The organism is Rhodococcus sp. YL-1 (assembly GCF_001942025.1).
Classification (GTDB): domain Bacteria; phylum Actinomycetota; class Actinomycetes; order Mycobacteriales; family Mycobacteriaceae; genus Rhodococcus_F; species Rhodococcus_F qingshengii.
This window is the reverse complement of record NZ_CP017299.1, coordinates 2,837,491-2,895,161: the sequence shown is the minus strand read 5'-3', so window position 1 is coordinate 2,895,161 and position 57,671 is coordinate 2,837,491. Positions and strand designations below refer to the sequence as shown.

General features: G+C 63.5%; 54 protein-coding genes and 6 tRNA genes (2 of these 60 only partly in view). 28 read left to right on the top strand and 32 right to left on the bottom strand.

Annotated elements, in window-relative coordinates:
* The 7 genes from BH682_RS13575 to BH682_RS13545 all read right to left on the bottom strand — a co-directional run.
* Window positions 1–441, bottom strand: partial view of a glycosyltransferase family 4 protein gene (locus BH682_RS13575; RefSeq protein ID WP_003943332.1) — the 5' portion only. Its footprint begins 687 nt before the window's first position; the window shows 441 of its 1,128 coding nt (coding positions 1–441); the start codon lies at window positions 439–441; its stop codon lies beyond the left edge, outside the window.
* Window positions 438–1,340 (bottom strand): phosphatidylinositol mannoside acyltransferase, encoded by a 903-nt coding sequence (locus tag BH682_RS13570; RefSeq protein ID WP_030536867.1) that lies wholly within the window; start codon window positions 1,338–1,340, stop codon window positions 438–440. The genes BH682_RS13575 and BH682_RS13570 overlap by 4 nt, the downstream gene beginning before the upstream one ends.
* Complete coding sequence (gene pgsA / locus BH682_RS13565) at window positions 1,337–2,014, bottom strand: phosphatidylinositol phosphate synthase (RefSeq protein ID WP_007732918.1); 678 nt, start codon at window positions 2,012–2,014, stop codon at window positions 1,337–1,339. Before pgsA ends, BH682_RS13570 begins: the two co-directional genes overlap by 4 nt.
* An 81-nt stretch (window positions 2,015–2,095) precedes the next feature.
* On the bottom strand, window positions 2,096–2,650 hold the full coding sequence (locus BH682_RS13560) for an HIT family protein (RefSeq protein WP_003943307.1): 555 nt from the start codon (window positions 2,648–2,650) through the stop codon (window positions 2,096–2,098).
* Complete coding sequence (thrS, locus tag BH682_RS13555; RefSeq protein ID WP_007732914.1) at window positions 2,647–4,704, bottom strand: threonine--tRNA ligase; 2,058 nt, start codon at window positions 4,702–4,704, stop codon at window positions 2,647–2,649. The genes BH682_RS13560 and thrS overlap by 4 nt, the downstream gene beginning before the upstream one ends.
* Before the next feature lie 133 nt (window positions 4,705–4,837).
* On the bottom strand, window positions 4,838–5,290 hold the full coding sequence (locus BH682_RS13550) for a TIGR02611 family protein (protein ID WP_030536868.1): 453 nt from the start codon (window positions 5,288–5,290) through the stop codon (window positions 4,838–4,840).
* Window positions 5,291–5,461: 171 nt separating this feature from the next.
* Window positions 5,462–5,533 (bottom strand) — tRNA-Val (locus tag BH682_RS13545).
* 293 nt (window positions 5,534–5,826) lie between these two features.
* Between BH682_RS13545 and BH682_RS13540 the strand changes: the two genes are divergently transcribed.
* The 5 genes from BH682_RS13540 (at window position 5,827) to BH682_RS13520 (ending at window position 6,330) form a co-directional block, all read left to right on the top strand.
* Window positions 5,827–5,899: transfer RNA gene (locus BH682_RS13540), tRNA-Gly, on the top strand.
* Window positions 5,900–5,924: 25 nt separating this feature from the next.
* Window positions 5,925–5,995: transfer RNA gene (locus BH682_RS13535), tRNA-Cys, on the top strand.
* Window position 5,996: 1 nt separating this feature from the next.
* Window positions 5,997–6,071: transfer RNA gene (locus tag BH682_RS13530), tRNA-Val, on the top strand.
* Window positions 6,072–6,163: 92 nt separating this feature from the next.
* Window positions 6,164–6,239 (top strand) — tRNA-Gly (locus BH682_RS13525).
* A gap of 16 nt (window positions 6,240–6,255) precedes the next feature.
* Window positions 6,256–6,330, top strand: a tRNA-Val gene (locus tag BH682_RS13520).
* A gap of 146 nt (window positions 6,331–6,476) precedes the next feature.
* Here the strand turns inward: BH682_RS13520 and BH682_RS13515 are convergent.
* Complete coding sequence (locus BH682_RS13515) at window positions 6,477–6,953, bottom strand: alpha-isopropylmalate synthase regulatory domain-containing protein (RefSeq protein ID WP_054781939.1); 477 nt, start codon at window positions 6,951–6,953, stop codon at window positions 6,477–6,479.
* A gap of 174 nt (window positions 6,954–7,127) precedes the next feature.
* A complete protein-coding gene (locus BH682_RS13510; protein WP_075833076.1) occupies window positions 7,128–8,513 on the bottom strand; it encodes a GH1 family beta-glucosidase in 1,386 nt (461 codons plus the stop codon).
* Between the two features lie 116 nt (window positions 8,514–8,629).
* Between BH682_RS13510 and BH682_RS13505 the strand changes: the two genes are divergently transcribed.
* Both BH682_RS13505 and BH682_RS13500 read left to right on the top strand, forming a co-directional pair.
* Complete coding sequence (locus BH682_RS13505) at window positions 8,630–9,826, top strand: MFS transporter (protein ID WP_058038725.1); 1,197 nt, start codon at window positions 8,630–8,632, stop codon at window positions 9,824–9,826.
* A gap of 67 nt (window positions 9,827–9,893) precedes the next feature.
* On the top strand, window positions 9,894–10,427 hold the full coding sequence (locus BH682_RS13500; protein WP_003942603.1) for a GNAT family N-acetyltransferase: 534 nt from the start codon (window positions 9,894–9,896) through the stop codon (window positions 10,425–10,427).
* Window positions 10,428–10,439: 12 nt separating this feature from the next.
* Here the strand turns inward: BH682_RS13500 and zapE are convergent, their stop codons facing one another.
* Window positions 10,440–11,456 carry a cell division protein ZapE gene (gene zapE / locus BH682_RS13495; RefSeq protein ID WP_003942629.1) on the bottom strand — a complete coding sequence of 339 codons (1,017 nt, stop codon included), beginning with the start codon at window positions 11,454–11,456 and terminating at the stop codon, window positions 10,440–10,442.
* 43 nt (window positions 11,457–11,499) lie between these two features.
* Here zapE and BH682_RS13490 point away from each other — a divergent pair, with 43 nt between their 5' ends.
* Genes BH682_RS13490 through msrB form a run of 4 tightly spaced genes read left to right on the top strand, consistent with a single transcriptional unit; the run spans window position 11,500 to window position 15,607 of the window.
* Window positions 11,500–12,249: a pyrimidine reductase family protein gene (locus BH682_RS13490; RefSeq protein WP_075833074.1), complete on the top strand. Its 750-nt coding sequence runs from the start codon at window positions 11,500–11,502 to the stop codon at window positions 12,247–12,249.
* Between the two features lie 19 nt (window positions 12,250–12,268).
* Window positions 12,269–13,822 (top strand): alpha/beta hydrolase, encoded by a 1,554-nt coding sequence (locus BH682_RS13485; protein WP_075833072.1) that lies wholly within the window; start codon window positions 12,269–12,271, stop codon window positions 13,820–13,822.
* 60 nt (window positions 13,823–13,882) lie between these two features.
* Window positions 13,883–15,166, top strand: coding sequence for a glycosyltransferase family 87 protein (locus BH682_RS13480; protein ID WP_007732903.1), 1,284 nt, complete (start codon window positions 13,883–13,885; stop codon window positions 15,164–15,166).
* A gap of 9 nt (window positions 15,167–15,175) precedes the next feature.
* Window positions 15,176–15,607: a peptide-methionine (R)-S-oxide reductase MsrB gene (gene msrB, locus BH682_RS13475; protein WP_003942631.1), complete on the top strand. Its 432-nt coding sequence runs from the start codon at window positions 15,176–15,178 to the stop codon at window positions 15,605–15,607.
* A gap of 54 nt (window positions 15,608–15,661) precedes the next feature.
* Here msrB and BH682_RS13470 read toward each other — a convergent pair whose 3' ends face one another.
* From BH682_RS13470 to hemE, 7 genes are all read right to left on the bottom strand, one after another.
* Window positions 15,662–16,582 carry a WXG100-like domain-containing protein gene (locus tag BH682_RS13470; protein ID WP_075833070.1) on the bottom strand — a complete coding sequence of 307 codons (921 nt, stop codon included), beginning with the start codon at window positions 16,580–16,582 and terminating at the stop codon, window positions 15,662–15,664.
* On the bottom strand, window positions 16,582–16,893 hold the full coding sequence (locus tag BH682_RS13465) for a hypothetical protein (RefSeq protein WP_003942588.1): 312 nt from the start codon (window positions 16,891–16,893) through the stop codon (window positions 16,582–16,584). The genes BH682_RS13470 and BH682_RS13465 overlap by 1 nt, the downstream gene beginning before the upstream one ends.
* Window positions 16,886–17,359, bottom strand: a complete 474-nt coding sequence (locus BH682_RS13460; protein WP_223304570.1) for a YbaB/EbfC family nucleoid-associated protein — start codon at window positions 17,357–17,359, stop codon at window positions 16,886–16,888. Before BH682_RS13460 ends, BH682_RS13465 begins: the two co-directional genes overlap by 8 nt.
* A gap of 82 nt (window positions 17,360–17,441) precedes the next feature.
* Window positions 17,442–19,718: a molybdopterin guanine dinucleotide-containing S/N-oxide reductase gene (locus tag BH682_RS13455; protein WP_058227957.1), complete on the bottom strand. Its 2,277-nt coding sequence runs from the start codon at window positions 19,716–19,718 to the stop codon at window positions 17,442–17,444.
* A gap of 54 nt (window positions 19,719–19,772) precedes the next feature.
* Window positions 19,773–20,468: a hydrogen peroxide-dependent heme synthase gene (gene hemQ / locus BH682_RS13450; RefSeq protein WP_003942644.1), complete on the bottom strand. Its 696-nt coding sequence runs from the start codon at window positions 20,466–20,468 to the stop codon at window positions 19,773–19,775.
* Between the two features lie 4 nt (window positions 20,469–20,472).
* Window positions 20,473–21,834: a protoporphyrinogen oxidase gene (locus BH682_RS13445; protein ID WP_058038721.1), complete on the bottom strand. Its 1,362-nt coding sequence runs from the start codon at window positions 21,832–21,834 to the stop codon at window positions 20,473–20,475.
* Window positions 21,831–22,928 carry a uroporphyrinogen decarboxylase gene (gene hemE / locus BH682_RS13440; RefSeq protein WP_003942625.1) on the bottom strand — a complete coding sequence of 366 codons (1,098 nt, stop codon included), beginning with the start codon at window positions 22,926–22,928 and terminating at the stop codon, window positions 21,831–21,833. The genes BH682_RS13445 and hemE overlap by 4 nt, the downstream gene beginning before the upstream one ends.
* 168 nt (window positions 22,929–23,096) lie before the next feature.
* Between hemE and BH682_RS13435 the strand changes: the two genes are divergently transcribed.
* From BH682_RS13435 to BH682_RS13415, 5 genes are all read left to right on the top strand, one after another.
* Window positions 23,097–23,687 (top strand): DUF3000 domain-containing protein, encoded by a 591-nt coding sequence (locus tag BH682_RS13435; RefSeq protein ID WP_003942604.1) that lies wholly within the window; start codon window positions 23,097–23,099, stop codon window positions 23,685–23,687.
* A gap of 60 nt (window positions 23,688–23,747) precedes the next feature.
* Window positions 23,748–25,154 (top strand): WS/DGAT/MGAT family O-acyltransferase, encoded by a 1,407-nt coding sequence (locus tag BH682_RS13430; protein WP_003942594.1) that lies wholly within the window; start codon window positions 23,748–23,750, stop codon window positions 25,152–25,154.
* 11 nt (window positions 25,155–25,165) lie between these two features.
* Window positions 25,166–26,455, top strand: coding sequence for an HRDC domain-containing protein (locus tag BH682_RS13425; protein ID WP_064688814.1), 1,290 nt, complete (start codon window positions 25,166–25,168; stop codon window positions 26,453–26,455).
* A gap of 161 nt (window positions 26,456–26,616) precedes the next feature.
* Window positions 26,617–27,837 (top strand): thiolase family protein, encoded by a 1,221-nt coding sequence (locus BH682_RS13420; RefSeq protein WP_003942598.1) that lies wholly within the window; start codon window positions 26,617–26,619, stop codon window positions 27,835–27,837.
* Complete coding sequence (locus BH682_RS13415) at window positions 27,838–29,943, top strand: 3-hydroxyacyl-CoA dehydrogenase NAD-binding domain-containing protein (RefSeq protein WP_007732875.1); 2,106 nt, start codon at window positions 27,838–27,840, stop codon at window positions 29,941–29,943.
* Between the two features lie 66 nt (window positions 29,944–30,009).
* On the opposite strand, the gene BH682_RS13410 is transcribed toward BH682_RS13415, so the two are convergent.
* Together BH682_RS13410 and BH682_RS13405 are read right to left on the bottom strand one after the other, a co-directional pair.
* The gene (locus tag BH682_RS13410) at window positions 30,010–31,581 is read right to left on the bottom strand and encodes a GMC oxidoreductase (RefSeq protein WP_083954666.1); all 1,572 of its coding nucleotides are present in this window, start codon (window positions 31,579–31,581) and stop codon (window positions 30,010–30,012) included.
* Between the two features lie 102 nt (window positions 31,582–31,683).
* Window positions 31,684–32,235, bottom strand: a complete 552-nt coding sequence (locus BH682_RS13405) for a TetR/AcrR family transcriptional regulator (protein ID WP_042920005.1) — start codon at window positions 32,233–32,235, stop codon at window positions 31,684–31,686.
* 124 nt (window positions 32,236–32,359) lie between these two features.
* On the opposite strand from BH682_RS13405, the gene BH682_RS13400 reads away from it, so the two are divergent.
* Entirely contained in the window at window positions 32,360–33,376 is a 1,017-nt protein-coding gene (locus BH682_RS13400) for an iron-siderophore ABC transporter substrate-binding protein (RefSeq protein WP_075833068.1), read from the top strand.
* Between the two features lie 350 nt (window positions 33,377–33,726).
* Entirely contained in the window at window positions 33,727–35,169 is a 1,443-nt protein-coding gene (locus BH682_RS13395; RefSeq protein WP_050656622.1) for a sugar porter family MFS transporter, read from the top strand.
* A gap of 88 nt (window positions 35,170–35,257) precedes the next feature.
* Here the strand turns inward: BH682_RS13395 and dxs are convergent, their stop codons facing one another.
* The gene (gene dxs, locus BH682_RS13390; protein ID WP_007732868.1) at window positions 35,258–37,204 is read right to left on the bottom strand and encodes a 1-deoxy-D-xylulose-5-phosphate synthase; all 1,947 of its coding nucleotides are present in this window, start codon (window positions 37,202–37,204) and stop codon (window positions 35,258–35,260) included.
* Between the two features lie 252 nt (window positions 37,205–37,456).
* Between dxs and glsA the strand changes: the two genes are divergently transcribed.
* Together glsA and BH682_RS13380 are read left to right on the top strand one after the other, a co-directional pair.
* Complete coding sequence (glsA, locus tag BH682_RS13385) at window positions 37,457–39,283, top strand: glutaminase A (protein ID WP_047269337.1); 1,827 nt, start codon at window positions 37,457–37,459, stop codon at window positions 39,281–39,283.
* A gap of 9 nt (window positions 39,284–39,292) precedes the next feature.
* Window positions 39,293–39,958 carry an SIMPL domain-containing protein gene (locus tag BH682_RS13380; RefSeq protein WP_003942616.1) on the top strand — a complete coding sequence of 222 codons (666 nt, stop codon included), beginning with the start codon at window positions 39,293–39,295 and terminating at the stop codon, window positions 39,956–39,958.
* Between the two features lie 51 nt (window positions 39,959–40,009).
* Here the strand turns inward: BH682_RS13380 and BH682_RS13375 are convergent, their stop codons facing one another.
* The 4 genes from BH682_RS13375 to BH682_RS13360 all read right to left on the bottom strand — a co-directional run bounded on the left by BH682_RS13375 (window position 40,010) and on the right by BH682_RS13360 (window position 45,616).
* Window positions 40,010–41,656 (bottom strand): MDR family MFS transporter, encoded by a 1,647-nt coding sequence (locus tag BH682_RS13375; RefSeq protein WP_007732863.1) that lies wholly within the window; start codon window positions 41,654–41,656, stop codon window positions 40,010–40,012.
* 5 nt (window positions 41,657–41,661) lie between these two features.
* On the bottom strand, window positions 41,662–42,150 hold the full coding sequence (locus BH682_RS13370; RefSeq protein WP_003942624.1) for a MarR family winged helix-turn-helix transcriptional regulator: 489 nt from the start codon (window positions 42,148–42,150) through the stop codon (window positions 41,662–41,664).
* Window positions 42,151–42,304: 154 nt separating this feature from the next.
* Entirely contained in the window at window positions 42,305–43,573 is a 1,269-nt protein-coding gene (locus BH682_RS13365) for a class I SAM-dependent RNA methyltransferase (protein ID WP_050656625.1), read from the bottom strand.
* A gap of 48 nt (window positions 43,574–43,621) precedes the next feature.
* Window positions 43,622–45,616, bottom strand: coding sequence for an APC family permease (locus BH682_RS13360; protein WP_007732857.1), 1,995 nt, complete (start codon window positions 45,614–45,616; stop codon window positions 43,622–43,624).
* Between the two features lie 171 nt (window positions 45,617–45,787).
* Here BH682_RS13360 and BH682_RS13355 point away from each other — a divergent pair, with 171 nt between their 5' ends.
* The 3 genes from BH682_RS13355 to BH682_RS13345 all read left to right on the top strand — a co-directional run bounded on the left by BH682_RS13355 (window position 45,788) and on the right by BH682_RS13345 (window position 47,529).
* On the top strand, window positions 45,788–46,453 hold the full coding sequence (locus BH682_RS13355; RefSeq protein ID WP_003942587.1) for a potassium channel family protein: 666 nt from the start codon (window positions 45,788–45,790) through the stop codon (window positions 46,451–46,453).
* A gap of 86 nt (window positions 46,454–46,539) precedes the next feature.
* Window positions 46,540–47,202, top strand: a complete 663-nt coding sequence (locus tag BH682_RS13350; protein WP_003942632.1) for a potassium channel family protein — start codon at window positions 46,540–46,542, stop codon at window positions 47,200–47,202.
* A 33-nt stretch (window positions 47,203–47,235) separates the two neighbouring features.
* A complete protein-coding gene (locus BH682_RS13345) occupies window positions 47,236–47,529 on the top strand; it encodes a GNAT family N-acetyltransferase (RefSeq protein ID WP_003942641.1) in 294 nt (97 codons plus the stop codon).
* Here BH682_RS13345 and BH682_RS13340 read toward each other — a convergent pair.
* Both BH682_RS13340 and BH682_RS13335 read right to left on the bottom strand, forming a co-directional pair.
* A complete protein-coding gene (locus BH682_RS13340) occupies window positions 47,522–48,235 on the bottom strand; it encodes a DUF3159 domain-containing protein (protein ID WP_003942611.1) in 714 nt (237 codons plus the stop codon). The two genes, BH682_RS13345 and BH682_RS13340, sit on opposite strands and share 8 nt — an antisense overlap.
* 52 nt (window positions 48,236–48,287) lie before the next feature.
* Window positions 48,288–48,662 carry an OB-fold nucleic acid binding domain-containing protein gene (locus BH682_RS13335; protein WP_030536883.1) on the bottom strand — a complete coding sequence of 125 codons (375 nt, stop codon included), beginning with the start codon at window positions 48,660–48,662 and terminating at the stop codon, window positions 48,288–48,290.
* Between the two features lie 138 nt (window positions 48,663–48,800).
* Between BH682_RS13335 and BH682_RS13330 the strand changes: the two genes are divergently transcribed.
* Window positions 48,801–49,526, top strand: coding sequence for an alpha/beta fold hydrolase (locus BH682_RS13330; RefSeq protein ID WP_003942605.1), 726 nt, complete (start codon window positions 48,801–48,803; stop codon window positions 49,524–49,526).
* Between the two features lie 11 nt (window positions 49,527–49,537).
* Here BH682_RS13330 and BH682_RS13325 read toward each other — a convergent pair whose 3' ends face one another.
* Together BH682_RS13325 and dut are read right to left on the bottom strand one after the other, a co-directional pair.
* The gene (locus BH682_RS13325) at window positions 49,538–50,377 is read right to left on the bottom strand and encodes a DUF3710 domain-containing protein (RefSeq protein ID WP_075833066.1); all 840 of its coding nucleotides are present in this window, start codon (window positions 50,375–50,377) and stop codon (window positions 49,538–49,540) included.
* A 3-nt stretch (window positions 50,378–50,380) separates the two neighbouring features.
* A complete protein-coding gene (gene dut / locus BH682_RS13320; protein ID WP_075833064.1) occupies window positions 50,381–50,875 on the bottom strand; it encodes a dUTP diphosphatase in 495 nt (164 codons plus the stop codon).
* Window positions 50,876–50,916: 41 nt separating this feature from the next.
* Here dut and BH682_RS13315 point away from each other — a divergent pair, with 41 nt between their 5' ends.
* Window positions 50,917–51,414: a DUF3093 domain-containing protein gene (locus tag BH682_RS13315; RefSeq protein ID WP_075833062.1), complete on the top strand. Its 498-nt coding sequence runs from the start codon at window positions 50,917–50,919 to the stop codon at window positions 51,412–51,414.
* A gap of 80 nt (window positions 51,415–51,494) precedes the next feature.
* Here the strand turns inward: BH682_RS13315 and BH682_RS13310 are convergent, their stop codons facing one another.
* Window positions 51,495–51,797, bottom strand: coding sequence for a DUF4193 domain-containing protein (locus BH682_RS13310; RefSeq protein ID WP_003942593.1), 303 nt, complete (start codon window positions 51,795–51,797; stop codon window positions 51,495–51,497).
* Between the two features lie 533 nt (window positions 51,798–52,330).
* Here BH682_RS13310 and cei point away from each other — a divergent pair.
* Window positions 52,331–53,014: an envelope integrity protein Cei gene (gene cei / locus BH682_RS13305; protein WP_003942618.1), complete on the top strand. Its 684-nt coding sequence runs from the start codon at window positions 52,331–52,333 to the stop codon at window positions 53,012–53,014.
* A gap of 6 nt (window positions 53,015–53,020) precedes the next feature.
* Here cei and BH682_RS13300 read toward each other — a convergent pair whose 3' ends face one another.
* Window positions 53,021–53,899, bottom strand: a complete 879-nt coding sequence (locus tag BH682_RS13300; protein WP_042449947.1) for an inositol monophosphatase family protein — start codon at window positions 53,897–53,899, stop codon at window positions 53,021–53,023.
* A 169-nt stretch (window positions 53,900–54,068) separates the two neighbouring features.
* Here BH682_RS13300 and ppgK point away from each other — a divergent pair, with 169 nt between their 5' ends.
* Entirely contained in the window at window positions 54,069–54,836 is a 768-nt protein-coding gene (ppgK, locus tag BH682_RS13295; RefSeq protein WP_042449945.1) for a polyphosphate--glucose phosphotransferase, read from the top strand.
* Between the two features lie 112 nt (window positions 54,837–54,948).
* Window positions 54,949–56,373 (top strand): RNA polymerase sigma factor, encoded by a 1,425-nt coding sequence (locus BH682_RS13290; RefSeq protein WP_370333980.1) that lies wholly within the window; start codon window positions 54,949–54,951, stop codon window positions 56,371–56,373.
* A gap of 69 nt (window positions 56,374–56,442) precedes the next feature.
* Here the strand turns inward: BH682_RS13290 and BH682_RS13285 are convergent, their stop codons facing one another.
* Together BH682_RS13285 and BH682_RS13280 are read right to left on the bottom strand one after the other, a co-directional pair.
* The gene (locus tag BH682_RS13285; RefSeq protein WP_042449914.1) at window positions 56,443–57,252 is read right to left on the bottom strand and encodes a tyrosine-protein phosphatase; all 810 of its coding nucleotides are present in this window, start codon (window positions 57,250–57,252) and stop codon (window positions 56,443–56,445) included.
* Window positions 57,253–57,273: 21 nt separating this feature from the next.
* Window positions 57,274–57,671: the 3' portion of a cation:proton antiporter gene (locus tag BH682_RS13280; protein WP_003942634.1), read on the bottom strand. 775 nt of this gene lie beyond the right edge of the window; the window shows 398 of its 1,173 coding nt (coding positions 776–1,173); its start codon lies beyond the right edge, outside the window; it ends in the stop codon at window positions 57,274–57,276.

The following is a 57,671-nucleotide window of genomic DNA, read 5'->3' as shown; positions in this document are numbered from 1 at the left end:
GACTGCGATCCGGCCGCTGATCTTCTCGAGATACGGAGCCAAGACACCCTGAAACGTGCTCAGCACCAACGACTTCGTGGTCGACGTGTGGAAGGTGGCGACGATCGGGCCTTCCGCGATGCGCAACGCGAGCATGGACAGACTCGGCGCATTGGGTTCGTGGATATGTAGAACGTCGAAGTCACCTTCCGCGATGAACTTGCGGAGGCGGTTGTTCGCCGTCGGGCCGAAAGACAACCGCGCAACAGAACCGTTGTAGGGAATCGCGACGGCTTTACCTGCGGAAACCACAAAATCCGGCAACTCGTCGTCATCGGACGACGGCGCAAGCACACTCACTTTGTGACCACGTTCGATCAGCACCTCGGCCAGATCCACCACGTGCGCCTGGACGCCGCCGGGGACGTCGAAGGAGTACGGGCAGATCATGCCGATTTTCATTCACCCTCCATGCGGGCGAGCCGCGATTCGGAAAGGTCCGAGCGCCACAGCGGTTGAAGCATGTGCCAGTCAGCGGGGTGCGCTGCGATGTTGACCGCGAAACGGTCGGCAAGTGCTTGCGTGGCCGGGCCGACTCCGCCGGATACGTCGATCGGCGGGTCGATCTTGAAGCCCCATCCGTCGGGTGTGAACCAGCAGTGGACCGGTAGCAGCGGCGCGCCGGTGTCGATCGCGAGCTTCGCCGGGCCGGCGGGCATGCGAGTGGGTTCTCCGAAGAACGTGACGGGCACACCCTTCTTCGCCAGATCGCGCTCCCCCAACAGGCACACGATCTTGTTCTCACGCAGATGCTTGGAGAGTTCGACGAACGGAGGATGCTCCCCGCCGCTGAGCGGGAAGATCTCGAAGCCGAGACTCTCGCGATAGTCGACGAACCGTTCGTACAGGGATTCGGGCTTGAGCCGCTCGGCAACGGAGGTCAACCCGCCCCACTGCTGAACGCACCACACGCCGGCCATGTCCCAATTACCGCTGTGAGGCAGCGCCAATACCGCGCCATGACCTGCAGCCATTGCCTTTTCCAGATGCTCCTGGCCCTCGACCAGCGCATGCAGCGCCTTACCTGTCGCGACCAGGTCCATCGACGGAAGACGAAACGCCTCACGCCAATACCGGGCGTACGAGCGCATCGAATCCTTGATCAACTGATCCGGAACTTGCTCCGGCGTCGTGCCCAGAACTCTCGCGAGGTTCTTCCTGAGTTGTTCGGGTCCGCCCTTGCGTACCGCGAAATCCGCTCCGGCGTCGAACAGCTTGACCGCCACCGATTCCGGCAGGCTTCTCACCAGCCGCCAACCCGCGGCGTATCCCAGGTCGGTTGCACGCTCGGCAAAGCTCATTTCTCTGCCTCGCCGTCCGTGTCCGGCGCACCTTCGACCGTCGATGCGGCCGGGGCGATCGGCAGAAGTTCCCGAGCGCCAGGGGAATTGCGCACCGCGAGCACTCGCTGGAAGACCGTCACGATGCTTCCGGCGGCAAGTACCCACATCGCGATGTGGATTGCCCACGGAAGACCCATACCCGTCAGGCCGGATCCGACCAACACGATGATCAGTCGGTCCGGGCGCTCGATCCACCCGCCGTCCGCAGTCAGCCCGCTCGCCTCCGCACGCGCCTTCGCGTACGAGATGACCTGCGAGGTGACGAGGCAGATGAGCGTCGCGACGAGCAGCCACTTGCTGTTCTCGTGGTAGACCGCCCACCAGGCCAGGCCGGCAAAAATCGCGCCGTCGGCTACGCGGTCGCAGGTCGCGTCCAGTACCGCCCCGTACCGCGTTCCGCCGCCGCGAGCACGAGCCATTGCGCCGTCGAGCATGTCGAACATGACGAAGAACCAGATGAACATGGTTCCCCAGAACAGATGTCCGGACGGAAACAGCGTCACCGCACCGGCGACGCTTGCCACCGTGCCGATCACCGTCACCGAGTCCGGCGTCAGACCGGTCTTGACCAGCGCCTTCCCCATAGGTGCCGTCACCTTGGACACCGATGCGCGCCCGAAGAAGCTCAACACCGCAGGAACCCTCCCCGTCGTGAGTTCCGGTTCGGAACTCGTTGCAGCAATGCATCCTGCCATGAAGCCGGATGCGTCAACCTATTGTTGCCAGGCACCGGCGAGTAGTCCCCTGGTCTCCCGCAGCAATTGCGGCATCACCTTGACCCCACCGAGCACGGTGATGAAGTTGGCGTCGCCGCCCCAACGTGGCACTACGTGTTGGTGAAGGTGCTCGGACAGCGAACCGCCCGCAGCGGCACCGAGATTCAGGCCGACGTTGAATCCGTGAGGATTCGACACGCTCTTGATCACCCGCAACGCCTGCTGGGTGAACGCCATCAACTCGGCGCTCTCCTCCGGCGTCAGGTCTTCGAGTGCCGCGACCTTGCGGTACGGAACCACCATCAGGTGCCCCGGGTTGTACGGATACAGGTTCAGAACCGCATAGACATGCTCACCGCGGGCAACGATCAGTCCTTCTTCGTCCGACATCTTCGGAATGTCGATGAACGGTTCACCTGTCGTGCCCGGGGTGTTGGGCGCCTCGGTGATGTACGACATCCGATGCGGCGACCAAATGCGCTGCAAATGGTCAGGGTCACCGACGCCGTGGTCGATCAGCGAACCCGGACCGTCGTCACCGGGGGCGCTCACTGCGCCACGCTTGGCTGCACCAGTTCGGCTGTCGGCGAGGCGTTCTCGCGGCGGCCGATCCACTCGGTGATGATCCGGACGGCGTCGTCGACGGGAATGCCGTTGATCTGCGTGCCGTCACGGAAACGGAAGCTGACCGCGCCGGCCTCCACGTCACGCTCGCCCGCGAGGAGCATGAACGGGACCTTCTGCGTGGTGTGGTTACGGATCTTCTTCTGCATACGGTCGTCACTGAAGTCGACCTCGGCGCGCACACCGGCAGCCTTGAGCTTCTTCGTGACGTCGAACAGGTGATCGGCGAACGCCTCGGCCACCGGGATTCCGACAACCTGCACCGGCGCCAGCCACGCCGGGAACGCGCCCGCGTAGTGCTCGGTCAGGACACCGAAGAACCGCTCGATCGAGCCGAACAGCGCACGGTGGATCATGACCGGACGAGTCTTGACGCCGTCGTTGCCGGTGTATTCGAGCTCGAACCGCTCGGGCAGGTTGAAGTCGAGCTGGATGGTCGACATCTGCCAGGTGCGGCCGAGGGCGTCCTTGACCTGGACGGAAATCTTGGGACCGTAGAAGGCGGCTCCGCCCGGATCCGGCACCAGAGTCAGGCCGGAAGCTTCGCCGACCTCGGCGAGGGTTGCAGTTGCCTCTTCCCAGACGTCGTCGCTACCGACGAATTTGTCCGGGTTCTTGGTGGACAGCTCGAGGTAGAAGTCGTCGAGGCCGTAGTCCTTGAGCAGGTTCAGCACGAACTGCAGCGTGGTGGTCAGCTCGTCGCGCATCTGCTCACGGGTGCAGTAGATGTGAGCGTCGTCCTGGGTCATGCCGCGCACGCGGGTCAGGCCGTGGATGACGCCGGACTTCTCGTAGCGGTAGACCGAGCCGAATTCGAAGAGCCGCAACGGCAATTCACGGTACGAGCGTCCGCGAGCACGGAAGATCAGGTTGTGCATCGGGCAGTTCATCGGCTTGAGGTAGTAGTCCTGGCCCGGCTTGCGCACGGTGCCGTCCTCGTTCAGTTCCTCGTCGACGTGCATCGCCGGGAACATGCCGTCGCGGTACCAGTCGAGGTGACCGGAAACCTCGTACAGATGCCCCTTGGTGATGTGCGGAGTGTTGACGAACTCGTAGCCCGCCTCGATGTGGCGGCTGCGCGAGTAGTTCTCCATCTCGGTGCGGATGATGCCGCCCTTGGGATGGAACACCGGCAGACCCGAACCGAGCTCGTCGGGGAAGCTGAAGAGGTCCAGTTCGGTACCGAGCTTGCGGTGATCACGACGCTCGGCCTCGGCGAGCAGTTCGAGGTATTCGTCCTGAGCCTCGGTGGACTCCCACGCGGTGCCGTAGACACGCTGAAGATCGGCGTTGTCCTGGTTGCCACGCCAGTAGGCGGCGGAGCTTCGGGTCAACTTGAAGGCCGGGATGTGCTTGGTGGTCGGAATGTGCGGGCCGCGGCACAGATCGGACCAGATCTTGTCGCCGGTACGAGGATCGAGATTGTCGTAGATGGTCAGCTCGTTGCCGCCCACCTCCATGATCTCGGGATCGTCGATACCGGACTTGTCGTCGATCAATTCGAGCTTGAAGGGCTCGTCGGCCAACTCGACCCGAGCGTCCTCGATCGAATCGACGACTCGACGCGAAAAGCGCTGTGATCCCTTGATGATCTGCTTCATACGCTTTTCGAGCTTGGCCAGATCTTCCGGAGTGAACGGGCGGTCCACCGCGAAGTCGTAGTAGAAGCCGTCCTTGATCGGCGGACCGATGCCGAGCTTCGCGTCGGGGAATTCTTTCTGAACCGCCTGCGCGAGGACGTGGGCCGCGGAGTGCCGGATGACGCTGCGGCCGTCCTCGGTGGATGCTGCCACCGGCTCGACGTCGACATCGACCTCAGGTGTCCACGACAGATCCTTGAGCGTTCCCTCGCCATCGCGGACAACGACGATCACGTCGGGCCCCTTCGTGGGGTATCCGGCTTCGCGCACTGCAGTCCCGGCGGTCGTCCCCGCGGGCACCCGAAGTGGGGCGGCTGAGTGCTCTGGCGCGGGACTGGTCACGGCGATGTGCTCCTAAAGGTATTGCGACAAGTTAGACAGGCGTCGTACCCACTGCGAGCACGCGCACGATCATGTTATCGGCCCTACCGACATGGTGAGACAACCGAGTGAAGGAAACCGGGCCGCGTTCAACTCACAGCGGCGACTCGAGCCACGAGTAGTCCAGGCCCACCCATGTCCCGATCAGGCCGAAAGTGCCGAGCACCCACAAAGTCGCCAGGACGATCACTGTGGTGAACAGAACGCCCAACCCTTTGACGAACAGCGACTGCTTGCCGAACCATTCCATGAACCGGTCGTATCGAGCCTTCGCGAAATGAAGGAGTCGATGTGCCCACGCGAACTCCGACGCCAGGATGCCGAGGCCGGCGAAAACGATGAGCCAACCGGGCCCGGGGTACGGAATAGCCACGATGCCGGCGGCGAACACGATCGTGCCCACGACTCCGACGCCGATGCGGTACGCAAGATTGAGGGTGGGCCGCGCGGCGATTCCCGCGCGCCACCGCTCCCAGCGGGACTCTGCGTCCTGGAAGACGGACAGGTCTGAATCGTCGACGGAAGAATCGACCTTTTCGGTACTCAAAGCAGTCACCTTTTCGGTCGCGAAATGTCTCTTCGACCAGGCTACCGAAATCGTCGCCCGGCGACCTGCGACGACGGTCTGCATCCCGAAATAACCGTGCCCTCGAACAGCTGTGCTCGCAAACGACTGAAGGCGTCCCCGATGATCGGGAACGCCTTTAGTGTTTTTCTGTGGTCCCGGCTGGGATCGAACCAGCGACCTTCCGCGTGTGAAGCGGACGCTCTCCCACTGAGCCACGGGACCGTAAGTCATCCGAACGCATGCGCTCGAACGAGTTGGAACATTAACACGGCTGCGCGATGAATACGAATCACCAGGTTGGCATTCGTTTTGCTCCAGGCGACCCCGAAATCTACGAATTCGAGCTGATTTCAGACCGTATTCATCGCCAAGACGGACAGTTGCAACGCGCGCAACGGGCCGATTCGACTCCGAACACGCCACTGAGCTGGTGATTTGTGTGTATCCGACACGGTCGGCTAATGTTTCCAACGCACCGAGGAGAGCGAGCAGCTCCCCAAGCAACACGGTGCGATGCGGACGTGGCGCAGCTGGTAGCGCACAACCTTGCCAAGGTTGGGGTCGCGGGTTCGAATCCCGTCGTCCGCTCGAGAGGTGTGACTCAACCTTTTACGGTGGAGTGGCCGAGTGGTGAGGCAACGGCCTGCAAAGCCGTGCACACGGGTTCGATTCCCGTCTCCACCTCGCGCGATTAGCTCAGCGGGAGAGCGCTTCCCTGACACGGAAGAGGTCACTGGTTCAATCCCAGTATCGCGCACCACGTCAGACCCTAGGGCCTGATGGTCAAGACCTGCTTGCAGGTCTGATAAGTTGGAAAAGTACTGAGTTCCGGTAACGGAGTTCATTGCTCATGCGGACGTGGCGCAGCTGGTAGCGCACAACCTTGCCAAGGTTGGGGTCGCGGGTTCGAATCCCGTCGTCCGCTCCATTTTTCTCCAGAACCCGCGCGATTAGCTCAGCGGGAGAGCGCTTCCCTGACACGGAAGAGGTCACTGGTTCAATCCCAGTATCGCGCACCATTTGAGAATGCAAGAAGCCGGAACCTCAGGGTTCCGGCTTTTTGCGTTCGAGCGCCGAACACACGGGCCGCAGTACTGACGCGAGCCCCCTCGGGAATCCACGTCAGTACTGCGGTTGATGTAGCTGATCAGATTGTTGTAACTGCTCAGTGAGAGAAGCGGTTCGCTGCCGAAGTCATCGCGCGGAGCGAGGACTCCGTCGACGACTCCGCGATACCCATCGCCCAGCTCCGACGGCCGTCGCACTCGGTGAAGATGAACGTAGCCGTGCGGTGGCCGATGTGATGCTGATGGAAAGACAAGATCTCGAGCGAGATTCCCGCGTCGTGCAGCATCGACGTCATGGCCGAGATCGCGCCGGTCGAGGTGGCGGACGCTTTCTGGATACGCTCCCCCAGACCGAGAGTCGCTTCGAAGGTCCAACGACCCGGCGCAATCTTCTCGGAGGACCACGCACCCAGACGGATCGGGCCGCTCATAGCCGCATACGTGGACTCGAACTCGGTCCACGACATCGCTGAGCATTCGGCACGCAAGCCGGCGGGCAGAGATTTGCCGTGACGCGCCGCGAAGGGATCAGCAGCAGAAGAAGAATCAGAAGCGAAAGCGAAGTTGTAAGTCATGATCGTGGTCTTCCTGGAATGAAGTGGAGGACCAACTGGTAGCAAGACGACCCGCAGCGAGGGGTCGGTCCGATTCAGACCCCGCTACGGCGGCTTACTACGAGAATTCGCTTCATGAGAGACGAGGCTAGGCGGCCCGGTTCGAGAATGCAACCCAGACCGCCTCCGCACAGGTCAGACCTGAGCCGCTTTGTGCTCGGCGATGAGGGCGCGATACCACTCGAACGAGGTCTTCGGAGTGCGCTTCTGGGTGTCGAAATCGACGTGCACCAGGCCGAATCGCTCTTTGTATCCCGCAGCCCATTCGAAGTTGTCGAGAAGTGACCACACAAAATAACCGCGGACGTCGACACCGTCGTCCATTGCCGATCGGAGGGCGCGAAGGTGCGCATCGTGGTAGTCGATTCGTGCTTCGTCGTCGACGACGCCTGCGGCATCCGGGGCGTCGTGGAATGAACATCCGCTTTCGGTGATGTAGATCGGCGGCAGTGCGTCACCGAAGCGGGCGTGGAACGTCCGCAAGATCTCGCCCAGCCCCTCGGGAACGATCGGCCAACCGAAATCGGTTGTGGGATAACCGGTAATCGCGACAGGGGCAAAGGGCAGGCCCGGGGGCAGGTCGACTTCGAGCACACCTTCGGTCCCCTGGCCTTCCACCGGAGCAGCAATCATCGTCGGCTCGTAGTAGTTGATCCCGTACCAGTCGAGCGGCGCCCCGATGATTTTCAAGTCCTCGTCGACAGGACCGCTGAGCAGCTGAGCGAATTCGTCGGCCGGGTACTTCCCGACCAGAACCGGGTCGGCGAACATCCAATTGACGACGTGGTCGTAGATGTCGGCAGCCATCACGTCTTCCGGCGAATCCGAAGTGGCACGCACCGGAGCATGGTTCGAGGCGATTCCGATGTTCGTGCATCCGGTTGCCCGAAGCGCTTCGACAGCGAGGCCATGCCCGAGCAGCTGGTGATGTGCGGCTTGGAAAGCCTCGAACCCCAAGGCCAGTCCGGGGGCGTGAACTCCGAGGGCATGCCCGTAAAGCGTGTGCACAACTGGTTCGTTGAGCGGCATCCACATTCCGACCCGATCCGACAGTCGCTCGCCGACGACCTGCGCATACTCCCCCAGCCGATACGAGGTGTCGCGGTTCATCCAGCCGCCCTGCTCCTGCAAGGCAAGGGGCAGATCCCAGTGAAAGAGCGTGACGGCAGGAGTAATTCCCACCGAACACAGTCGGTCGATCAGGCGGTCGTAGAAGTCGAGCCCCTTCGCATTCACTGCCCCCGATCCGGTGGGCAGAATGCGCGACCACGACAGAGACAGCCGATAAGCGTCGAGCCCGAGCTGATTCATCAGCTCGATGTCCGACTCCCAGCGGTGATAATGATCGGCAGCGACCGTCCCGGTGTCGCCCCCGACGACAACACCGGGACGGTCACAGAACTCGTCCCAGATCGACGGTCCGCGACCGTCTTCGGCCACAGCTCCTTCGATTTGATAGGCCGCAGTGGCGGTTCCCCAGACGAAGGAAGTCGGAAATTCTGGTGTCGGCTGCCGAGTCATGTCGGTCAGTTAATCAAAGAACCGTGCAAAACACGCAGCTTTGTTGGACACTCGACCAGTATCAAGATCCAGTACCGTTCGGCCTAACCGAACGAACGAGACAAAGGCCCTGCTTGATGACGGATAACACCCGCACCCTGACGAGGGCTCGGATCGCCACTTCGGTGGCCTTCGGACTTCAAGGATTTCTGCTCGCCGCCATTCTGACGCAGCTGCCGCAGTACAAGGACTTGTTCGAGCTGAGCGAGACACTGGTTGTGGTTGCGGTTGTCACCGTGTCCGTCATCGCCGGGCTCGGCAGCGTGCTCGCCGAGATGCTGGCCGTGAGAACGTCGAGCAAGATGACCCTGCGAACTGGGCTCGCCGTCATCGCAGTCTTCGGCGGGGCAACCGGAATTGCGCCCAACGCAGCGATGTTCTTCGTCTTCCTGGCGATCTACGGCATCGGACTCGGCATGGTCGACGCGGCCGCCAACATGCAGGCAGTCTCGATCCAACACGCCAAGGGCCGCTTCATCCTCTCCTCGTTCCATGCTTCCTGGAGCGTCGGAGCGATTGTCGGCGCCCTGTTCATCTCTGCTACCGCAGGCCTCGACATTTCGATCCGCGTCACGCAGGTGATCGCGGGAGTTGTTGTCGGACTGATGCTTCTGGCCTTCGGCCCGCAACTGCTCGATCGGTCCGAGTCTCCGGTTGCCGAGGCAAACATCACGAGCACCGCAAAATTCGCGGTACCCACCCGCGCCTTCGTCCTCCTCGGCGTCGCGATGGCATTATTCTACGCGGTCGACTTCAGCGTCGGAAACTGGTCGACTCTGTACGTCAAGGACGAACTGCTCGCCGACGCCGGGACCGCTGCCCTTTCCGTGGCGGCGTATCAGATCGCGGCACTTGTCGCACGACTGACCGGGGACTACTGGGTCGGGAAATTCGGTGAGACCACCGTCGTGCGGATCGGCTCTCTCATCGGCGTAGTCGGTATGACAGTTGTCGTCCTCGCGCAATCTCCCGCCGTTGCCATCGCCGGGTTCCTCATCGTCGGGCTCGGGGTACCGGTGATCGCTCCGATCTGCTTCAGCGCTGCCGGCAGGATGGCTCCCCCGGATCAGGTCGATGCGGTGATCGCACGCATCAACCTCTTCAACTACGTCGGCACAGTCGTCGGCGGCGGCATCGTCGGCGCGGTCGCTGCCTTCAGTGACCTTCGAATCGGGTTCCTGATTCCGCTGGCGTTCTGCGCGATCTTGATAGCTCTTGCTCCCGCGTTCGCACCGAAACGAGCCACAACTCCGGTCGCCGAGAACGCCGCTTGAGCATTGCGCCCGAGGAAAGTGGTGTACTTGATCGACCGAATTGTGTGCGCGAGAGGCAGAAACTGACGTGACGATCACCGTTGACCGGGCCGGGATCTGGGATTCCGAAGCAATCGCCGACGTGGCAGCGGTGACATTTCCACTGGCGTGTCCGCCGGACGCATCCGACGACGACATCAGTGCCTTCATCGACAACGTTCTCTCCGTCGACAAGTTCTCCGAGTACCTGACCGATCCGACGCGAACCGTTCTCAAGGTCATTCGCGACGGTTCGATCGTCGGCTACGCGATGCTTGTCGACGACGAGCCCGCCGACCCGGACGTCAAAGCTGCTGTGACACTTCGCCCGACAACAGAACTCAGCAAGTTGTACGTGCTTCCGGGTAACCACGGAACCGGCGCGGCAGCATCCTTGATGGACGCGGTTGTCGACCACGCACGACGCAGCGGAAGTGCCGGGATCTGGCTGGGCGTCAATCAGGAGAACCTGCGCGCCCAGAAGTTCTACGCAAAGCACGGTTTCACACAGGTCGGCACGAAGACTTTCCTCGTGGGCGCACAACTCCACCACGATTTCGTGATGGAGCGCCCCGTCAGCTGACAGGCGTGCAGACTAGCCGGCCGCGACCTCGAAACGAGAAAGTGCGAGCAGGCGCGAGGTCGCGCGCAAGTACTTCTTCTTGTACCCACCGGCGAGCATCTCGGGGGTGAAGATCTCGTCGAGGCGTGCGCCGGAAACGGTGACCGGGATGCTCGCATCGTACAGGCGGTCGGCGAGAACCACGATGCGCAGTGCAACGGACTGATCCGTTGCCGGGTGGACACCGTCGATGAACACGGCCTTCACACCCTCGACCAGCTTGTTGTACCGCGACGGGTGCAGGGTGCTGAGGTGCTTGCACAGCTCGTCGAAGTTGTCGAGCGTGGCGCCGTCGATGGCGTCGGCCCGAGAGACCAACTCCTCCGAGGAGATGGGCTCGGGTGCGGGCGGGAGATCGCGGTGACGGTAGTCGGGGCCGTCGACGCGAATCGTCTCGAAGATCGAGCCGAGCTTCTTGATCTCGCGCAGGAAGTCCTGGGCGGCGAAGCGACCCTCCCCGAGCTGGCCGGGAAGCGTGTTCGACGTCGCGACGATGGACACGCCGCGCGCGGAAAGCTCCGAAAGGAGGCGGGATACGAGCATGGTGTCGCCCGGATCGTCGAGCTCGAACTCGTCGATGCAGAGAACGCTGTGGTCGGCGAGCGCTTCGACCGCCTTGTTGAAGCCGAGAGCGCCGACGACGTGCGTCAGCTCGACGAAGGTTCCGAAAGCCTTCGGCGACGGAACGCTGTGGAAGATCGACGCCAGCAAGTGAGTCTTACCGACACCGAACCCGCCGTCGAGGTACAGGCCGGCGCCGGTCGCCTGGGTCTTCTTGCCGAACAGTCCGCGGCGTCCACCACTACGGATCTTGGTGACGCGCTTGGAGAATTCCTCGGCCTTGGCGACAGCAGCTGCCTGGCTCGGTTCCTTCGGATCAGGAATGTAGGACGCAAAACTCACCTCGTCGAACATTGCGGGAGGCACCATTTGAGCTACCAGTTGATCGGCGGGTACCACCGGGCTGCGATCGACAAGACGTTCATGCATCCGTCAAGGGTATCTACGTGATGTGATCTCTCATGTGCACCGTATGGATATTGCGACCTACTTCACACCAGGCCACGACGACGAACTCCGCGGCTTGTACGCCTATCCCGAGAACCTCTCGCAACCCTGGATGCGCGTGAACTTCGTTTCCAGCATCGACGGGTGCGTCGCCGTCGACGGAGTGAGCGGTGGACTGGGCACACCGGCAGACAAGTCGGTATTCGGGATCTTGCGCGAACTTTGTGACGTCGTCGTGGTCGGCGCAGGCACAGCGCGAGCCGAGAACTACGGGGGTGTGCAGGTCTCGGACGAAGCCCGGGCGCGTCGCACTGCCGACGGCCTCGCTCCGGTCCCACCGATCCTCGTCGTCTCGGCGCACGCGTCGATCGACCCTGAAAGCCGGCTCCTTCGAGATACCGAAATTCCGCCGATTCTTGTTGTCGGTCGCGACGCGGACTCCGCGGCAATTTCGGCGCTGAGATCTGCCGGAGCGCAGGTGGAGGTGACGGACTCACCGAACGTCACCAGCGGCGACATCGACAGGGCCTTGTCGGCTCGCAAGCTCCGTCACGTGCTGTGCGAGGGCGGACCGTCACTTTTCGGGCAGTTGATCGAGGACAATGCCGTCGACGAACTCTGCATCACCACGTCACCTGAACTGGTGGGGAGCAAAGTCGGCCGAATCTCACTCTCCCCCAACGCAATGCCCACAGCCATGCGTCCCGCGCACATTCTCGGTGATACGGACGGCACGATCCTCACTCGATGGGTTCGTCAGCAGCCACGTCGGTGAACCTGGCACTCTGGTCGGCATGCGCAGAGTTGCTTTGATGGCCGTCGTCCTCGCGACGTGTTGTGCGTGCGGCGCCGGTCCGTCGCTTCGGCCCGCCGTCGCGGTCGAAGGCCGCACCGACGGCAGCCCTGCCCAGAGCGAGGGACCGTCGCCCGATGCGCCGCCGGTTGACCCTGGCGTCCCGACCGATGACATACCGTGGCGAGACTGCACCGGCACGTCACTCGCCGACCAGGCTCTCGCGGCGTCGAGCGCCGGCGTCATTCTCGAATGCGCGGAATTCAATGCCCCCATCGACGTGACCGGCGCCATCGACGGCAACTTCACTGCCGGCTTGACCCGCGCTCGGACCTCGTCGACGCCTGCCGACGCGTATCCGATCGTGTTCACATCGGGCACCGATCGTTCGTCGGGAAACTCTCTGGCCATGCTCGCCGCATCCGGCTTGAACACGGTTCTCACCGAACATCCCGTGGTTGCCCTCGATCGACGCGGAATCGACAGGTCCACCGCAATCGACTGCATGACGCCGGAAATTCGGCGTGGCCTTCACGATCTGGGCCAGTTCGACGCGGATTCCACCGGTGACGCCGCCGATGCGGTCGCGGCCCTCGGTCACGACGCCACCATTGCCTGCACCGACTACCTCGACCCTCAAGAACTGAAGTTCGGCGCCGACTCCGCAGCCGAGGACATCGACGCTCTACGTACACGGTGGGGCGTCGATACCATCGCTCTGTGGTCGGCAGGGTCCGGCTCGGACATCGCGCTGAGCTATGCGGCGGCCCACCCGAACAACCTCGCGAGGTTGATCCTCGATTCTCCCGCTCCGGTGGCCACCGACGCTGCCACCGAGGCAGAGAGTCGCGTGCAGGGCGAGGAAGCCGCGTTGACCGCGTTCGCTCAGCGATGTGTGGCGCTGGGGTGCTCGCTCGGACCTGATCCGAAGAAATCGGTCACGGACTTGATGGAGCGCGCTCGAGCCGATGAATTCCAGCCGCTGTCCGCCGCTGCGGTGTCGAACGCGATTTCGGCCAGCCTGTGGACTGCCGGAACCAACCGTGAGCAGGAGACCCGCTCACTGTCCGACGCTCTGTCCGCGCTCGGTACCGGCAACGCTTCGCCGATTCGAGAGCGCGCCGCCCGGGCGGAGAACGAGGTGGACGGCGACGGCCAGTTCATCGGACGGTGCACCGACGGCATGCAATGGCCGGGCATCGGGCGTGCGCGCGAGCTTGCGGACACCTGGGGCACCAACTATCCGGTGTTCGGGCGAGAAGCCGCGCTCGGGTTGCTGGCGTGCGCCAGCTGGCCGTCGACCGCCAACTCCCCCCTGCCGAATCAGTTGAAGCCCCCAGTCCTCGTGCTGAGCGGTCAGGGTGACCCGGCCGTCGGGAACTCCGGACTCTCGACCGTCACCGGCGTCGTGACCAATGCAGGATCGCGCTTCGCAACTCTGGACTGGCAAGGTGCGGGTCACCCCGCGGCACAATCCACCTGCGCTCAACAGGCGATGCGCCTCTACCTCAGCGACGCCTCCCTGCCCAGTAACGGAAGCGTGTGCCCGGCCTGACTCGGGCGCTCGTCCACCACGACCGAAAAGGGGTGCATCCCCCGATCACACCCTGCTCCGGTGTACCGTGCCGAAGTGTTCCTTCGACAGCTCGAGCCGCGCACCGGGCGGACAACCCAACAAGTCGTCAACTTCGTTTTGTGGCCGATCGCCGTGATGACAGTGCTCAATCGTGTCATCGTCACAGCAGTCAACGGCGCCATCACCGATGACTTCCGACCGGTCTACAACGCCGCGCTGGCGTTCTGGAACGGGCGCGACGTCTACACCGCAGATTTCAACTCCGTAGACCCCCATTACCTGTACCCACCATCGGGTTCCTTGTTGATGGCACCCCTGGCGATCCTCGATCCCGAGCGCTCACGGTGGCTGTTCATCGGTGTCAATGCCGTCGCCATTCTCGTGGCTCTCTACCTGCTGTTGCGCTTGTTCGACCTGACGATCAGTTCCATCGCGGCGCCGATTCTGGTGCTCGGCGCGTTCATGTCGGAGACGGTCACCAACACATTGGTGTTCACCAACATCAACGGCCTCGTCCTGCTCGGCGAAGTTGCCTTCCTCCTGTTGCTGATGCGCAAGAAGGATCTGTGGGCCGGCGCCGCGATCGGTCTCACCATCGCGGTGAAACCCACGCTCGCGCCGCTGCTCCTGCTGCCACTCGTTCGCGGTCAGTGGAAGGTGTTCGTCACCGCCCTGGGCATCCCGTTCATTCTCACGGTCGTGGCATGGCCGCTGGCGTCGGATCCGATGGACTTCGTCCGCCGCACCGTCCCGTACCTGCTCGAATCTCGTGACTACTTCAACAGTTCGATTGTCGGAAACGGCGCTTACTTCGGTCTGCCCGAATGGTTGATCCTGCTCTTGCGCGTCGTGTTGGCCGCCATGGTCGTCGTCTCTCTGTGGCTCCTGTACCGCTACTACCGCAACGACGAACTGTTCTTCCTCACCACCGCGACCGGTGTGATCATGACCGCGTCGTTCCTGCTGCCCTCGCTCGGCCAGATGTACTACTCGATGATGCTGCTCCCGCTCCTGATGTCCGTGGTACTCAAGAACTCGGTCATGCGGAACTGGCCCGCGTGGCTTGCGGTCTACGGCTTCATGACGTTCGACAGCTGGTGGTCGAACCGCTGGCCGACCTTCGGCCGGGCGGCCGAATACACCAAGAGCACCCTCGGCTGGAGCCTTCTGCTGATCGTGATCTTCTGTGTCCTCGGATACCGGTATCTGGTCGCGCGTCGAGAGGGCCGCTTGGATCGGGGAATCGATCCCGCCTACCTCCTCGATCCCCCACTCGATACCGTCTCACCTGCCGACGAAGCCGAAACGGCGACAAAGCATTAGCGTGGAGGCATGAGTTCTTCACACGATGGCATCGACAGCACACCTGAGGTCACGTACACCGAGAGCGAGTGGCGCGAAAAACTGACGCCGGAGGAGTTCGCCGTCCTGCGCCAAGCCGGCACCGAACGCCCCTTCGTCGGCGAGTACACCGACACCACCACGGAAGGTGTCTACTCCTGCCGGGCCTGCGGAGCCGAACTGTTCCGCAGCACCGAGAAGTTCGAATCGCACTGCGGGTGGCCGTCCTTCTTCGATCCGGCGGATTCGGATGCCGTGATCCTGAAAGAAGACAGCTCACTCGGAATGCGCCGGGTCGAGGTCATCTGCAAGAAATGCCATAGCCACCTCGGTCACGTCTTCGAGGGCGAGGGATACCCGACGCCGACCGATCAGCGGTACTGCATCAACTCGATCTCGCTGGTTCTCAAGCCCGCTCAGTAGCCAGGTCGTGGGCTACCCCGTGTCACTGGTAGCCCACGATTCGAGACTTTCCACTCAGAAGTCCCAGTTCAGCGCAGTCGGGCTCAGACCGGCCGCATTCAGGTCCTCGTTGCGAGCGACAAGGCCGTCTTTGACGGAACCGATCCCGCCACCGATCGCGCCGGAAGTGATGTCCGTCAACGAGGCGTCGCCGCCCGTGACTTCCTTCGTCACGATCGCAGCGGACGCTCCCGACACCGCGTCGTCGAAGGCGCCCCGCGCGATCTCCTGCACTCGCGAACCGGTCGGGAGCGGGTTCGGGTCAGGGCCGACACGATCCGGCGTCGTCTTCAACCCTCCGTTCGCAAGTCCCTTGATGAAACCGTCGCGCCCCTCGGTCACGACCTTGCCACCGTCGATCGACTGGCGATGATCCATCGTCATCTGCCCGAGTTGAATGGCGAGGCCGGAGAAGACGGCAGCGGCAGCTTCCACTGCCGCAGCCTCGATCACTCGTATCAACAATTGCTGCAACAACATTCGGACCGTGAGTGTTGTTGCGACCTCAGCCGCCACGACCCCGGCGGTACTGACACCAAGTGTCGGGACAGCAGCCGCCATCATGGCGGCAATCTCGAGCGCCAGTGCGCCCAGCGCCGCGAGGATCGACAGTTTGGTGTACTCGATGTCCGTGCCGGTATCGGTGCATGACTGACCCAGTTCGGCCGCGGCAGAGGACAACCGCTCGAAGACCTCCGCAACTCCCCCGGCCTCGGACCAATACCGAGACAACGAGTCGCCGGCTCGACCGTCGATCGATGCCAGTACTGCCTGCAATCCGTAACCACCGGCAGCGGCCGAAGCCTCGATCCGATCGGCCGCACCTGACCAGGCATCACCCAACCTCCACAGTGCCGTTTCGTCTCCTTGCGGCCAGTCACTGCCCACCGCGACCGACGCAACCGCCTGTAACCAGCCGGGAATCTCGAGTGCCATCAGAGCCCACCCGCCATGTCGTCGGCAAGCGAGGTGTCGATCGATTCGAAACGATCGGTGATCTCGATCAGCGTGGCGGTCAATTCGCGGAGCGCGCCCGCGACCAGCGTCATCCCACCGACTGCTGACTCAGCACCGGGAACATATGCGCCTGAGAATGCGGATCCGAACTGGTCAGTGCCCCAGCAACCCTCTTCGGCGGCGACCACTGCGTCGAGAGCGCTCCGCGCCTCGTCGAGATCGGCAGCGACCACCGCGAAGGCTGGTGCAGCACTTTTCATCGCGGCCACATTCACGCCCAGCTCAGACATTGCCGGAGCTCCTCAGAACGGTGCGGTCCCAGTTCTCGTCGCAGGAAGCCGGTGTGGAGCTCGGACGAGGTTCGAGAATCTCGCGCAATCCGAGCACGCCCGGAACCAGGTCCGGCAAGTCGATTCCGGCCGCCTCCGTGAGCGGCTTCGTCATCTCGGCAACCTGTCGGCGTATGTCTTCTGCCGCAGACGCGGCCGTAGCCAGGATCAGATTCCCCAACGCTGCCGGCGAATGCTTGGCGTAAGAACTCCCCGAGAGATCGACTCCCACCACCGCCCCCGAGGCGTCGACGACGATTTCCACGCTGCCGTCACTCGAACGCGCGCTCGCCGTCGCTCGAGCGATCCTCTCCTGCAAGTCCGCCAGCGATCGAGTCCGCTCCAACAGAACGTGCTGCATCGAATCGATCTGGGCCCGAAGTACTTCGACTTGCCCCCGCATCGAACCAACATCCGCTGCACTCACGATGGCCCCCACCTTCGATAGATCGTGACACCTGATTCAGGCGCTCACGAGGTTCGACGCGAGAGGTGGCCGATCGGTTCCGTCAGCGTGAACGAAGCACGGGCGGATCGAACGCCTTGACCGGCGGCAGGGCCCCGTCGAATTTCTCGATCTGCACCAGAACGTGCTGGCCGGTGCACCCGTGCGAGAGTGACGACGTACCGATGTCCGGTGTCAGAACGTTGGGATTGCCGTGCACGCACAGAGAGTCGGGATCGGCAGGATCGAGCGGGTCGTACCAGGCACCGGTGGAAAGTTGGACGACGTCGCTCCGCAAGTCCGAGTCGACGATCACACCAGCAAGGCACGCTCCGCGATCGTTGAACACCCGCACCACGTCTCCTGCCGAGACGCCGCGCGCGGCCGCTGCATCGGGGTGCATACGAATCGGCTCGCGTCCCTGAATCTTCGACGCCTGGCTCGCAGCGCCGTGATCGAGTTGGCTGTGCAGACGCGTCTTGGGCTGATTGGCGATCAGGTGAAGCGGGAATTGCGAGGCTCGCGGTCCACCCAGCCACTCGTCGGGCTCGTACCAGCGCGGATGGCCGGCGCAGTCGTCGTAGCCGAAGGACTCGATGGTCTCGGAGAAGATCTCGATCTTCCCACTCGGAGTCGAGAGCGGATGTTTCTCGGGATTCTCACGGAAGTCACCGAAGAGCACGAGGTTGTCTTCGGTTCGCATCCGGTAGTGCCCTTCTGCCCAGAAGTCCTCGAACGTCGGTGTGTTGCCGCCGTCTGCATCGACGAACGGCCGCCATTGACCGTAGAGATGCTCGATCCACTCCTGTGAGGATCGCCCCTCGGTGAACTGTTCCCCGAATCCGAGCGCAGACGCCAGAGCGGCAAACGTGTCGTAGTCGTCACGCGAGTTCTCGAAAGGTGGAACGACCTGCTGCATCGCGACCAGAAGCGGGTCGTTTCGAGTGCAGCTCAGGTCATTTCGTTCGAGCGAGGTGGTCGACGGGACAACGATGTCGGCGTTGCGGGCCATCGGCGTCCAGTACGGATCGTGAACGACGATCGTGTCCGGACGCGCAAATGCCCGTCGCAGCCTCGGGAGATCCTGATGGTGGTGAAACGGATTGCCACCGGCCCAGTAGACCAACCGGATGTCGGGATAGGTCAAGCGTCGGCCGTCGTAATCGAACTCCTCCCCGGGCGAAAGCAGCAGGTCGGAAATCGCGGCTACCGGAATGAAATCCGACACCGGATTCACACCTTGCGAGAAGGTCGGCAAGGGATACGGCACCGGAGCCAGACCCGGCTCGTTCATCGAACCGTAGCCGTGCCCGAAACCTCCACCCGGAAGCCCGAATTGGCCGAGCATCGCTGCGAGTGTCACGCCCATCCACGGTGCCTGTTCACCGTGTTTGATGCGTTGCAACGACCACGTGACGGTCACCAGCGTCCGGCCAGACGCCATTCTCCGAGCCAGGTCGGTGATGAACTCCGCCGACACACCGGAGATCTTCTGCGCCCAGCGCGGATCCTTCGGTACACCGTCGGAACGTCCGAGCAGGTAATCCTCGAAGCGTTCGTAACCGACGCAGAAACGGCCCAGGAAATCGCGATCGTGCAGGTCCTCCGACGCCAGGACAAAGGCCAGGGCAAGCATGATTGCAACGTCGGTTCCCGGAACGGGTGCGATCCACTCACAGTCACCCTCGACGTCGTCACGCAACGGACTGAAGGAGACGATCTTTCCGCCGCGGGCACGAAACGCGTCGAGCGCCCCGCGCGTCGGATGATCGCTCGTACCACCGGCATTGACTCCGGTGTTCTTGATCGGCACTCCTCCGAACGAGACGAGGAGTTCGGAGTGCTTCGCGATGACGTCCCACGACGTGGAGCGCGCGAACAACTTCCAGTGCGTTCCGACCACACGCGGCATGATGACACCGGTGGCACCGAGCGAGTAGCTGTGAACTGACTTGGTGTATCCACCCAGCTGATTCAGAAATCGGTGAACTTGGCTCTGCGCGTGATGGAATCGGCCGGCGCTGGCCCAGCCGTACGAGCCGCCGAAGATCGCCTTGTTTCCGTGCGCGTCGACCACGCGACGTAGTTCACGCGAGAGGAGTTCGGTCAGTTCGTCCCAGGAGACCGAGACGAATTCGTCGGCTCCACGTCGGTCGCTGGGACCCGGCCCGTTCTCGAGCCAACCCCGACGCACCGCCGGGCCCGAAACACGAGCCCGACTGCGCACCGAACCGGCGAGGTTCCCGAGCATCGGCGAAGGATTCGCATCACCCTCGTACGGATGCACGGCGGTCACCTCGCCGGCGACCGATTCGGCGGTGAACATTCCCCAATGGGACATGTGTTGACGACGCCGGTTCGGTGCAGTTGTCAAAGGAACTACTTTCGAAGCAGATCAGGGAAGGGAAAGGACCAGCTTCTCGATGTCCACGCGCGGGCCGGTGAAGAACGGCACCTCTTCGCGAACGTGCAAGCGAGCTTCGGTGGCACGTAGATCGCGCATCAGATCGACGATACGAATGAGCTCGGGTGCTTCGAACGCGAGAATCCACTCGTAGTCCCCCAGGGCGAAGGCCGGGACCGTGTTGGCGCGAACGTCCTTGTACGAACGAGCAGCCATACCGTGATCGGCGAGCATCTTGCGACGCTCCTCGTCGGGGAGCAGGTACCACTCGTACGAGCGGACGAACGGGTAGACGCAGATGTAGTCGCCCGGATCCTCACCCGCGATGAACGAGGGCACGTGGCTCTTGTTGAACTCCGCGGGGCGGTGCACCGCCGAGTTGCTCCAGATGGGAGCACTGGCCTGTCCGAGGACGGTGGTGCGACGGAAATCCGCGTACGCGGCCTGCAGTTCCTCGATGGTGGCCGCGTGGGTCCAGATCATGAAGTCCGCGTCGGCGCGCAGGCCGGCGACGTCGTAGATCCCGCGAACCACGACGCCCTTGTCTTCGAGACCCTCGAAGAACAAGCGGGCGTCCTTGACCGCAGCTTCCCGATCATCGCCCAGCACACCGGGTTCCACCTGGAACACGGAGAACATGAGGTAACGGATTTCAGAGTTCAGTTTGTCGAAATCAAGGCGTGCCATGGGTCTATCGTGCCACTCGCTCGAATATCCGTGTAGCCGCCGTCGTGCCGACTGCGACACACGCCGGAACCCCGACGCCGTGCAGCCACGACCCGGCCAGGGCGAGGCCGTCGAACTGCGTCATCCCGGACTCGATTTCAGCCACGATTTCCGTGTGACCTGGGGCGTATTGGGGAAGACCTCCGTGCCACCGCTGTACGAAGGTCGCGCCTGGCTCCTCGGTGATTCCGGTCACGGTCTCGAGATCGGCGCGCGCGAAGTCGATCAACTCGCCATCCGACCGGTCGACGATCTCCGATGCACCGAATCGACCGAACGACACCCGAACGAGGTGCTCACCGCGATCAGCGAGGTGTGTCCACTTTCGACTCGACAGCGTGAACGCCTTGGCGGTCAGGTCGGCGTCGGTGGCTACCAGGATCCCTGAATTCTGCGGAAGTTCGACCTGCCCGGACAACCGGAGCGCCACCACCGCGGACGACGCCAGTTCGATCCGAGCGACGGTACTCGCAACATCCGCATCGACTCCGGCCAACAGCGCCGCTGCGCGCGGCGCCGGGACGGCCAGAATCACCGCGTCGACGCTTCCGAGCGGATCGACGTTCCAACCAGCCCCGTCGCTGCGCAACCCAGAAGCCTCGCCGCGGACGAAGGTCGCGTCGGCGGCCTGCTGCAGCGCATCGAGCAGGATGCCGTACCCGTCTCTGAGCGCTCCGAACACCGGCCCCGGTGCAGGCGTCGGCAATGCGGCTGCGACTGCATCCGTGAGGCTCCGAGAGCCCGCATCGAGGGCCGCAGCGAGTGTCGGCAAAGCTGCACGCACGCCGATGGTCTCCGCCAGCCCCGAATACACCCCACCGAGAAGCGGATCCACCGATCGGCTGACCACCTGATCACCGAATCGCTGCGAAACCAGTTCGGCAACACTGCAATCGGAACCGCGGGTCCACTCCAGCGGGACGCCGGCCTCGGCGGCGATGCGAGCCAGGGTCTGCTCGTCGACAAGATCTCTCACCGACTCCGCCGATGCCGGGATTCCCATCAGGGTTCCGGTGGGCAACCGACTCAGTGATCCCTGAGACCAGATCAACGGGCTCAGCCCCGCAGGGTAGACGATCTGATCGGTCAGACCCAGCTCGGCGAGAAGCGCAGGAACTTCCGGCCGACGGGCGATGAAAGCCTCGGCACCGATGTCGATCGGGCCACCGCCCAGATCAATCGTTCGCAGCTTCCCGCCCAGTCGCGGTGAGTCGTCGACGATCGTGATGTCCGCTTCGGAGCCCAGACTGCGCCGAAGCCGGTACGCGGCAACCAGACCGGAGATTCCTCCTCCGATCACCGCGACCGACGGCCGATTGGTCGTCACAGCGAGTGCACCAGCTCCACCGCCGCGGTGATCGCCGTGGGATCGGTGTCGGGAAGAACTCCGTGGCCGAGGTTGAAGATGTGGCCGATGGCACCGGCCTCGATCGCGCGGTCCCCTTCGGCGGCGATCCGGCGCACCTCACGATCGATCACCTCGGGGCCCGCGAACAGTACGGCGGGATCGAGGTTGCCCTGCAGCGCCTTACCCGGACCGACACGACCAGCCGCGACGTCGAGCGGAATCCGCCAGTCGACACCCACGACGTCGGCGCCTGCCTCCCCCATCGCGCCGAGAAGTTCACCGGTGCCGACACCGAAGTGGATACGCGGGACGCCGGCAGCGGCAACCTCGGCGAACACTCGCTCGGAATGCGGCAGGACAAATTCCCGATAATCGGCCAGCGAGAGCGCGCCGGCCCACGAGTCGAACAGCTGGACCGCGTCGACGCCCGCCTTGAGCTGCGCCTGCAGGAAGCAGATCGTGGTGTCGGCCAAACTTCCGAGCAACGCGTGCCAGGTCTTCGGATCGGAGTGCATGAGCGCTTTGGTCTTCTCGTGGTTCCGGCTCGGACCACCTTCGACCAGATACGACGCCAGAGTGAACGGCGCTCCGGCAAAGCCGATCAGCGGCGTGGAGCCCAACTCGGTGGTGAGAAGCCGAACGGCCTGCGCGATTGCGCCTACCTCTTCGGGAACCAGTCGCGGGAGTGCTGCAACGTCGGCGATGGAGCGAATCGGATTGGCGACCACCGGTCCGACGCCGGCAACGATGTCGAGATCAATTCCCGCGGCTTTGAGTGGAACGACGATGTCCGAGAACAGGATTGCCGCGTCCACGTCGTGACGGCGCACCGGTTGCATCGTGATCTCACAGACCAGCGCCGGATCGAAACAAGATTCCAACATGCCGATCCCGGCGCGGATCTCGCGGTACTCCGGCAACGAACGCCCTGCCTGACGCATGAACCACACCGGCCGTCGACTCGGAGTGCGTCCGGTCGCCGCGGCAAGCAACGGTGCGTCGGGCAAGACTCGCCGAGCGCTGTATTCCGCCGACCCGGTAATGCCTGAATTCATGTTGTCCAACCCGCTCATCAGTCCTCGCGCTCTCCGCCAACGTGTGTCTTCGATCGACTCAATGCTGCCACGTCCCACACTCGGGATCGGACACCCGAGCGGTTCGTGAGCGGCCACACACCCGAGCCACACTCGGTCGGCGCGCCTCCACCTCCCCGCCCGCATCCCCGACTAACGTCCTGACCTGTGACGACATCCGGATCGACAGCCGACCCGGCCGAGTTCCGTGCCGCCGTGGAGGCGATGACCGCTGCGCGGGTTCGGCCCGAGATAGAGGTCGGTCCCATCCGCCCGCCGCAGCGCCTCGCTCCGTACAGCCACGCGGTGGGGGCCGAGGTTCTCCACCCGGACTCCGACGTCGTGGCCGAGCAGTCCGAAGGTGACGCTTTCGGCCGCCTGATCCTGTTGTTCGATCCGGACGGCGACGAGGCGTGGAACGGCACCATGCGGTTGGTGGCGTACATCCAGGCCGATCTCGACGAAGCCGTCGCCGCGGATCCACTACTTCCCGAAGTAGCCTGGAGTTGGCTGGTGGACGCTTTGGAGGCCGGACCGGAACCTTTTGTGGCCCTGGGCGGTACGGTCACAGCTACAACTTCCGTGCGGTACGGCGACATCGCCGGGCCTCCGCGAGCCCATCAACTGGAGTTGCGAGCGTCCTGGACTGCAACTTCGTCCGAATTGGCTCACCACGTCGAGGCTTTCTGCGAGGTTCTCGCGTACGCGGCGGGGCTTCCGCCTGCCGGGATAACCACGCTGTCGCGGCAGAACGACTGACTCTGTCACTCGTTTGAGCATTCCCCCGGAAAAATACTAGAACCTGTTCTAGAATGAGTCATGCAACGTCTCAGCGGACTCGACGCGACCTTCCTCTACTTGGAAACACCGACCCAGCTATTGCACGTTTGTGGACTTGTCCTGCTCGACCCCACGACCATCCCGGGCGGCTACGACTACCGGAAGCTGCTTCGCGAGTTGGACTCGCGAATGGCCACCATGCCGACCTTCCGGCGCAAACTCAAAGATTCCCGTCTCAATCTCGACTACCCCGTGTGGGTCGACGATCACGATTTCGACATCGAGCGGCACTGCCATCGGACCGCGGTACCTGCTCCCGGCACACACGCGGAACTGGCAGAGCTCGCCGGACACATCGCGAGCCAACCGCTGGATCGTTCCCGACCGCTGTGGGAGATGTGGGTCATCGAGGGACTTGCCGACGGACAGATCGCCGTCATGTCGAAGATCCATCACAGCGCTGCCGACGGTGTCACCGGCGCGAACATCCTGGCTCAGCTGTGCAGTCTCGAACCGGATTCACCGGCGCTCGTGGATCCCACCGCACAGGGTGCGGGCGACGCGGGAACGCTGGACATCGCCATCGGCGGACTCATGGCCGTCATCGCCCGACCCGCAAGAATCGCCCGTCTGGTCCCGGGCGGAATCGCCATGCTCCCGAAGTGGGTGACGCGTGCGCGAAAGGGTGAAGCGATGCCTGCTCCGTTCACCGCGCCGCGGACCTCGTTCAACGGCGCGATCACCGGTCACCGCAACGTCGCGTTCAGCCAACTCGATCTCGCGAAGGTCAAAGCCGTCAAGGACCGTCACGGCGTCAAGGTCAACGACGTGGTTCTCGCGCTCTGCGCCGGGGCACTGCGTAAGTATCTGGAGGACCGGGACGAACTGCCGGAGGACTCCCTCGTCGCCATGGTGCCGGTGTCGGTCCACGGCAAATCCGATCGTCCGGGCACGAACCAGATCTCGGGCATGTTCACGCAACTCGGCACCCAGATCGCCGATCCGGTCGAACGCCTGCACGCGATCAGCGATTACAACGCCACCTCGAAGAACCACAACGAGGCTCTGGGCGCGAACATGCTCCAGGACTGGTCGCAGTTCGCTTCGCCGGCGGTGTTCGGCGCCGCCATGCGCGTGTACTCGTCGCTCAAACTCGCCGAGCGTCACCCCGTCGTGTCCAACCTGGTCGTGTCGAATGTGCCTGGACCACCGGTCCCGCTCTACTTCCTCGGTGCCCAGATCAAGGGAATGTTCCCGCTCGGCCCGATCTTTCACGGAGCAGGTCTCAACGTGACGGTGATGTCTCTCGACGGAAAACTCGACGTCGGCATCGTCAGTTGCTCCGATCTGGCACCCGAATTGGACCAGCTCGCGCAAGGTTTCGGAGCCGCACTCGACGAACTGTTCGACGCTGAGGTGACAACCCCGGCCCCGACTGCGACGTAGAGTCAGTGACCATGTCCGAAGTCACCGATGATGCAACCGAGCCCACCTCCGACGTAGTTCCGCTGCTCGTTCCGCGTGACGGAGTTCCGGACGTCATCACCACTGCCGCCGGTGTCGCCGACGCCGCGGCCGCGCTGGCCTCCGGCCACGGCCCGCTCGCCGTGGACGCCGAGCGCGCATCCGGATTCCGCTATTCGGCACGGGCGTACCTGATCCAGCTTCGCCGCGAAGGAGCAGGATCGTTCCTTCTCGACCCGATTCCGACAGCGCAAGACCTGCAGCCGTTGGCCGAGGTGATCAACCCGTTGCAATGGGTGCTGCACTCTGCCGATCAGGATCTCCCCGGCCTCGCCGAACTGGGCCTGACGCCGGCCGAGCTGTTCGACACCGAACTGGCCGGACGACTGGCCGGGTTCGAGCGAGTCGGACTCGCCGCGATCGTGGAACGAACCCTGCGAGTGGAACTTCGCAAGGGTCACGGGGCTGCGGACTGGTCGACACGTCCGCTGCCGGACGCCTGGTTGAACTACGCCGCCCTCGACGTCGAAGTGCTTCTCGAACTGCGCGACGCAATGGAAGCCGAACTCGAATCCCAAGGCAAACTCGATTGGGCGAAGGAAGAGTTCGAGTACATCCGTCTGGCCGGCCCGCCCAAGCCCAAACCGGACCGCTGGCGTCGTACGTCGCACATCACCTCACTCAAGACCACCCGTCAGTTGGCGGCGGTACGGGCGCTGTGGCAGGCGCGCGAGGATCTCGCACGCAAGCGCGACGTGTCTCCGAGTCGGGTTCTTCCTGACTCCGCGATCATCGATGCCGCTCTCAAAGATCCTCGGTCGCTGGATGCGCTCCGCTCGCTTCCCGTCTTCGGCGGACCACGTCAACGCCGGTATTCGCGTATTTGGATGGACGCACTGGAAGCCGCGCGCAGGCTCCCCGACAGCGAGCTTCCGCCGAAAACCCCGCCCATCGTCGGGCCGCCCGCTGCCGGTCGCTGGGCCCGCCAGGATCCAGCGGCGGCTGATCGGTTGACCGCGGCGCGCGCAGCACTGTCGGACCTGAGCAAAGAGGTTTCGGTGCCCGTGGAGAATCTGCTCCAACCCGACCTGGTCAGGCGCCTGTGCTGGGACTGGAAACTGGAACCCGACTCGGACATCGCCGAAGTCGAGAGTGCGATCGAGACCAAGCTCACTTCCGGTGGCGCACGTGGCTGGCAACGCACTTTGACCGTTCCCGTCCTCGCCGAGGCACTGAACTCCGTGGTCCCGGCCGAGCCCGAAGTGGAAGAGCCGGAATCCTGACCTGACCCCGGTGTGAGGTTGGAGCAATTCGGCACGTTAAGTTACCGGTCAGTAATGGGCAGTAGTACGCTCGATACGAGGCCGGACGCCTGGCCGTGATCGCCGAACCAACGTCTCGCCGCCCTTCGGTGCGGTGGGCAGCTCCATCAGGAGGAATTCGCGTGGCTCCATCCACAAACAACCAACGCAACGTCGTCTTCGTCGACGGCATTCGCACCCCGTTCGGCAAGGCCGGCCCGAAAGGCATGTACGCCGACACGCGCGCAGACGATCTCGTCGTCAAGGCGATTCGTGAGCTGCTTCGCCGTAACCCGCAGCTCGATCCCGCACGGATCGACGAAGTTGCTGTCGCAGCCACCACGCAGACCGGTGACCAGGGCCTGACCATCGGCCGCACCGCTGCGATCCTCGCCGGTCTCCCCGAAACCGTTCCCGGATTCGCCATCGACCGCATGTGTGCCGGCGCGATGACCGCCGTCACCACCACCGCGTCGGGCATCGGCTTCGGCCAGTACGACGTCGTGATCGCCGGTGGCGTCGAGCACATGGGTCACCACCCGATGGGTGAGGGCGCAGACCCCAACCCGCGTTTCCTCGCCGACCGCCTGGTCGACCCGAGCGCCCTCGTGATGGGTAACACCGCCGAGAATCTGCACGACCGGTTCCCGACCATCACCAAGGACCGCACGGACGCCTACGCCGTCAACAGCCAGAACAAGTACGACGCTGCCAAGAAGGCCGGCTTCATCGCCGACACCCTGGTCCCCGTCGCCACCCGCAGTTCCGCGGGCTGGGGTCTGGCCACCGAAGACGAGCCGCCGCGCCCCGGAACCACCGTCGAAGATCTCGCGAAGCTCAAGACGCCGTTCCGCCCGGCCGGACGCATCACCGCCGGTAACGCAGCCGGACTCAACGACGGTGCCACCGCAGCACTGCTCGCCGGTGAGGACACCGCAGCCGAGCTCGGCCTGCCGGTCGGCATGCGCATGGTGGGCTTCGCCTACCAGGGCGTCGACCCCGCCGTCATGGGCATCGGCCCGGTTCCCGCCACTGAGAAGCTGCTGGCACGCACCGGCCTCAAGATCGAGGACATCGGACTCTTCGAGATCAACGAGGCGTTCGCCGTTCAGGTCCTCGCGTTCCTCGAGCACTACGGAATCGCCGACGACGACCCGCGCGTCAACCAGTGGGGCGGCGCCATCGCGTGTGGCCACCCCCTCGCTTCCTCGGGCGTTCGCCTGATGACGCAGCTCTCCCGCCAGTTCGCGACGCGTCCCGACGTGCGCTACGGCTTGACCACCATGTGCATCGGCCTCGGCATGGGCGGCACCGTCATCTGGGAGAACCCGAACCACGCTGACTACCAGGCAGGAGTTAACTAAATGTCTGATATTGCAACAGCATTCGCCGACGAGGTCGTGACGAACGCCTACACGAAGATCATCTCGGTCCCCGGCATCGAGGGCCCGTTTGCACTGATCACCCTCGACAACGGCTTCGACCACACCAAGCCGTCGTCCTTCGGTCCCGGCGGACTCGCAGCATTCGACGCCGCCCTCGACGAAGCCTTTGCCGCCAACCCGGTTGCCATCGCCGTCACCGGCAAGCCGTTCATCTTCGCCGCCGGCGCGGATCTCAAGGGTGTTCCCGCGATCACCTCTCGTGAGCAGGGACTCGAGCTGGGCCGCTTGGGTCACAAGGTGTTCCGACGCCTGCGTGAGTCGTCCGTTCCCACGTTCGCCTTCATCAACGGTGTCGCTCTGGGCGGCGGCCTCGAGGTCGGACTGCACAGCCACTACCGCACGGTTGCCGCCAATGCGGGCGCACTGGGTCTTCCGGAAGCATTCCTCGGTCTGGTCCCCGGTTGGGGCGGAACGCAGTTGCTCCCCAACCTCGTCGGCCCGTCGAACGCCGTCACCGTGGTTATCGAGAACTCGCTGAACCAGAACAAGGTGCTCTCCCCCAAGAAGGCACTCGAACTCGGCGTCGTCGACGTCGTTCTCGACTCTGCCGACTTCATCGAGCAGTCCCTCGCCTGGGCGTCGCAGGTCCTCGCCGGCACAGTGACCCCCGCTCGCCCCGAGATCGATCGTGGCCAGGGCTGGGACGACGCGATTGCTCGTGCGAAGGCGATCGTCGACGGCAAGACCAAGGGCAACGCTCCCGGCGCCGTCAAGGCCGTCGAGTTGCTCGAACTGGCTCGCAGCACCGACATCACCGATGCCGCCTCGCTCGACAAGGGCTTCGCGGCCGAGGACGAGGCTCTTGCCGATCTTCTGCTGACGGACGAGCTCCGGGCTGGTCTGTACGCCTTCGATCTGGTGAACAAGCGCGCCAAGCGTCCCGCCGGAGCACCCGACCGCTCGCTCGCTCGTAAGGTCAGCGGCGTCGGCATCGTCGGCGCCGGCCTCATGGCCAGCCAGCTCGCGCTGCTCTTCGTCCGCCAGCTCAAGGTGCCGGTCATCCTGACCGACATCGACCAGGAACGCATCGACAAGGGTGTCGGCTACGTCCACACCGAAATCGAGAAGCTCCAGGGCAAGGGGCGCCTGTCCCCCGACGCTGCGAACCGCCTCAAGGCGCTCGTCTCCGGTTCCCTCGACAAGGCCGCGTTCGCCAAGACCGACTTCGTCATCGAAGCCGTCTTCGAGAACATGGACGTCAAGAAGAAGGTCTTCGCGGAACTCGAGCAGTTCATTGCTCCCGAAACCATCCTCGCCACCAACACCTCTTCGCTCTCCATCACGGAAATGGCGTCCGGCCTCGAGCATCCCGAGCGTGTGGTCGGCTTCCACTTCTTCAACCCGGTGGCCGTTCTTCCCCTCCTCGAGATCATCAAGGGCAGCAAGACCGATGATGCCACTCTCGCAACGGCTTTCGCCACCGCGAAGTCGCTGAAGAAGTCCGCCGTCCTCTGCGGCGACAAGGCCGGCTTCGTCTTCAACCGCCTCGTCACCCGCACCTTGGGTGAGGTCATGTCCGCCGTCGACGAAGGCACCCCCTTCGACGTCGCAGACAATGCCATCGCCGAACTCGGCATGCCCATGTCGCCGTTCACCTTGCTGGCCCTCGTCGGACCCGCAGTGGCACTGCACACCGGTGAGACCCTGCAGGAGTCGTACCCGGACCGGTTCAAGAGCTCACCCGGACTCGAAGCACTCGTCGAGGCCCGCAAGCCCGGCGTGTGGACCTGGGGCGAGAACGGTCAGGCCGTCGACCCCGAGGTCGCCGCACTGTGGCCGCAGGGTGACAAGGTGTCAACTTCGGAGGAGGTCCTCGAGCGCACACGTCGTGCATTTGCCGAGGAAATTCAGATCATGCTCGACGAGGGCGTCGTGGCGGCAGCCGAGGACATCGACCTCTGCCTGCTGCTCGGCGGCGGATTCGGATTCTGGAACGGCGGCATCACGCCGTACCTGGACCGCACCGGCACCTCCGAGGCCGTCAACGGCAAGCGCTTCCTCGCGCCTGGTGTTGCCAGCGTCTGAGTCAGTCGATCGACCCGTCACGGACGGCGTGCCCTCGGGTGCGCCGTCCGTGGCGTTTGCGCAGGTTCAGAATAGGGTTCCCACATCGTCTTTCACGATGTTCTCGAGCGCACGCTCCGCGACGGCGGCGATGGTCATCGACGGATTGCACGCAGCGGAGTTTCCCGGCAGCAGAGCGCCGTCGAGCACGTACAACCCCCGCTGGCCCAGAATCCGCCCATCAAGATCGCACACCGAGTTCATGCAGGCACCACCGAGGGGATGCCACGTGGACGGCAGTATCGCGTTCGTATCGGTGAGCAGTCCTCCTGCCGCGATCTGCTGGGCCGCAGGTCCGATGTGGCCTTGCTGGATCGCAGAGTCGCCATCACTCGGCCAACGGAGCACCGCCTCACCCCGCGCCGAGTCGTACACGAACCGACCTCGGTCGCGGCTCACACCGAATCCGACCATCACCGTGCTGTGAGCGTCGAACGCCACCGGCGGGAACGACGCCTGAATGACGGTGAACGCGTTATGCGGGTCGTCCCAGTTCCGGCTGCCGTAGACGACCGGCCCGCCCTGCGTCGCACCGAAGTTCTCGGCGAGATCCGACCAGATGTAGATCCGATCGGCATTGGTCCCCCACCCTGCGCCGAGCTCGTCCGGTAGATCCCTGATCCGCCCCGTTGCCGCGGCGCGGACCAGGAGTTTGGTGGTGTTCATGCTGCCGGCAGCCATGACGAGCGCATCCGTCGTCAAGATCTTGTTCTCGAGAATCTTGCCGGAAATGTCGGTCCGGTCCACGTACACGCGCCACCGTCCGTCGGCAGCCCGCTCGACATCGGTGACCTGGTGCAGAGTCTCCACATTCACCAATCCGGTCGCTTCCGCAGCCGCAATGTAGGTGACATCCACCGAATGCTTGCCACCGTTGTTGACACCGAGCGCGCCGTCACCGTTGGTGTAAGACGGCTTCATCTCACCCCTCAGTTCGGCCAACGCGAAGTTCCAGTCGATCGGCATCGGAATCTTCGACACGGGTAGACCGGAACGCGTTGCGTTACGCGCGAATACACGTGCCGCCTCGTAGTTCGGGCTGGAAATCAGTTCGTCTGGTGCAGTTTCCACTTGCAGCATCCGCGCCACCCGCGGGTAATGGACGCGGTCCATTCGTGCGTAATCGAGCTCCTCCGGAAAGTGCGTGTTGAAGACCGCTTCTTCCGGTTGCAGCGTCATCCCTTGGTACACAAGCGATCCGCCGCCCACACCGGCTGCGCAGATCGCGGTCATGTTCTCACCGGTCACCGTCTCCAACAAACCCGCGTATGGCTCGAAGATCGCCGGCCTGCCGAACAGAGTCGGGTTTGACTGATGCCAGAGGATGCGCTTGTCCGGGCTGGCGGGGTGCGGGAAAGTTTCGGCATTCGGCCCGGTCTGCCACCGAATCCCTCTCTCCAGCAAAGTGACCGGAACCCCCGCCTCGGCCAGGCGAAGTGCCGTCACCCCGCCGCCGAACCCCGATCCGATAACCACGACACGGTGCACTTCACGTGTCAGCGGAATCCCTGTTGCAGCCCTGGCCGTGCGTGGCGCCATCATCGCGACTCCCACGGCGGCCGTACCGGCCAAGAATGATCTACGTTTCACTCCGGACATGACTGGTGCTCCCTCGAAGAATGTCGCCAGAGAATTCCGGGCACGCCAAAACTAGACACTCTGACGCTCGAGTGTCAAGGTTTCGGCGGAGCAGGCAAGGAACTACGAGGTCGACCGGATTGCGGGCCCGAGCCACCTCGAGAGAAAGGCCCGCAAGGAGTCGTCGGAATGTACGAGGTCACTGTCGAATGCAACAACCGAAAGCCCCAGTCGCACGGCAATTTCCACTATCTCATCCAACTCCGCCTCGGTGGCGAGGCCACGTTCGACCATAGGGGTGAGCATCTGACCAGCGAAAGGTATTGCTCGACTCATCATTTCGAGATCGAAGACAGGGTTTCCCCGCTCGGCGAGGAGCAGAGTCGCGAGCACCGGGTGAGCACGCACGGCAGTTCGCGCGGCAACGATGAATTCGACGACGTATTCACACGCCGTGTCGACCGACTCCACCTGTGCCGTGATCTCCCCGAGAACCTCGACAGCGAGACCGCCCATCGCCTGGGAGACGACCTCTTCACGTGTGCCGAAAATCGAGTACACCGTCTGGCGCGAGACACCGGCCGCGGTGGCAACTGCGGCAATGTTCACAGCCTCGAATCCGCCACCTTCGATCAGTCCGAGGGCGGCACCGAGAATCTTCTGCTGTGATCGCACGAGGAAAGTATTGCCCACCGAAACGGTGCACTGAGAAACGCGGTCCAGATCCGACTCCCACCTGCATAAACGGCACAATCGGTTTCGTTTGGCTGCCGAAATTCAGTAGGTTAGGCTGCCCTTCATGAAAACTTCTGTTCGGGGCTTCACTGCCCTCGGTGCGGCTGCAATCGCGGTCACCGCACTTGTCTCGTGCTCCTCGGATTCAGGCACATCCACGACATCCCAAGGTACGGGCGGATTCCCCGTCAGCATCGAGAACACCTTCGGCACCACGACCATCGACTCGAAACCCGAGCGCCTCGTCACCCTCGGATGGAACGCGCAGGACATCCTGTACGCACTCGATCTGACTCCGGTCGGACAGCCCAAGTACACCTACGGCGCGGACGACAACGGCGTCATGCCCTGGGCGCAGGACTACTTCGACGCGGACAAGACAACGCTCTTCGACATGCCGGCCAGCGGAGAACCGCCGATCGAGTCCATCGCGTCGTTGACCCCCGACGTCATCCTCGCGCCGTACGAGGGCTTCGAGGAATCCGTCTACAACCAACTGAGCAAGATCGCACCGACGGCCGCCTACCCCGGCGCGGCCTGGCAGACATCCTGGCAGGACCAGACCCGCATCGTCGGCAAGGCAGTCGGCAAGAGCGAAGAGGCCGACAAGCTCGTCGACGGCCTCGACGCGACTCTCGCCGATACCGCCGCAGCCCACCCGGAGTTCGCCGGAAAGACATTGGCAGTGGTCAACTTCGACACCGATTCGAGCAACATCAACGTCTATCTGCCCACTGATCCGCGGGTCCAGGTGCTGACCGAACTCGGGTTCGTCAACGCACCGGGCGTCGAGAAGCTAGCCGCGGACAATGCAGGTGGATCGTTCTTCAAGACGATCTCCTACGAGAACATCGCCGACATCGACGCCGATGTGATCGTCGGCTTCACCGACGGCTCCGGTGATCCGTCGGGCATACCCGCAGTCGGTGGACTCGGCGCGGTCAAGCGTGGATCCACCGCATTCCTCAGCGACACCCGGGTCATCGGCGGACTGAGCAACGTCAACGTCCTGAGCACGCCGTGGGTCCTCGGCCAGATCACACCGACGTTGAGCGAAGCCGCAAAGCGCGCCTCGGCCTAGAAACGAGATTTTCCCGACAACCCTCTCCGGCGTGATCCGTATCGAACGGCTCGCCGGAGAGGCGGGTGACCCGGAAATTCATGGCGAAGGATCTCGAAGACATCGCAGCAAAAGCCGAGCGTCTCTCGGGCGAGTAAAGCGCCCTCACCTGCACTTACCATATTGTTTGCATAATAACTGCAATCAATACGACATCACTGTTTCCAGCTGATTCGCTGCGGGAATGGACTCAGCTGGGTAACGGCGCGTGAGTCCCCGCCAAATCTGCCCCGGTGGGCGTAGCGTGCAGAGTGCTCGCGGATGGATCGGCGCATCGGGGTGTCGACCGTAGGGCCTTTGAGGGGGCAGGAATGGCATTCAGCGGAACCGCCTCCGGCGGAGGATCAGGCGCTACTCGCGCCGACGTCGGACATGCAGTGCTCTTCGCCGGCGCCGCCGCGCTCGGCGGTTTTCTGTTCGGATACGACACCGCAGTCATCAACGGGGCGGTCGGTGCGATCCGAGACAAGTACGACATCGGCGCCTCGGGCACCGGGCTCACGGTCTCACTGACTCTGCTCGGCGCAGCACTCGGCGCCTGGATCGCAGGCACACTCGCCGACCGACTCGGCCGCATCCGCGTCATGCAGATAGCCGCGGTGTTGTTCATCATCGGCGCCGTAGGCTCCGCAATTCCGTTCAGCGTCTACGACCTCACGTTCTGGCGCGTGGTCGGCGGCCTGGCAGTGGGTTTCGCGTCAGTCATCGCCCCGGCCTACATCGCGGAGATCTCCCCCGCCGCGATTCGCGGACGTCTCGGCTCGATGTACCAACTGGCGATCGTTCTCGGAATTGCCGTGTCGCAGTTGGTCAATTACGCCCTCCAGGCCGCGGCCGGTGGTGATCGCAATCAGATCGCAGGCCTCGAAGCCTGGCAGTGGATGCTGATGCTCGAGGCGGTTCCCGCAGTCCTGTACCTGATCATGACAACCACGATTCCCGAATCTCCACGGTTCCTCGTGGCGCAGGGCAAGGACGATCGTGCTCGCAAGATCATCTCCGATCTCGAAGGTGGAGATCACGACGCCGTCACCGAACGCATGAACGAGATCCGCGAATCTCTGACGGAGAAGCAAGCCAAGACCACAGTCCGCCAACTCTTCTCGAAGCGGCTCGGGGTCTCCCATCTGGTGTGGGTCGGTATTGCACTCGCCGCATTGCAGCAGTTCGTCGGTATCAACGTGATCTTCTACTACTCGAGCACCCTCTGGCAGGCGGTCGGATTCGGCGCCGACCGATCCCTGCTGATCAGCGTCGTGAGCGCCTTGGTCAACATCGTCGGTACATTTGTCGCCATCGCCGTCATCGACCGGGTCGGTCGAAAGCCGCTGTTGTTGGTCGGTTCCGCCGGTATGGCCATCTCACTGGGCACCGCGGCGTTCTGTTTCCATTCGGCAACAGTGACCAAGAACGAGATCGGCGAATCTGTGGCCACGCTGACCGGAGCGAACGCGACTATCGCACTTATCGGTGCGAACGCATTCGTATTCTTCTTCGCTCTGTCCTGGGGCCCGGTGGTCTGGGTGTTGATCTCCGAGATGTTCCCCAACCGCGTGCGTGCTGCAGCAGTAGGAATTGCGACCGCCACCAACTGGGTCGCGAACTTCCTGGTCTCCTGGACGTTCCCGGCACTGGCCGATTGGAATCTGTCGTACACCTACGCCGGCTACGCCGTCATGGCAGTGTTGTCGCTGTTCGTCGTCCTGAGGTTCGTGAAGGAAACGCGAGGCAGCACACTCGAATCCGTCCAGTAGCGAGATCTCACGGTGTCACACCGAAAAGCGGTGGCCCTCGGATTGATCCGAGGGCCACCGCTTTTCGAGATTATCGTGAGACGAGCCGTCAGCCTTGCGCGACTTCGCCCTGAGCCGACGCCGAGGACGCGTCTTCCTGGACGTGGACGCCGACGCTGCCCATCCCCGCCACCCAGCCGGTGATCTTGCGGGAGAGGTCCTGAGCCGTGAGTCCGAGTTCCTTGTGGATGGCCTCGCGGCTGGCGTGATCGAGGAACTGCTGGGGAACGCCCATGTCGCGGCACGACGTGTGCACTCCGGCTGCCCGCATCGCGGCCGAGACCGTCGAACCGATGCCGCCGTGCAGACCACCGTCTTCGATGGTGACCACGAGGGCGTACTTGTCCGCCATCTTCACCAGCGAATCCGCGACCGGCAGAACCCACCGCGGATCGACGACGGCAACCGAGATGCCCTGCTTGTCGAGCCGCTCGGCAATCTCGAGTGCCAGGGATGCAAACGGGCCCACCGCGACGAGGAGCACGTCGCCGCGCTCACCCTCGCTGGACTTGAGAACGTCGACCATTCCGTCGAGTCGCTTCACGGCCGGAATCGCTTCGGGTACAGCGCCCTTCGGGAAACGAACGACGGTTGGGCCGTCGTCGACGAGAAGCGCCTCGTCCAGCTCTTCCCGCAGCGTGTCGGCGTCACGCGGTGCCGCGACGCGGATCCCCGGGATGATTCCGAGCAGCGAAAGATCCCAGACGCCGTTGTGGCTGGCGCCGTCGACTCCGGTGACCCCGGCGCGGTCGAGCACGACTGTCACCGGTTGCTTGAGCAGAGCGACGTCCATCAACAACTGGTCGAAAGCCCGATTGAGGAAGGTCGAGTAGATAGCAACGACGGGGTGAAGTCCGCCAAGTGCAAGACCGGCGGCCGAGGTCATCGCATGCTGCTCGGCGATACCGACGTCGAAGATCCGATCGGGGAACTTCTCACCGAAGGCCGCGAGGCCGGTGGGCCCGGCCATCGCCGCGGTGATGGCGACGATGTCCTCACGACGCGAAGCCTGCTCGATCAACGCGGCCGAGAAGACCGACGTCCAGTCCGGCGCGGACGACTTGGTGCCGCGACCGGTGACGGGATCGATGACACCGGTGGCATGCATCTGGTCGGCCACGTCGTTCTCGGCGTGTGCGTAACCGTTGCCCTTTCGAGTGACGGCATGCACGATGACCGGTCCGCCGTAGGCCTTCGCCCGGCGCAATGCCGATTCCATGGCGGCTTCGTCGTGTCCGTCCACCGGTCCGAGGTATTTGATACCGAGATCGGTGAACATGACCTGAGGGCTGACCGCGTCTTTGAGACCCGCCTTCATTCCGTGCAGGACGGAGTACGCGGTGCGCCCCACCCAGGGCAGTCTCTTGACCATGCGTCGGCCACTGTCGAGGGCGCGCTCGTAACTCGGCGCAGTGCGCAGTGCCGAGAGATGGTCGGCGAGTCCGCCGATGGTCGGTGCGTACGAGCGGCCGTTGTCGTTGACGACGATCACCACCGAACGGTCCTTGCCTGCCGCGATGTTGTTGAGAGCTTCCCAACACATTCCGCCGGTCAGCGCACCGTCACCGACGACGGCAACTACGTGGCGATTCTGACCCGTCAACGCGAAGGCCTTCGCGAGGCCGTCGGCATAGGACAGCGCGGCGGAAGCGTGAGAGGACTCGACCCAGTCGTGTTCGCTCTCGGCGCGGCACGGATACCCGGACAGTCCGCCCTGCTTACGCAGAGTATCGAACTGATCCTGACGACCGGTGAGGATCTTGTGTACGTAGGCCTGATGGCCCGTGTCGAAGATGATCGCGTCCTGCGGCGAGTCGAAAATTCGGTGCAGTGCGAGGGTCAACTCCACGACGCCCAAGTTGGGCCCGAGGTGACCACCGGTCGCAGCGACCTTCAGCACGAGGAACTCACGAATCTCGTCGGCCAACTCCGTCATCTCGGCGTGGCTCAACTGACGTAGATCGTCAGGACCCTGAATGCGGGCAAGAACACCCAACGAGATCGCTCCCTCCGTGCTTCACAGCTGCACCGGTGCGCGCCGCGGCTGTCTTCGCGACAGTGCTGCCAGTCTACGGAGCGTTCCGGCGAACCGACACGCGGACTCGGCCCGATTCCGGTGTGACTTCGCGTAACAGCGAAATCCCGCGGATCGCTCGTGATCGCAATCACAGACAAATGGGATCCGTCGCGATCGACTCGGCAACTCTTCTTCCACAAAACGACCGCCATGTCAGCTTAAGGTCGACGTATGGGAACTGTGGTCGACGACCTGATAACGCGAGTGTTCGACGAAGTCCGATCACTCGACGAAGGCGAGTTGGCCGACTACATCCCCGAACTCGCGGCGGTCGCCCCCGATTCGTTCGGAATCTGCATCGCCACCGTAGACGGTTACGTCTACGAGATCGGTGACTCGCGAATCCCGTTCACCATTCAGTCGATCTCGAAGCCCTTCACCTACGCCTTGGCTCTCGCCGATCGAGGAAGCGAGGCGGTTGCCGCGAAAATCGACGTCGAACCATCTGGCGAGCCGTTCAACGAAATCAGCCTCGACCCGCTCACCGAACGGCCACGAAACCCCATGATCAATGCCGGGGCGATCACCGCTGCATCACTGGTTGCCGGACCGAATCCCGAGGCCCGCTTCGAGCGCATCCGGTCGGCGTACTCGCGATACGCAGGCCGCGAGCTGACCTTCAACGAAGCCGTCTACACCTCCGAGGCCCGCACCGGTCACCGCAACCGTGCGATCGGCCACATGCTGCGATCCTTCGACGTCATCACCGGCAATCCCGACGAGGCCGTCGACCTGTATTTCCGTCAGTGCTCGATCGACGTGACCTGCCGTGATCTGAGTCTGATGGCTGCGACGATGGCGAACAACGGCGTCAATCCGCTCACCCACGAGCGTGCGCTGGCACCCGCAGGCGTCGAACAGGTCCTCAGTGTCATGGCAACCTGCGGGATGTACGACGGCGCCGGCAAGTGGCTGGTGGAGGTCGGATTGCCGGCCAAGAGCGGCGTCGGCGGCGGAGTGCTGGCGGTTCTGCCGGGCCAGATCGGCATCGCCGTGTACTCCCCCAGGCTCGACGTTCACGGCAACAGTGTTCGCGGAGTTGCGTCTGCCCGCGCGCTGTCGAAGGAACTCGAACTGCACTTCCTCCACGTGACGCGGGCGTCACGCTCGTCGATCCGGGCCAGATACAGCGTCATCGAAGCACCGTCGCGAGTACGACGCACCCCGACCGAACAGGCCGTGCTCGACGACGTCGGCAAGCGCAGCCGGGTCTACGAACTGCACGGCGATCTCCTCTTCACCGGTGCCGAATCGGCGGTCCGCGAAATCGGCTCGGTGGACGAGGGCCTCGAGGTTGTCGTCATCGACGTCCGCCGCGTCGACGACGCCAGCGACGTCGCGGTGCGCATGATCACTGCGCTGCAGGTTCAGCTGGCCGAGCAGGCTTGTGCTGTGGCCGTCGTCGATCCGCAAGGACTGCTGGGACAACGAAGTTCGAGCATCGACCCCGCCAGAAGAAGTGGTCGGGTTTTTGCGGATCTCGATTCCGCCATGCAGTGGTGCGAAGACACGCTGCTTGCGGTGCATTGTGAGGCCGATCGGCAGGCGTCGACGATCTCGATCGAGGACCACCCAGTTCTCGATGCTCTGTCCGCGGCACAGATCGAGGGATTCTCGGCAGAGTTGGAGACGCGAACCTATGCCCGCGGCGAGAAGATCGCCCGCCGAGGTGAATCGGCGTCTGGCTTCTACCTGATTCTCAGTGGCCAGGTCAGCACCATGTTCACCGACGCGCACGGGGTCGAGCACCGCATCACGACGCTCTCCGCCGGAATGACGTTCGGCGAGATGACGATGTTCCTCGACACTCCGTTCCTCAACGACATCCGCGCCGATTCCACGGTCACCGTGGCCGTGCTGACTCCGGAGCGATATGCAGAACTGACCGCACAGGCACCCGAGTTGAAACTTGCGCTTCTCGAACGACTGGCTGCGGGCGCCTACGAGCAATTGGACCTGATGTTGCGGAGTGTCATATCCGCCGGACGAATCGGATAGGAACCACACGTGCCCACCACCGCCTTCACCTCGGAGCCGTCCACTGTCACGGTGACCGGAACCGCCACTGCAACAGCTGTTCCCGACATCGTGCGATTGACGATCGGAGTATCGGTGACACAGACGGCCGTTTCCGACGCGTTCGACGCCGTCGCGCGTCTGTCCACTGCGCTGACCGAGACCCTGCACGCGCGCGGTGTGCGCGGAGCGGACCTCACCACCGCCGGGCTGAGCGTCCATCCGCAGACTCAGTGGAGCGACGGAGGCCGCCAGGAGACAACAGGATTCACGGCATCGACAACTTTCCGAGTCGTACTGCGAGAGCTGGAGCCGGAAGCGGCGAACTCCCCCGCTGCCGTCATCGCGGCATGTGTATCGGTGGGTGGCGACGCGATTCGGCTCGACGGACTGGAGTTCGATCTCGACGACCGCAGCGATCTGGCGACAAGAGCACGCGAATTGGCCTGGACGGCAGCCGAATCGAAGGCCAGACAGTTCGCAGACCTGGCAGACAAAGATCTGGTCGAAGTCCTCGAGGTGCTCGAGGACTTCGACCAGATAGTGCCGATGCGCGGACGTGTCGCGGCCATGAAAGCGGATTCGGCCCCGATAGCCGTCGAACGCGGAGAGATCGAAGAATCGATCTCGGTCCGCGTTCGATGGGCTATGGCGTGACAACAGTAGTTCAGAAGACGCTGCCGGCAGTAGACCAGCCGGGCATGCGGATCAGCGAGTGAGGTTCTTCTCCTCGTTCTTCTCTTCGCGTTCTTCTTCGAACTTCTGCTCGGCGTCGGGGGTTGCCATGTCGATGGTGGTGCGCAACGGACGGTTCGGGATGAAGATGACCGACACGAGCGTGACCACGGCGACGACGGCTGCGACCAGGAAGATCCGTCCTGTTGCGTCGCCGTAGGCGAACCGAACGATCTGCGAGACGAAGTCAGGCATATTGCTCAGGTCGAGGCCGTCCTGGAGGCTCTTGCCAGCTACTGCCTGCTGCTCGGGCGGCAAGGTGGAGACCGAATCGACTGTCAGTGTCTTGACGCGGGTCGCAAGAATCGAACCGAGCACCGACACGCCGATCGCGCCGCCGAAGGTGCGGAAGAACGCCACGATACTGCTGGCCGCGCCGATGTTCTCGACGCTGACCGTGTTCTGCACGGCGAGAACGATGTTCTGCATCAGCATGCCGGTACCGAGACCCACGATGGCGATGAAGATTCCGATTGTCCACAGGCTGGTTGCGTGGTCGATCGTCGACAGCAGCCCGAAACCGACCAGCAGCAGAACTGCGCCGGCGACGATGAAGGGCTTCCACTGACCGAACTTGGTGATCAGCTGGCCCGAGCCGACCGAGGCGACGAGCATGCCTGCGACCATCGGAATGGTGAGCAATCCGGCTTCGGTGGGATCGAATCCGCGTGCGGTCTGGAAGTACTGCGTCAGGAACGTCGTCGCGCCGAAGAGGCCGACACCAACTGCGATCGAGGCGATGATCGCGAGAGCCGTGGTGCGCTCGGTGATGATCTTGATCGGCAGGATCGGATCCTTGACCTTGGATTCGACGAACATCGTCAGGCCGAGCAGGGCCAGACCACCGATGACGAAGAAGGCCGACTCCTTCGAGAACCAGGCGTAGTAGTCGTCCTGACCGGCAAACGAAACCCAGATCAGCAGGACGCTGACACCGGCGGTGAGCAAGGTGGCGCCCATCCAGTCGATGGAGACGTTGTCCTTCTTCACGGTCTCGACGTGCAGTGTGCGCTGAAGCAGGAACAATGCGATGACTGCCAGCGGAACACATACGTAGAAGCACCAGCGCCAGCCGGCAGTGTCCACGAGGACGCCGCCGAGGATCGGTCCACCGGACATCGAGACAGCCATGGCCGCACCCATGTATCCGGAATAGCGACCGCGATCTCGCGGCGGGATGATCGTGCCGATGATGGCTACGACGAGAGCGGTCAGACCGCCCATACCGATGCCCTGGATGACACGCGCACCGAGCAGCAACGGAACGTTGTGCGCCGCGCCGGCGATGACCGAGCCGATCACGAAGATGACGATCGCGGTCTGGACCAGGACCTTCTTGTTGTAGAGGTCGGCAAGCTTGCCCCAGATCGGCGTCGACGCCGCGGTGGCGAGCAACGCTGTCGTGATGATCCAGGCGTACTGCGTCTGAGTTCCGTGCAGTTCACCGATGATCGTGGGAAGCGCTGTGGAAACGATGGTGCTACTGAGCAGCGCGGTGAACAGCGCTGCGATGAGTCCGGTGAGTGCTTCGAGAATTTCGCGGTGAGTCATCGCGCCCGCTTCGCGAGCCGATCCGTCACCTCCGGTACTTGCCCGGGTTTCTCCTACTGTTGCTGCCATGTGCCTTATCTCCCAATACTTTCTACGCCCGTGTGCGGAACTGCCGGTGAGGCCTGCCGATTCGATGCGCCGAACGTCTCGTTGAGACGTTGCAGCGATGTCACTGCGGCCATGGCCTCTTCCTGGCTCCAGTCTTCGAGCATGTTGCGCAAACGCGCCGCACGCCGCTGCGTGGTTCTCCGTAAAACGTCGTGTCCCTCTTCCGATACTCGGATGCGGAACGCCCGCTTGTCAGCCGGATCGGGATTTCTCTCGACATACCCAGCGTCGACCAGATCCGACATTTGTCGGCTGAGCGACGACTGACTGACACACAGATCGACGGCCAATTCGTTCTGTCGGCACTCCCCACGCGCTGCCAGCATGAACAACACACTGACCAGCGCAGGCGGCAGCAGGCTGTCTGCACCGGTGGTGACCGCGGCTCGCAGCGATCTGCCGAACATGAAGATCGTGTCGACGAGCGCTTGGGCCGTCTCCGGCTGTACCGACATTGCCTACCCCTGAATTCGAGTGGCCCGAACGAGCCGTGACTTGAAAACGGAAAACTACTTGCAGAACGAAACTATACGATTAGTTGCGTAATGCAAGCAACTGTTGTGAACGCGAGAAGCGTCACACCGTTTCAGGGAAAGATTTCGGGACGTCTCAGCGTTCGAGGAGCGCGATGCACTCCATGTGGTGAGTCTGGGGGAACGCGTCGAACGCCCGGAGGCCACCGATTCTGAAGCCCTGCTCCAGGTAGAGGCCGATATCGCGACCGAACGACGCCGGGTCGCACCCGATGTGGACTATCCGCTCAGCGCCCGTTGAGGCGAGAGCTTCCACGACCGGACGGCCGGCCCCCGCACGTGGCGGGTCGAGCACGACGACAGCAGGCGAACGCTCCAGATCCGCGATGATGTTCTCGACGCGGGCGCTGTGGAAGCGCACCTGACCGAGATCGGACAGCGCTGCCTGCCCGTCCGCGACTGCACGCGCCGAAGATTCGACGGACTCCACCACGCCGGACGGCCCGACAAGCTCGGCGAGCACAGCTGCGAACACGCCGACACCGCCGTAGAGATCCCAGGCCGTGTCCGCGGTAGCGGCTCCGGCCCACTCCCCGACCACCTGTGAGTACGCGGCCGCAGCGCCGCGATGGGCCTGCCAGAAACCGGTCGCGGCCAGCGCCCATTCTCGACTGCCGACGCGCTCGGTCACTGTGTCCGATCCGATGGCAACTCGGGTCTTTCGCGGGCCGCCGCTTGCCGCTCGGCGTGCCATCGCGCCGCGTCGCCCGGGCGTCCGCCGTCCCGTCTTGGACACCGCGGGTGCCGCGATTTCCACGACGTGCCGCTCGCCCGCAGCGTCGAGAACGACCTGCAGCTCGCTACCTGGCGCCCACTGCGCACCGCCGAGACCGTCGTACGCGCTCTGATCGATCTGGGTGCACCGCAGGTCTGTGACGATCCGGTTGCTGCGGTACGCGTGGTATCCGGCGACACCGTGCCCGTCCACCGCCAACCGGACTCGCGTGCGCCAACCCGTTCCGCCTCCGGTTCCGGGCAGTTCCTCTACCTCGACGTCCGATTCGACACGAGCCAGTCGCAGAAGCTGCTCCCGCACGACCGAGGTCTTCATCTCACGTTGGACGCTCAGATCCGCATGCGAGTAGTCGCAGCAGCCCGCCCCGCCCGGGCCGGAGATCGGGCATGTCGGATCGATCCGATGCGGAGAAGCGTCGAGAACGGTGATCGCGTCGGCGCGGCAAAACGATCCGCCCTTGTCCTCGGTCACCCGGACCAGCGCACGCTCCCCCGGCAAACCGTGACGGACGAACACGACCCGCCCCTCGTGCCGGGCGACGACGAACCCGCCGTGACCGGGGTTGCCCAGATCGACCTCGAAGGTCTGTCCGGTCCAATTCTCACTCAACGAACTACGCCTGCCATTTCGATGTTGCCGATCATTTTTCGCCGGTGATCATTTCTCGCCGGTGTCGTAACCGCGACGCGTGGCACCTGCGGTCTTCTCGATGTCGAGCGGCTTCGCCTTTGCCGACGAACTCAGCTGCCACGGAACGCTGGTCACCATCACGCCGGGCTGGAAAAGCAGACGACTCTTCAGACGAAGCGCGCTCTGATTGTGCAGGATCTGCTCCCACCAGTGTCCGACGACGTACTCGGGAATGAAGACGGTGACGACGTCACGCGGAGCATCGCGTCGTACGCGCTTGACGTAATCGAGAACCGGCTTGGTGATTTCGCGGTACGGCGACTCGATCACCTTGAGCGGAACCGTCACGTCGCTCTTCTCCCACTCACGCACGAGTGCGCGGGTGTCCGGCTCGTCGACATTGACCGTGATGGCTTCGAGGGTGTCCGGTCGCGTGGCTCGCGCGTAGGCGAGAGCTCGCATCGTCGGCATGTGCAACTTCGAGACGAGCACGATCGAGTGCGTGCGGCTGGGCAGTACGCCGTCCCACTCCTGCTCCTCGAGCTCGGCTGCGACGCTGTCGTAGTGCTTGCGGATCATCTTCATCACGATGAAGATCGCGACCATCGCGACGATGGCGATCCATGCGCCGGCAGCGAACTTGGTGATCAGAACGATGATCAAGACGGTGGCAGTCATTGCCAGACCGATCGAATTGATCACTCGCGAGCGCTGCATACGGGCCCGTTGCGCCTTGTCGGTCTCGGACTTCAGATGCCGAGTCCAGTGCTTGATCATGCCCGTCTGGCTGAGCACGAACGAGACGAAGACGCCGACGATGTACAACTGGATGAGCTTGGTGACCTCGGCGCCGAACACCACGACGAATGCGATGGCAGCACCGGAGAGGAAGAGGATTCCGTTGCTGAATGCCAGTCGGTCGCCGCGCGTGTGCAGCTGACGCGGTAGGTACCGATCCTGCGCCAGGATCGATCCGAGTACCGGAAATCCGTTGAACGCGGTGTTCGCGGCCAGAACCAGGATCAGTGCCGTGACGATCGCCATGAAGAAGAAACCGATCGGGAAACCACTGAACACGGCTTCGGCGATCTGCGCGATCAAGGTCTTCTGATGGTAGCCCTCCGGCGCTCCGACCAGCTGTTCCTGCGGATTGTGTGCGTAGACGATGCCGATCTTCTGAGCCAGGATGATGATGCCCATCAGCAGGACGATGGCGATCGACCCGAGCAGCAGCAAGGTCGTGGCAGCGTTGCGCGACTTCGGCTTCTGGAACGCCGGTACGCCGTTGCTGATGGCCTCGACGCCGGTCAGTGCGGCACAGCCCGAGGAGAATGCGCGGGCGATCAGGAACGCGAAGGCAATTCCGTACAGATGCGAATCCTCGGCGTTGAGCGTGAACGACGACGATTCCGCGTGCACATCCTCACCGAGGACGTAGATCCGGAAGAATCCCCACCCGAGCATCAGGAACATGCCGACGATGAATGCGTAGGTCGGAATTGCGAACGCGGTCCCCGATTCACGGATACCGCGAAGGTTGACCGCGGTCAGCAACACGATCGCCGCGACCGCGAACAACACCTTGTGCTGCGCGACGAACGGCAGAGCCGAGCCGATGTTCGACGCCGCCGACGAGATCGACACGGCGACCGTCAGCACGTAGTCGACCATCAGCGCACTACCGACGGTCAGACCGGCGGTCGGGCCGAGGTTGACCGTCGCGACCTCGTAGTCGCCGCCACCGGAGGGGTATGCGTGGACGTTCTGGCGGTAGCTCGCCACCACCACAGCCATGACGATGGCGACGGACAATCCGATCCAGGGTGTGTACGCATACGCGGAAATACCCGCGACGGAGAGAACCAGGAAGATTTCTTCGGGGGCATACGCGACGGACGACATCGCGTCGGACGCGAAGACCGGTAGTGCAATTCGCTTGGGTAGCAGCGTGTGCCCGAGTTTGTCGCTTCGGAACGGCCGACCGAGCAGGAGCCGCTTGGTAGCGGTCGAGAGCTTAGACACGTGCAAAGCGTAAGCCGTCTCGCCCGATTCGGAGTCATCAGAGCCCCAACTTCACCTTTTGTCGTGACAACCGGCACGCGAGCGACCGTTGTACTTGCTCTTCCCGTGAGGGGCTGTACCGTTCGATTCGGCGTGCAATCGCGCCATGAGGGTCCATGAACGGAGTAGGGCGTGTATGTCGTCATCATGGGGTGCGGTCGAGTGGGTTCTTCCCTCGCCGCGTCTCTGACCAGGATCGGACATGAGGTCGCCGTCATCGACCGCGATCAGAGTGCGTTTCTGCGTCTCGATCTCGACTTCCCGGGAACCAAGGTTCTGGGAATGGGGTTCGACCGTGACGTGCTGGTCCGGGCGGGAATCGAGCGGGCCGACGCCTTTGCCGCGGTGTCCTCGGGAGACAATTCCAACATCATCGCAGCGCGAGTCGCACGCGAGACTTTCGGCGTCGAACGCGTCGTCGCACGTATTTACGACGCCAAGCGTGCCGCCGTTTACGAGCGACTCGGCATTCCCACGGTCGCCACCGTGCCGTGGTCGACGGATCGTTTCCTGCACACGTTGACCAAGGAAAGTCAGACTGCGAAGTGGCGCGATCCTTCGGGCACTGTCGCCATCACCGAACTTGCCCTGCACGAGGATTGGGCGGGCAAGCCGATCGCGCTCCTCGAAGGCGCGACCAGTTCGAGAGTCGCCTTCATCATCCGCTTCGGGACCGGCATTCTCCCCGACCGCAAGACTGTCATCCAGGCAGACGATCAGGTCTACATCGCCGCCGTGTCGGGAACCGTCGCCGAAGCTGTCGCACTGGCCGGCAACCCGCCGCCGAGCGACGACTGAGGGAGGCCGCAGATGACTGATCCGTACGCCGTCCCCCACAACAAGACTGCGACTGTGTTGCACTACAACGTGATTGGAAGTTCTCGATGAAGGTCGCCATCGCCGGAGCCGGCGCCGTAGGCCGTTCCATTGCGCGAGAGCTGATTCGAAGCTCACATGACGTCATGCTGATCGAACGCAAACTCGATCACATCGAACCGGAGTCGGTGCCCGAGGCGAAGTGGGTGCACGCGGACGCCTGCGAACTCAGCAGACTCGAGGACGCGTCGATGGAGTCGTACGAGGTCGTGATTGCCGCGACCGGAGACGACAAGGCAAACCTGGTCCTCAGTCTGCTCGCGAAAACCGAGTTCGGTGTTCGCCGAGTTGTCGCCCGCGTCAACGATCCCCGCAACGAGTGGCTCTTCGACGAGTCCTGGGGCGTGGACGTCGCCGTCTCGACACCGCGGATGCTCGCTTCGCTCGTCGAAGAGGCCGTCTCGGTCGGTGACCTGGTCAAACTGATGACACTGCGGCAGGGACAGGCCAACCTCGTCGAGATCACGTTGCCCGACAACACACCTCTTGCCGGAAAAGCCGTCAAGAAACTCGAACTTCCGCGAGACTGCGCACTGGTCACCATCCTGCGTGGCGGACGCGTGATCGTCCCGCAGATGGACGATCCCATCGAAGGCGGGGACGAACTGCTCTTCGTTGCGGCCGTCGACGCCGAGGATCAGTTGCGCGTTGCACTCCGCCTGGAGAATTGACCGACGAACACACTGACGACGAAAGGGAATCACATGGCACAAGCGCCCGAAAACACCGTAGTCACCGACAATCCGGCCCAGAGCCGGTACGAGATCCATGCCGACGGCGACCTCGCCGGGATCGAGGACTACACCACCTCCGGTGACGTCGTCTCGTTCAACCACACCGAGATCTACCCCGCCTTCGAAGGTTTCGGATTGGCCGGGGTTCTCGTCCGCCAGGCTCTGGACGACCTACGAGCACGCGGCCTCAAGGTTCATCCGGTGTGCCCGTACGTCGTGAAGTTCCTCGACAAGCACCCCGAGTACCAGGACCTGATCAGCTGAGATCGCGGTCTTCGCGCGGCTTCGTCAGATTCACCGAGCCCACCTCTTCGGACCCTGCGTCCGTGGCGGTGGGCTCGCTGCTTTCGGGCTCCACAACCGGTTCAGGCTCGACGATGCGATCGGCCTTACGCACAGCCCAGACCGTCACGAGCAGCACCAAACCGGTCAACGGCCACCCCATGCCGATACGCGCGACTGCGAGCCATCCGGTGTGGTCGGTGTCGTAGAGCTGTGACTGAACGAGATACCGCGCACCGAAGACCAACGCCCACGCTGCCGTCGCGACGTCGTAGAGCCGGACGGCGGAGCTGTGCTTGCGCCAGAGATTGCCGTGCCCGTTGAGATAACCCCAGATGATTCCGACGAGGGGCCAGCGCACGAGGATGGAAATCAGGAAGACCGCACCGTAGGCGAGGCTCGTGTAGATACCGAAGAGGAAATATCCTTTGGCGTCGCCGGTGCGGTAGGCGATGAATGCGGAAACTCCGACTCCGAGAAAACCGGAAATAGCGGGTTGGAGGGAATCCTTGCGGAAGAGGCGCCAGGCCGCGATAGCGACAGCGACGCCCAATGCGGCCCAGATTGCCGCGGTGAGATTCCAGATGCTGTTGACCGGGACAAAAATCAGAATCGGCAAAGACGAATAGATCAGACCACTCAGCCCGCCGAGTTGGTCGATTACCGATCGCTGTTGTGTTTCAGTCACCTGTCGAGGGTGCCACAGTCACCGAGTTGCACGGTAAATGCGGGAAACGCGCCTATTCGCCGCGCAGTTCGTAGTAAGGGTTGAAGATCGCCTTGCGACCGTCACGCTCGCCCACACGACCGCGGATCAGCAGGGTCTTACCGGTCTCGATTCCCGGGATCCGGCGACGCCCGATCCAGACGAGATTGATCATCTCGGTGCCATCGAAGAACTCGGCCTCGATGCTGGCATTTCCCGACTTGGGACACGCGTCGACGCTGCGGAGTCGGCCCACCATCGTGACTTCTTCACCGCGACGACAATCGCATGCCTTCTGACCTCCGGAAGCCTTGTTGGACTCGGCCATCTCCTGGGCGTCCAACTGGTCGACGTCCTCGGTCAGACGCTGGGTCAGTCGACGAAAATATCCTGCGGCGGCGGGTGCCATTGCGCGCTCCTGCGAACATGTGTGACGCAAGGGTTTCGCGTCACGTGAAGGGCTGTGTGATCGCCACTGTAGACCCATTACGAGCGTGTAACCACACCGGTCAGTCCGCGTCTCGGGGGCACCGGGCAAGATCAAGAGATGCAGAACTCTGAATCGGCGACCGTTGCCGTCGTTCTCCCAGGTACAGGCTCTGACGCCCACTTCGCGGACCGCGCATTCCGGGCGCCGCTGGAGGCTCTGGGTGTGCGCATCGTCGCAATTGAACCGGACCCTCGGCGTGTCGTGGACGGCTATCTGGACGCGATGGACAGAGCCGCGGACACGCACGGCCGAATCATCGTCGGAGGGGTCTCGATCGGAGCGGCCGTTGCACTCCAGTGGGCCGCCGACAATCCCGATCGAACCGTGAGTGTGTTGGCAGCGCTTCCGGCCTGGACGGGCTCGGCCGACGACGCCCCCGCAGCAGCGAGCGCGCGGTTCACCGCCGGGCAACTGCGCTCCGAAGGCTTGGAGTCGGTGATCGCTGCGATGCTCGCGTCGAGTCCGGCGTGGCTCGGAGCCGAACTCGAGCGCTCCTGGCGCTCTCAGTGGCCCGATCTCCCGGCTGCGCTCGACGAGGCGGCGTCGTACCACTCACTCGGCGAGAGCGCGCTACGGGCGGTGGGCGTTCCGGTCGGCATTGCGTCGGCGGTGGACGATCCGGTTCATCCCGCGTCAGTGGCGCAGGCCTGGGCGGCTTCACTCCCCCGCGGCGCAGTCGCCACGACGACGCTCGACATGATCGGGCGCGACCCCGCGGTTCTCGGGTCCACCTGCATCAAAGCGCTCGCGGCGATCGAATCCGATACCACCGCGAGCGCCTGAAGAAAATCCTGTTACTGACCCAATTGCTGCATGGCAGAACCGGATTCGCCGCTACGAGGCGGCGGGGTCGGCCATGCTGGAGGTGCCGGCGGAGCGGGCGGTGCTGACTGCTGTTGCTGCTGGGCGGCGACCTGTTGCTGCTGCGCTGCCGCCAACTGCTGCTCGTGTGCGGCCGCCAACTGCTCGGCGAGCACCTGCGGGAGCACCACGGGCAGCGGTGTCCGCACCGGATGCGGCTCTGATCCTCGGTTGACGACGGTGTCACGCAAAATGTCCCGTGCGATTGCCACCAGAGGGGCGTTCGCGGCGGTGGATCCACTCGGACCCGCGACCACGCAGCGCACCATCCACCGGGGACCGTCGACGCCGATGAACCGCAGGTCCATGTTGGCCGTCACAGCAGCCAGTTCACGGCCCCACGGGCCGTTCTCGACGCTCACAGCGGAATTGTCGTCGCGAAGCGACTGCGCGAGCTCGGCAACGACCTCACGCCACTGACCGGGCGATTTCGGGGCGGCGTAGGCAGCAACCGTGATGCGGCCGTGCTCGGTGACCAGGTGCACGGCCTGCGGCGAACCGTTGGGCGCCATCTCGACCTGCAACTGCCCGCCGGTCGGCATCGGCACCAGAACGGAACCGAGATCAAGACGCTGACCGTCACGGCCTGCCGTCGGATCGTCGGAATCGATCTCCGAGATGTCGTAAGGGCCTTCCGATTCGTCACCGAACTCGTCGCCGGTGACTTCGAGATCGTCTTCGACCTCGTCGATCTCCACCGACTCGTCGTTCTCGTCACCGAAGAAGCTGGTGGTTTCCTCGTCGACGTCTGTCTTCTTCTTGCGTCCGAACATGATTCAGACTCCCTCTCCGACTACCGCGCCAGGCGCATCGGTATCGAGTATCGCGTGCCCGCCGCTGGAACCGTAGCCTCCGGTTCCTCTGGTCGTGTCGTCCAGCGATTGGACTTCCTCGAAAACCGGAAGTTCGACTCGTTGAATCACGAGCTGAGCGATTCGGTCACCGCGGCGGATGTCGATGGCTGTGGCCGGATCGAGATTGATCAAGCAGACCTTGAGTTCGCCCCGGTATCCCGCGTCCACGGTTCCGGGCGCATTCACGATCGACAGTCCCGATTTGGCGGCGAGTCCGGAACGCGGATGGATCAACCCGACGGTGCCCACCGGCAAAGCGATCGCGATCCCCGTTCCGACCAGTGTTCGGTGGCCGGGTTCGATGGTGACGTCGCTGGTGGAGCACAGATCCACACCCGCATCTCCGGGATGCGCACGCTGTGGAACGGGCAGGTCTGGATCCAGTCGCTTCAAGGCGATGGAGAGATGGTCGCTCACGTGGGCCAAGACTACTCGTAGCGACGGACTATCCTTGACAGGTGCCCGAAACATCTCGACCTGACGTCGCCACCACAACGCCCCCGTCCACGACGCTGTACTCCGAGCGCCTGTGGGTGCCGATCTGGTGGTGGATCGCCGGGCTGGCCGTAGCCGGACTCCTCGCGGCCGAGGTCCACATGGGCCGCCCGGGGCTTCTCTCGTACCTGGCGTACGTCGTACTACTCCCGATCCCGATCTGGGCGGCATTCTGGCTCAGCCGGATGCGCGTCGAGGTGGTGGAGACAGCAGGGGTGAAGGAATTGCACGTGGGTAGAGCCCACCTGCCGGTCGAATTGATTTCACGGGCGGCAGCAGTGCCGGCTTCCGCGAAGAGTGCTGCGATGGGGCGCCAACTCGATCCGTCGGCGTTCGTCCAGCATCGCCCATGGGTCAAGACAATGGTGTTGATCGTGCTCGACGACCCGGAGGATCCCACGCCGTACTGGTTGGTGAGCACACGTCGTCCCGCTGATCTGCTGGCTGCGCTGGATCGCTGACCAGCGCGGTCACAGCAAAGCAGTACTTCCCGACCCTTGGTCGACCCTCGCGCTGACGGGTCGACCACCGGGAAGGGAGATCAGGCAGCGCAGTCCATGCATACGAGCTGTCCGTTGGCATCACTGGCCAGGCGGCTGCGGTGATGAACCAGGAAGCAGCTCGAACACGTGAACTCGTCTGCCTGCTTCGGAACAACTCGAACCGAGAGTTCCTCGCCGGAAAGGTCGGCACCCGGCAGCTCGAAGGACTCCGCGGTGTCCGTCTCGTCGATGTCGACGACGGCTGACTGCGCTTCGTTGCGTCGCGCCTTCAGCTCCTCGAGCGAGTCCTCCGAAACCTCGTCGGACTCTGTACGCCTCGGTGCGTCGTAGTCAGTTGCCATCTCGTCTACCCCATCCTCTTCGTGTATCCCGGTCCCGTGTGCGCCGAGAATCCGGTAGATCCTTGATGCGCATGGAAACCGCCGTGGCATCCAGATCATTCCCTGTCGCTGCATAACGCTGCAGGACTGGAATTAGTGCCCGGAAGTTCCTTCCGAGAACGTGATCTGCGCCTCATTTGGTTGTCATTTCGGCGTCCGGCCGATGCCCAGTTGAACGACCTGGGCCGCCAGACAGTAGCCGACGTGAGCACGAAAGTAGTAACCGAATCGGAAATTTCCGAAAAATGACTGCGAATTGTCACCAAGGCAAGAGCAAGCTGTGACCTTTCCACGATGTTTTCGGGCCGAATCCGGGTAGAAACAGGCCGGTAATCGGCCAACTGCCGTTTCGCAATCGACAAGGACTCGACGCGTCGAGCCTCGCTTCGGCTGTCTCGTCACACAGGCCCTCTAAGGTAGGCACCGAACGTCATGCCGGCGCCGCTCGGCCCGATGGCGAAGTAGAAGTTTCGTCAAGAAAGTCGAGGGATACCGTGGTTTCTCTGATCACCGAAGGCAGCTCTACCGATGACCAGGGACGTCCGTTCCGCCGTCGGCGCGCGTGGCCGGTGATCGCCGTGTTCGCGGTACTCGCATTGATCGGCAGTGTCTTGTGGGTCCGCATCCTGAGCGCCGAGGCGGAAGTCAGTGACACCGTCGCCTGCAACCTGCCGCAACCTTCGTCCGATCCTTCGGCAGCGGCGCCACTACCGCTGGGAACCGTCGTCGACCGCTCGAAGCTGCTCGACGTGGATCCCGCTCCCCTCGCCGCCACCAAGGTTCGTGTGTTCAACGCCAACGGTGAACACGGCCAGGCGGCCCAGGTGGCAGCGCAACTGAGCGAGTTCGGCTTCTCCAGCGCGCCGGACGTCCAGGTCGGAAACGACCCCGTCTACGTCGACCAGAACATGGAGTGCCAGGGTCAGATCCGATTCGGAGCGAACGGCCTCGCCGCCGCCAGTTCCGTCTGGCTGGTCGCCCCCTGCGCCGAACTGGTCCAGGACGGCCGCGGCGACGACACCGTCGACCTGGCTCTCGGCACGTACAACAAAGGCGCCCTGACCCCCAACACCGACGCCACCGCGATCTTGCATGCTCTGGCCGAGCAACCCGCAAACGCCGAAGTCGCCCCCATGGACATCGCACTGCTCAAAGCAGCGCGCACGGCGCGCTGCTGACAAGCCTCAGCTCGGAATCGGCTGATCTGCGCCGGTAGCTCCGAGCATGTGCGCGAACTGCTCGGCGATCGCCGGAGCGACTGCGTAAACGACATCGCCGTCGGCCGACGTGGAATTGGGCGCCGGGACGTTGATCACGGCGCCCGCTTCGGAAGCGATCAAGGAGCCGGCTGCCCAGTCCCATGGACTCAGTCCGTGTTCGAAGTGAGCGTCGACCCGGCCGGTGGCAACCATGCACAGATCCAACGCAGCCGAACCGATGCGTCGGATGTCGCGGACCTGCGGCAGGATCTGCCCGATCAACGTGCCCTGCACCTTCCGGCGATCCGCTCCGTAACCGAAGCCGGTGGCCAACAGCGCCATTGACAGCTCGGTCACCTCATTGGCTTGCAGGTCGCTGACGACGCCGTCGGCCGTGGTCATGGTTGCACCGCCGCCCCGATGCGCGGCGTACGTGGTTTCCAACGACACGTCGACGACAGCCCCGGCTACCGAGAACCCGTCGATCTGTACGGCCACCGAGATGGCGAACGCGGGGATTCCGTAGAGAAAATTCACCGTGCCGTCGATGGGATCGACAACCCATCGAACTCCCGCGGAATCGTCGGTGTCTCCGCCACCTTCCTCACCCAGGATCGAATCTGCAGGGCGCAATTGCGCCAGAAGGTCGCGAATCACCTGTTCGGTTTCGGTATCGACCACCGTGACGGGATCGGTGGGCGTGCTCTTCGCCGCAACCGAACCACCCTCGGCGGCACCGGAACCCACCAGGCCGAATACCTCGGGCCGACGCAAGCGGACGTGTTCGGCTGCGCGTTCGGCGACGGCTACGGCTACTTCCCGCAACTGTGCGGGGTCCAGAGAATCGGCGGAAAAGTCGGGCAACGTTCTTTCTGAAGGGCGCACCGGACCATCGCAACACATCTCTACCGAGGGGCACCACTCGAACGTCTCGAGGCGGGCGGTTCGAGAGGACGCGCCCGGGTCCTTGTTCGGGTTAGTGTTTGCAACGGTAGATCGTGACCTCGAATTCGACACTCAGGAGCGCAGGACGATGACAACCACAGGTTTCGGGATCGACGTCGGCGGTAGCGGCGTCAAGGGCGGCACGATCGACCTGAGCACCGGGGAAATGATCGGTGACCGCATCAAGATCCTGACCCCGCAGCCGTCCACACCCGATGCGATCGCGGGCACTGTCGCCGAGATCGTCGAGCAGGCCAAGTGGACCGGTCCGGTCGGCATCACCTTGCCCGCTGTCGTGACCGGCGGCGTCGCGCGAAGCGCCGCGAATATCGACAAGTCCTGGATCGACACCGACGCCGCCGCTCTGTTCGGCAAGGCGCTGGGCGGGCGCGAGGTCACCGTCCTCAACGACGCCGACGCTGCCGGAATCGCCGAGGACTCGTTCGGAGCGGGTAAGGACACCTCCGGCGTCGTGATCTTGTTGACCTTCGGCACCGGAATCGGATCTGCCGTGCTGCACAACGGAGTTCTGTTGCCCAACACCGAGTTCGGTCACCTCGAGGTCGACGGCAAGGAAGCCGAGCACCGGGCGGCGTCGTCGGTGAAGGAGAAGAAGGACTGGAGCTACAAGGAGTGGGCCGTCGAGGTCTCGCGAGTTCTGACCACCTTCGAGAACCTGCTCTGGCCAGACCTCTTCATCGCCGGAGGCGGTATAAGCCGCAAGCACGAGAAGTGGATTCCGCATCTGACCAACCGCACCAAGGTCGTCCCCGCCACCCTTCTCAACACCGCGGGAATTGCCGGAGCTGCGCTCGCATCGGTCGGACTGACTAGGCCGGCCTCCGTCGCCGGATGAGAAAACCCGCACGTGAAAAGCGGAAAATCTACCTGTTACGGCCCGCCGTGACGTAAGAGTTTCCTGAGAGTCGTTACAATGGTGAAGTCCGGCTGCGCGCCGGCCAACAACCATTGACCTCTCCGCCGGATCACCACTCTGGCGTGACGCCGCACGACACCGTCACGAAAGGGCGTACGTGGCAGCCACCGATACACGTCAGACTGCTGATTCTCCATCAGAGTCAGAGCCACAATCTCCAGCCGTGGAGGCGGCCACCGTCACCGCTCCGGCAGCCAAGAAGGCTCCGGCGAAAAAGGCCCCCGCCAAGAAGGCAGCAGCAAAGAAGGCTCCGGCCAAGAAAGCTCCGGCCAAGAAGGCAGCAGCTAAGAAGGCCAGCCCCAAGAAGGCCGGCGATCCTGACGCCGAAGACGGCGATGTCGAGTTGGAAGACATCGACATCACGGACGGCGACCTTGCCGAGGTCGAGTCCGATGTCGTCGAGGTCGTAGCAGTCGGCGAAGACGAAGAGACCGCTGCAGAGCCGTCCGAGAAGGACAAGGCTTCCGGCGACTTCGTCTGGGACGAGGAAGAGTCCGAAGCTCTCCGTCAGGCACGCAAGGATGCCGAACTGACGGCGTCCGCCGACTCGGTTCGCGCCTACCTCAAGCAGATCGGCAAGGTCGCACTCCTCAACGCCGAAGAGGAAGTCGAACTGGCCAAGCGCATCGAGGCCGGCCTCTACGCCGTGCAGATCATGCAGGACCTCGCTGACAAGGGCGAGAAGTTGCCTGCGGCTCAGCGACGCGACATGAGCTGGATCTGCCGCGACGGCAACCGCGCCAAGAACCACCTCCTCGAGGCCAACCTCCGCCTGGTCGTCTCGCTCGCCAAGCGCTACACGGGCCGCGGCATGGCGTTCCTGGACCTCATCCAGGAAGGCAACCTCGGTCTGATCCGTGCAGTCGAGAAGTTCGACTACACCAAGGGTTACAAGTTCTCGACCTACGCCACGTGGTGGATCCGTCAGGCCATCACCCGCGCAATGGCCGACCAGGCTCGCACCATCCGTATCCCGGTGCACATGGTCGAGGTCATCAACAAGCTCGGCCGTATCCAGCGTGAGCTGCTCCAGGACCTGGGCCGTGAGCCCACGCCGGAAGAGCTCGCCAAGGAAATGGACATCACGCCGGAGAAGGTGCTGGAAATCCAGCAGTACGCGCGTGAGCCGATCTCTCTCGACCAGACCATCGGCGACGAGGGCGACAGCCAGCTCGGTGACTTCATCGAGGACTCCGAAGCTGTTGTCGCAGTCGATGCCGTCTCGTTCACCTTGCTGCAGGATCAGCTGCAGTCGGTACTCGAGACGCTGTCCGAGCGCGAAGCCGGCGTGGTTCGCCTCCGCTTCGGTCTCACCGACGGTCAGCCGAGGACTTTAGACGAAATCGGACAGGTCTACGGCGTCACGCGTGAGCGTATCCGCCAGATCGAATCGAAGACGATGTCGAAGCTGCGCCACCCGTCGCGTTCGCAGGTTCTGCGCGACTACCTCGACTAGTCACACCAGCTATGCACACAAGAGCCGCTCTCCGGATCGCCGGAGAGCGGCTCTTGTGCGTTTGCCGCCTCAGACCAAGAGTGTGTCCCGGAGTTGTGCGACATCGTCCTCGCTCAACTGAAGGCCGTCCCGGACGTAGTTGTCGAAGTTGCCGTACACCCGATCCACCGTGGCGAAAGACGTGTCCAGCCAAGACTGTTCGACGCCGTCGATGAACGCGCTCCCCGTGCGGGGTCCGGTGAGGTACTGATTGCTGAGCATGTAATCGGCGTTCACGTCGGTGCGACTCACGCCGAGGACGGTCAGGAGAACTGCGGTCATCCAACCGGTACGGTCCTTGCCCGCCGAGCAGTGGTAGAGGACTGCACCGTCGGTGTTCGCGACGTTCACCAGCGCGTCGTGGAATGCGCGGCTCGCCCCCGGATCGGTCACCATCAACGCGTACATCGTCGGCATGTCCACCAGCGCCGGGAGGTTGGCGGGGTTGGTTCCGATGACGTCGAACCAGTTGCTTCGCGCCCCGTTCGGAAGGCGATCCTGCGAGAGCGTTCGTTCGACGACCGTACGGAAGTCGTCGACCGATTCCACTCCGCGTTCGCTCAACGACGCGAGATCCGACGGTGTCAGCTTGTCGAGGGCATTCGAGCGAAATACCTTCCCCCACCGAACGGTCTGCCCGTCCGCGGCGTCGTAGCCACCGATGTCACGCGCGTTCGACGCACCCTCGAGGTGTAGCGATCGATCCGCGGCAACCTGCGCAGCTGTGGGTCCGGCGTGGTCGAGAGCGGGAATTCCACCGGCGAGCGCCGGGACCGGTGCACACGAGATGATCAGCGCACACAGAGCGGTCGCGGCGGGACGGGCGATTCTGTTCGACATCCGGACAGAATAGGACCGCAATCAGGACTTCGTACGAACCTTGATGTACAACGAGGCGACCGGTTCGATAACTCTTGCCGCCACCGGGCCGATGACCGCCATCAGGAGCACGTAAGCAGTTGCCAATGCGGCAAGTTCGGCGTCGACGGCGCCTGCGGACACCGCGAGGCCTGCGATGATGATGGAGAACTCACCGCGGGCGATCAGAGCGGCACCGGCGCGCGCCTGACCCATTCGCGCGACACCCTGACGTCTGGCCGCCCAAGCGCCGGTTACCAGCTTCGTGATCGCCGTGACCACTGCCAGGATCGCGGCCCATCCGAGGACTGGCGGAATGGAACTGGGATCGGTGTTGAGACCGAAGACCACAAAGAACATTGCGGCGAACAGATCTCGAAGGGGCTCGAGCACGCGACTGG

Coding starts and splice junctions, on each gene's coding strand:
- BH682_RS13470 (WP_075833070.1), bottom strand. CDS start 16,582: ATGGCACTCGAGATTCCCGGCTGGTTACAGGCGGTTGCGTCGGTCGCG.
- BH682_RS13310 (WP_003942593.1), bottom strand. CDS start 51,797: ATGGCAACTGACTACGACGCACCGAGGCGTACAGAGTCCGACGAGGTT.
- BH682_RS13430 (WP_003942594.1), top strand. CDS start 23,748: ATGCAACGTCTCAGCGGACTCGACGCGACCTTCCTCTACTTGGAAACA.
- ppgK (WP_042449945.1), top strand. CDS start 54,069: ATGACAACCACAGGTTTCGGGATCGACGTCGGCGGTAGCGGCGTCAAG.
- BH682_RS13425 (WP_064688814.1), top strand. CDS start 25,166: ATGTCCGAAGTCACCGATGATGCAACCGAGCCCACCTCCGACGTAGTT.
- BH682_RS13350 (WP_003942632.1), top strand. CDS start 46,540: ATGAAGGTCGCCATCGCCGGAGCCGGCGCCGTAGGCCGTTCCATTGCG.
- msrB (WP_003942631.1), top strand. CDS start 15,176: ATGAGTTCTTCACACGATGGCATCGACAGCACACCTGAGGTCACGTAC.
- BH682_RS13400 (WP_075833068.1), top strand. CDS start 32,360: ATGAAAACTTCTGTTCGGGGCTTCACTGCCCTCGGTGCGGCTGCAATC.
- BH682_RS13515 (WP_054781939.1), bottom strand. CDS start 6,953: ATGACTTACAACTTCGCTTTCGCTTCTGATTCTTCTTCTGCTGCTGAT.
- hemQ (WP_003942644.1), bottom strand. CDS start 20,468: ATGGCACGCCTTGATTTCGACAAACTGAACTCTGAAATCCGTTACCTC.
- BH682_RS13325 (WP_075833066.1), bottom strand. CDS start 50,377: ATGTTCGGACGCAAGAAGAAGACAGACGTCGACGAGGAAACCACCAGC.
- BH682_RS13335 (WP_030536883.1), bottom strand. CDS start 48,662: ATGGCACCCGCCGCCGCAGGATATTTTCGTCGACTGACCCAGCGTCTG.
- BH682_RS13415 (WP_007732875.1), top strand. CDS start 27,838: ATGTCTGATATTGCAACAGCATTCGCCGACGAGGTCGTGACGAACGCC.
- BH682_RS13505 (WP_058038725.1), top strand. CDS start 8,630: ATGACGGATAACACCCGCACCCTGACGAGGGCTCGGATCGCCACTTCG.
- BH682_RS13570 (WP_030536867.1), bottom strand. CDS start 1,340: ATGAGCTTTGCCGAGCGTGCAACCGACCTGGGATACGCCGCGGGTTGG.
- BH682_RS13345 (WP_003942641.1), top strand. CDS start 47,236: ATGGCACAAGCGCCCGAAAACACCGTAGTCACCGACAATCCGGCCCAG.
- glsA (WP_047269337.1), top strand. CDS start 37,457: ATGGGAACTGTGGTCGACGACCTGATAACGCGAGTGTTCGACGAAGTC.
- BH682_RS13375 (WP_007732863.1), bottom strand. CDS start 41,656: ATGGCAGCAACAGTAGGAGAAACCCGGGCAAGTACCGGAGGTGACGGA.
- BH682_RS13510 (WP_075833076.1), bottom strand. CDS start 8,513: ATGACTCGGCAGCCGACACCAGAATTTCCGACTTCCTTCGTCTGGGGA.
- hemE (WP_003942625.1), bottom strand. CDS start 22,928: ATGAGCGGGTTGGACAACATGAATTCAGGCATTACCGGGTCGGCGGAA.
- BH682_RS13490 (WP_075833074.1), top strand. CDS start 11,500: ATGGATATTGCGACCTACTTCACACCAGGCCACGACGACGAACTCCGC.
- BH682_RS13395 (WP_050656622.1), top strand. CDS start 33,727: ATGGCATTCAGCGGAACCGCCTCCGGCGGAGGATCAGGCGCTACTCGC.
- BH682_RS13330 (WP_003942605.1), top strand. CDS start 48,801: ATGCAGAACTCTGAATCGGCGACCGTTGCCGTCGTTCTCCCAGGTACA.
- BH682_RS13370 (WP_003942624.1), bottom strand. CDS start 42,150: ATGTCGGTACAGCCGGAGACGGCCCAAGCGCTCGTCGACACGATCTTC.
- BH682_RS13285 (WP_042449914.1), bottom strand. CDS start 57,252: ATGTCGAACAGAATCGCCCGTCCCGCCGCGACCGCTCTGTGTGCGCTG.
- BH682_RS13465 (WP_003942588.1), bottom strand. CDS start 16,893: ATGTCTGAGCTGGGCGTGAATGTGGCCGCGATGAAAAGTGCTGCACCA.
- BH682_RS13485 (WP_075833072.1), top strand. CDS start 12,269: ATGCGCAGAGTTGCTTTGATGGCCGTCGTCCTCGCGACGTGTTGTGCG.
- BH682_RS13455 (WP_058227957.1), bottom strand. CDS start 19,718: ATGTCCCATTGGGGAATGTTCACCGCCGAATCGGTCGCCGGCGAGGTG.
- BH682_RS13410 (WP_083954666.1), bottom strand. CDS start 31,581: ATGTCCGGAGTGAAACGTAGATCATTCTTGGCCGGTACGGCCGCCGTG.
- zapE (WP_003942629.1), bottom strand. CDS start 11,456: ATGCATGAACGTCTTGTCGATCGCAGCCCGGTGGTACCCGCCGATCAA.